Origin of the sequence: Rheinheimera sp. A13L, from assembly GCF_000217935.1 — a bacterium.
Taxonomy (GTDB): domain Bacteria; phylum Pseudomonadota; class Gammaproteobacteria; order Enterobacterales; family Alteromonadaceae; genus Pararheinheimera.
Genome location: NZ_AFHI01000021.1, coordinates 1 through 57,392 on the forward strand (window position 1 = coordinate 1; position 57,392 = coordinate 57,392).

The 57,392-nt window shown below is 45.8% G+C and carries 53 protein-coding genes and 5 tRNA genes (1 of these 58 running past the window's edge); 23 read left to right on the forward strand and 35 right to left on the reverse strand.

Annotated features, from left to right (window positions below; all coding sequences use genetic code 11):
- Positions 1–56 precede the first annotated feature (56 nt).
- The 15 genes from RHEIN_RS11940 to RHEIN_RS12015 all read right to left on the reverse strand — a co-directional run bounded on the left by RHEIN_RS11940 (position 57) and on the right by RHEIN_RS12015 (position 14,336).
- Positions 57–132 (reverse strand) — tRNA-Lys (locus tag RHEIN_RS11940).
- Between the two features lie 348 nt (positions 133–480).
- Positions 481–1,338 carry a tol-pal system protein YbgF gene (gene ybgF, locus RHEIN_RS11945; RefSeq protein WP_008899228.1) on the reverse strand — a complete coding sequence of 286 codons (858 nt, stop codon included), beginning with the start codon at positions 1,336–1,338 and terminating at the stop codon, positions 481–483.
- Between the two features lie 21 nt (positions 1,339–1,359).
- Positions 1,360–1,866 (reverse strand): peptidoglycan-associated lipoprotein Pal, encoded by a 507-nt coding sequence (pal, locus tag RHEIN_RS11950; RefSeq protein ID WP_008899229.1) that lies wholly within the window; start codon positions 1,864–1,866, stop codon positions 1,360–1,362.
- A 42-nt stretch (positions 1,867–1,908) separates the two neighbouring features.
- Entirely contained in the window at positions 1,909–3,258 is a 1,350-nt protein-coding gene (gene tolB / locus RHEIN_RS11955; protein ID WP_008899230.1) for a Tol-Pal system beta propeller repeat protein TolB, read from the reverse strand.
- Between the two features lie 4 nt (positions 3,259–3,262).
- Positions 3,263–3,988, reverse strand: coding sequence for a cell envelope integrity protein TolA (gene tolA, locus RHEIN_RS11960; RefSeq protein ID WP_158005483.1), 726 nt, complete (start codon positions 3,986–3,988; stop codon positions 3,263–3,265).
- A gap of 181 nt (positions 3,989–4,169) precedes the next feature.
- Positions 4,170–4,601, reverse strand: a complete 432-nt coding sequence (gene tolR / locus RHEIN_RS11965) for a protein TolR (protein WP_008899232.1) — start codon at positions 4,599–4,601, stop codon at positions 4,170–4,172.
- A complete protein-coding gene (tolQ, locus tag RHEIN_RS11970; RefSeq protein WP_040555136.1) occupies positions 4,601–5,284 on the reverse strand; it encodes a protein TolQ in 684 nt (227 codons plus the stop codon). The genes tolR and tolQ overlap by 1 nt, the downstream gene beginning before the upstream one ends.
- Positions 5,259–5,684, reverse strand: coding sequence for a tol-pal system-associated acyl-CoA thioesterase (gene ybgC, locus RHEIN_RS11975; RefSeq protein ID WP_008899234.1), 426 nt, complete (start codon positions 5,682–5,684; stop codon positions 5,259–5,261). The genes tolQ and ybgC overlap by 26 nt, the downstream gene beginning before the upstream one ends.
- Positions 5,685–6,577: 893 nt before the next feature.
- Positions 6,578–7,588 carry a Holliday junction branch migration DNA helicase RuvB gene (gene ruvB, locus RHEIN_RS11985; RefSeq protein WP_008899235.1) on the reverse strand — a complete coding sequence of 337 codons (1,011 nt, stop codon included), beginning with the start codon at positions 7,586–7,588 and terminating at the stop codon, positions 6,578–6,580.
- Positions 7,589–7,611: 23 nt separating this feature from the next.
- A complete protein-coding gene (ruvA, locus tag RHEIN_RS11990; protein WP_008899236.1) occupies positions 7,612–8,235 on the reverse strand; it encodes a Holliday junction branch migration protein RuvA in 624 nt (207 codons plus the stop codon).
- A gap of 28 nt (positions 8,236–8,263) precedes the next feature.
- Entirely contained in the window at positions 8,264–8,785 is a 522-nt protein-coding gene (gene ruvC / locus RHEIN_RS11995) for a crossover junction endodeoxyribonuclease RuvC (protein WP_008899237.1), read from the reverse strand.
- Entirely contained in the window at positions 8,785–9,525 is a 741-nt protein-coding gene (locus tag RHEIN_RS12000) for a YebC/PmpR family DNA-binding transcriptional regulator (RefSeq protein WP_008899238.1), read from the reverse strand. The genes ruvC and RHEIN_RS12000 overlap by 1 nt, the downstream gene beginning before the upstream one ends.
- Positions 9,526–9,624: 99 nt before the next feature.
- Positions 9,625–11,400 carry an aspartate--tRNA ligase gene (aspS, locus tag RHEIN_RS12005; protein ID WP_008899239.1) on the reverse strand — a complete coding sequence of 592 codons (1,776 nt, stop codon included), beginning with the start codon at positions 11,398–11,400 and terminating at the stop codon, positions 9,625–9,627.
- Positions 11,401–11,404: 4 nt separating this feature from the next.
- Positions 11,405–11,584, reverse strand: coding sequence for a hypothetical protein (locus RHEIN_RS21115; RefSeq protein ID WP_008899240.1), 180 nt, complete (start codon positions 11,582–11,584; stop codon positions 11,405–11,407).
- Complete coding sequence (locus RHEIN_RS12015; protein WP_158005484.1) at positions 11,553–14,336, reverse strand: transporter substrate-binding domain-containing protein; 2,784 nt, start codon at positions 14,334–14,336, stop codon at positions 11,553–11,555. Before RHEIN_RS12015 ends, RHEIN_RS21115 begins: the two co-directional genes overlap by 32 nt.
- Before the next feature lie 131 nt (positions 14,337–14,467).
- On the opposite strand from RHEIN_RS12015, the gene RHEIN_RS12020 reads away from it, so the two are divergent.
- The 8 genes from RHEIN_RS12020 to RHEIN_RS12055 all read left to right on the forward strand — a co-directional run bounded on the left by RHEIN_RS12020 (position 14,468) and on the right by RHEIN_RS12055 (position 20,963).
- Positions 14,468–15,307, forward strand: a complete 840-nt coding sequence (locus tag RHEIN_RS12020) for a DUF72 domain-containing protein (RefSeq protein ID WP_008899242.1) — start codon at positions 14,468–14,470, stop codon at positions 15,305–15,307.
- 63 nt (positions 15,308–15,370) lie between these two features.
- Complete coding sequence (cmoA, locus tag RHEIN_RS12025) at positions 15,371–16,114, forward strand: carboxy-S-adenosyl-L-methionine synthase CmoA (protein ID WP_008899243.1); 744 nt, start codon at positions 15,371–15,373, stop codon at positions 16,112–16,114.
- Positions 16,111–17,076: a tRNA 5-methoxyuridine(34)/uridine 5-oxyacetic acid(34) synthase CmoB gene (gene cmoB, locus RHEIN_RS12030; protein ID WP_008899244.1), complete on the forward strand. Its 966-nt coding sequence runs from the start codon at positions 16,111–16,113 to the stop codon at positions 17,074–17,076. Before cmoA ends, cmoB begins: the two co-directional genes overlap by 4 nt.
- Before the next feature lie 15 nt (positions 17,077–17,091).
- Positions 17,092–18,021 carry a LysR family transcriptional regulator gene (locus tag RHEIN_RS12035; RefSeq protein ID WP_008899245.1) on the forward strand — a complete coding sequence of 310 codons (930 nt, stop codon included), beginning with the start codon at positions 17,092–17,094 and terminating at the stop codon, positions 18,019–18,021.
- The gene (locus RHEIN_RS12040) at positions 17,999–18,406 is read left to right on the forward strand and encodes a hypothetical protein (RefSeq protein WP_008899246.1); all 408 of its coding nucleotides are present in this window, start codon (positions 17,999–18,001) and stop codon (positions 18,404–18,406) included. Before RHEIN_RS12035 ends, RHEIN_RS12040 begins: the two co-directional genes overlap by 23 nt.
- A gap of 142 nt (positions 18,407–18,548) precedes the next feature.
- Positions 18,549–19,592: a phosphoribosylformylglycinamidine cyclo-ligase gene (gene purM, locus RHEIN_RS12045; protein ID WP_008899247.1), complete on the forward strand. Its 1,044-nt coding sequence runs from the start codon at positions 18,549–18,551 to the stop codon at positions 19,590–19,592.
- Between the two features lie 8 nt (positions 19,593–19,600).
- A complete protein-coding gene (gene purN, locus RHEIN_RS12050) occupies positions 19,601–20,251 on the forward strand; it encodes a phosphoribosylglycinamide formyltransferase (RefSeq protein ID WP_008899248.1) in 651 nt (216 codons plus the stop codon).
- Complete coding sequence (locus RHEIN_RS12055; RefSeq protein WP_040555140.1) at positions 20,232–20,963, forward strand: DUF3108 domain-containing protein; 732 nt, start codon at positions 20,232–20,234, stop codon at positions 20,961–20,963. The genes purN and RHEIN_RS12055 overlap by 20 nt, the downstream gene beginning before the upstream one ends.
- Positions 20,964–20,983: 20 nt before the next feature.
- Here RHEIN_RS12055 and RHEIN_RS12060 read toward each other — a convergent pair whose 3' ends face one another.
- Positions 20,984–21,748, reverse strand: a complete 765-nt coding sequence (locus RHEIN_RS12060) for a class II glutamine amidotransferase (RefSeq protein WP_040555138.1) — start codon at positions 21,746–21,748, stop codon at positions 20,984–20,986.
- A 160-nt stretch (positions 21,749–21,908) separates the two neighbouring features.
- Between RHEIN_RS12060 and fadE the strand changes: the two genes are divergently transcribed.
- Complete coding sequence (gene fadE / locus RHEIN_RS12065; RefSeq protein WP_008899251.1) at positions 21,909–24,371, forward strand: acyl-CoA dehydrogenase FadE; 2,463 nt, start codon at positions 21,909–21,911, stop codon at positions 24,369–24,371.
- A 216-nt stretch (positions 24,372–24,587) separates the two neighbouring features.
- On the opposite strand, the gene RHEIN_RS12070 is transcribed toward fadE, so the two are convergent.
- The 4 genes from RHEIN_RS12070 to RHEIN_RS12085 form a co-directional block, all read right to left on the reverse strand.
- Positions 24,588–24,664, reverse strand: a tRNA-Pro gene (locus tag RHEIN_RS12070).
- 19 nt (positions 24,665–24,683) lie between these two features.
- Positions 24,684–24,759: transfer RNA gene (locus tag RHEIN_RS12075), tRNA-His, on the reverse strand.
- A gap of 27 nt (positions 24,760–24,786) precedes the next feature.
- Positions 24,787–24,863: transfer RNA gene (locus RHEIN_RS12080), tRNA-Arg, on the reverse strand.
- A gap of 29 nt (positions 24,864–24,892) precedes the next feature.
- Positions 24,893–24,969 (reverse strand) — tRNA-Pro (locus RHEIN_RS12085).
- A 243-nt stretch (positions 24,970–25,212) separates the two neighbouring features.
- On the opposite strand from RHEIN_RS12085, the gene folD reads away from it, so the two are divergent.
- Positions 25,213–26,070, forward strand: coding sequence for a bifunctional methylenetetrahydrofolate dehydrogenase/methenyltetrahydrofolate cyclohydrolase FolD (gene folD / locus RHEIN_RS12090; RefSeq protein WP_008899252.1), 858 nt, complete (start codon positions 25,213–25,215; stop codon positions 26,068–26,070).
- A gap of 64 nt (positions 26,071–26,134) precedes the next feature.
- Here the strand turns inward: folD and cysS are convergent, their stop codons facing one another.
- Positions 26,135–27,514 (reverse strand): cysteine--tRNA ligase, encoded by a 1,380-nt coding sequence (gene cysS, locus RHEIN_RS12095; RefSeq protein ID WP_008899253.1) that lies wholly within the window; start codon positions 27,512–27,514, stop codon positions 26,135–26,137.
- A 193-nt stretch (positions 27,515–27,707) separates the two neighbouring features.
- Between cysS and RHEIN_RS12100 the strand changes: the two genes are divergently transcribed.
- The 4 genes from RHEIN_RS12100 (at position 27,708) to RHEIN_RS12115 (ending at position 30,512) form a co-directional block, all read left to right on the forward strand.
- Positions 27,708–28,202 carry a peptidylprolyl isomerase gene (locus RHEIN_RS12100; RefSeq protein WP_008899254.1) on the forward strand — a complete coding sequence of 165 codons (495 nt, stop codon included), beginning with the start codon at positions 27,708–27,710 and terminating at the stop codon, positions 28,200–28,202.
- Positions 28,195–28,950 carry a UDP-2,3-diacylglucosamine diphosphatase gene (gene lpxH / locus RHEIN_RS12105; RefSeq protein WP_008899255.1) on the forward strand — a complete coding sequence of 252 codons (756 nt, stop codon included), beginning with the start codon at positions 28,195–28,197 and terminating at the stop codon, positions 28,948–28,950. The genes RHEIN_RS12100 and lpxH overlap by 8 nt, the downstream gene beginning before the upstream one ends.
- 19 nt (positions 28,951–28,969) lie before the next feature.
- Positions 28,970–29,737, forward strand: a complete 768-nt coding sequence (gene miaE, locus RHEIN_RS12110) for a tRNA isopentenyl-2-thiomethyl-A-37 hydroxylase MiaE (protein WP_008899256.1) — start codon at positions 28,970–28,972, stop codon at positions 29,735–29,737.
- A gap of 175 nt (positions 29,738–29,912) precedes the next feature.
- Positions 29,913–30,512 carry a Yip1 family protein gene (locus tag RHEIN_RS12115; RefSeq protein ID WP_008899257.1) on the forward strand — a complete coding sequence of 200 codons (600 nt, stop codon included), beginning with the start codon at positions 29,913–29,915 and terminating at the stop codon, positions 30,510–30,512.
- Between the two features lie 110 nt (positions 30,513–30,622).
- Here the strand turns inward: RHEIN_RS12115 and purF are convergent, their stop codons facing one another.
- From purF to fabB, 10 genes are all read right to left on the reverse strand, one after another.
- Entirely contained in the window at positions 30,623–32,137 is a 1,515-nt protein-coding gene (gene purF, locus RHEIN_RS12120) for an amidophosphoribosyltransferase (RefSeq protein WP_008899258.1), read from the reverse strand.
- Between the two features lie 20 nt (positions 32,138–32,157).
- Positions 32,158–32,646, reverse strand: a complete 489-nt coding sequence (locus RHEIN_RS12125) for a CvpA family protein (protein ID WP_008899259.1) — start codon at positions 32,644–32,646, stop codon at positions 32,158–32,160.
- Positions 32,647–32,705: 59 nt separating this feature from the next.
- Positions 32,706–33,419, reverse strand: coding sequence for an SPOR domain-containing protein (locus tag RHEIN_RS12130; protein WP_008899260.1), 714 nt, complete (start codon positions 33,417–33,419; stop codon positions 32,706–32,708).
- Positions 33,416–34,696, reverse strand: coding sequence for a bifunctional tetrahydrofolate synthase/dihydrofolate synthase (gene folC / locus RHEIN_RS12135; protein WP_008899261.1), 1,281 nt, complete (start codon positions 34,694–34,696; stop codon positions 33,416–33,418). The genes RHEIN_RS12130 and folC overlap by 4 nt, the downstream gene beginning before the upstream one ends.
- A 9-nt stretch (positions 34,697–34,705) precedes the next feature.
- Positions 34,706–35,578: an acetyl-CoA carboxylase, carboxyltransferase subunit beta gene (gene accD / locus RHEIN_RS12140; protein ID WP_008899262.1), complete on the reverse strand. Its 873-nt coding sequence runs from the start codon at positions 35,576–35,578 to the stop codon at positions 34,706–34,708.
- Positions 35,579–35,713: 135 nt separating this feature from the next.
- Positions 35,714–36,508 carry a tRNA pseudouridine(38-40) synthase TruA gene (gene truA / locus RHEIN_RS12145; RefSeq protein WP_008899263.1) on the reverse strand — a complete coding sequence of 265 codons (795 nt, stop codon included), beginning with the start codon at positions 36,506–36,508 and terminating at the stop codon, positions 35,714–35,716.
- A 181-nt stretch (positions 36,509–36,689) separates the two neighbouring features.
- On the reverse strand, positions 36,690–40,100 hold the full coding sequence (locus RHEIN_RS12150; RefSeq protein ID WP_008899264.1) for a FimV/HubP family polar landmark protein: 3,411 nt from the start codon (positions 40,098–40,100) through the stop codon (positions 36,690–36,692).
- Positions 40,101–40,292: 192 nt separating this feature from the next.
- Positions 40,293–41,312: an aspartate-semialdehyde dehydrogenase gene (locus RHEIN_RS12155; RefSeq protein ID WP_008899265.1), complete on the reverse strand. Its 1,020-nt coding sequence runs from the start codon at positions 41,310–41,312 to the stop codon at positions 40,293–40,295.
- Between the two features lie 20 nt (positions 41,313–41,332).
- Positions 41,333–42,460 (reverse strand): 4-phosphoerythronate dehydrogenase, encoded by a 1,128-nt coding sequence (locus RHEIN_RS12160; RefSeq protein ID WP_008899266.1) that lies wholly within the window; start codon positions 42,458–42,460, stop codon positions 41,333–41,335.
- 129 nt (positions 42,461–42,589) lie between these two features.
- Positions 42,590–43,804: a beta-ketoacyl-ACP synthase I gene (gene fabB, locus RHEIN_RS12165; RefSeq protein WP_008899267.1), complete on the reverse strand. Its 1,215-nt coding sequence runs from the start codon at positions 43,802–43,804 to the stop codon at positions 42,590–42,592.
- Between the two features lie 166 nt (positions 43,805–43,970).
- Here fabB and mnmC point away from each other — a divergent pair, with 166 nt between their 5' ends.
- Genes mnmC through RHEIN_RS12175 form a run of 3 tightly spaced genes read left to right on the forward strand, consistent with a single transcriptional unit; the run spans position 43,971 to position 46,856 of the window.
- Positions 43,971–45,809, forward strand: coding sequence for a bifunctional tRNA (5-methylaminomethyl-2-thiouridine)(34)-methyltransferase MnmD/FAD-dependent 5-carboxymethylaminomethyl-2-thiouridine(34) oxidoreductase MnmC (gene mnmC / locus RHEIN_RS12170; RefSeq protein WP_008899268.1), 1,839 nt, complete (start codon positions 43,971–43,973; stop codon positions 45,807–45,809).
- Between the two features lie 10 nt (positions 45,810–45,819).
- Positions 45,820–46,434, forward strand: a complete 615-nt coding sequence (locus RHEIN_RS20710; protein WP_158005485.1) for a response regulator — start codon at positions 45,820–45,822, stop codon at positions 46,432–46,434.
- Positions 46,419–46,856 (forward strand): response regulator, encoded by a 438-nt coding sequence (locus tag RHEIN_RS12175; protein ID WP_008899270.1) that lies wholly within the window; start codon positions 46,419–46,421, stop codon positions 46,854–46,856. Before RHEIN_RS20710 ends, RHEIN_RS12175 begins: the two co-directional genes overlap by 16 nt.
- A gap of 20 nt (positions 46,857–46,876) precedes the next feature.
- Here RHEIN_RS12175 and RHEIN_RS12180 read toward each other — a convergent pair whose 3' ends face one another.
- A complete protein-coding gene (locus tag RHEIN_RS12180; protein WP_008899271.1) occupies positions 46,877–47,743 on the reverse strand; it encodes a flagellar protein MotY in 867 nt (288 codons plus the stop codon).
- 131 nt (positions 47,744–47,874) lie between these two features.
- On the opposite strand from RHEIN_RS12180, the gene rnt reads away from it, so the two are divergent.
- Complete coding sequence (rnt, locus tag RHEIN_RS12185; protein ID WP_008899272.1) at positions 47,875–48,552, forward strand: ribonuclease T; 678 nt, start codon at positions 47,875–47,877, stop codon at positions 48,550–48,552.
- A gap of 58 nt (positions 48,553–48,610) precedes the next feature.
- Here the strand turns inward: rnt and RHEIN_RS12190 are convergent, their stop codons facing one another.
- On the reverse strand, positions 48,611–48,949 hold the full coding sequence (locus tag RHEIN_RS12190; protein ID WP_008899273.1) for a Grx4 family monothiol glutaredoxin: 339 nt from the start codon (positions 48,947–48,949) through the stop codon (positions 48,611–48,613).
- 225 nt (positions 48,950–49,174) lie between these two features.
- Between RHEIN_RS12190 and RHEIN_RS12195 the strand changes: the two genes are divergently transcribed.
- The 4 genes from RHEIN_RS12195 (at position 49,175) to RHEIN_RS12210 (ending at position 54,729) form a co-directional block, all read left to right on the forward strand.
- The gene (locus tag RHEIN_RS12195) at positions 49,175–49,759 is read left to right on the forward strand and encodes a Fe-Mn family superoxide dismutase (protein ID WP_008899274.1); all 585 of its coding nucleotides are present in this window, start codon (positions 49,175–49,177) and stop codon (positions 49,757–49,759) included.
- A gap of 231 nt (positions 49,760–49,990) precedes the next feature.
- The gene (locus RHEIN_RS12200) at positions 49,991–51,913 is read left to right on the forward strand and encodes a PrkA family serine protein kinase (protein WP_008899275.1); all 1,923 of its coding nucleotides are present in this window, start codon (positions 49,991–49,993) and stop codon (positions 51,911–51,913) included.
- Between the two features lie 21 nt (positions 51,914–51,934).
- Entirely contained in the window at positions 51,935–53,203 is a 1,269-nt protein-coding gene (locus RHEIN_RS12205) for a YeaH/YhbH family protein (RefSeq protein ID WP_008899276.1), read from the forward strand.
- A 23-nt stretch (positions 53,204–53,226) separates the two neighbouring features.
- Positions 53,227–54,729 carry a SpoVR family protein gene (locus tag RHEIN_RS12210; protein WP_008899277.1) on the forward strand — a complete coding sequence of 501 codons (1,503 nt, stop codon included), beginning with the start codon at positions 53,227–53,229 and terminating at the stop codon, positions 54,727–54,729.
- Positions 54,730–54,784: 55 nt separating this feature from the next.
- Here RHEIN_RS12210 and RHEIN_RS12215 read toward each other — a convergent pair whose 3' ends face one another.
- On the reverse strand, positions 54,785–55,744 hold the full coding sequence (locus RHEIN_RS12215) for a sensor domain-containing diguanylate cyclase (protein ID WP_008899278.1): 960 nt from the start codon (positions 55,742–55,744) through the stop codon (positions 54,785–54,787).
- Positions 55,745–56,776 carry a response regulator gene (locus tag RHEIN_RS12220; RefSeq protein ID WP_008899279.1) on the reverse strand — a complete coding sequence of 344 codons (1,032 nt, stop codon included), beginning with the start codon at positions 56,774–56,776 and terminating at the stop codon, positions 55,745–55,747.
- A gap of 145 nt (positions 56,777–56,921) precedes the next feature.
- On the opposite strand from RHEIN_RS12220, the gene tpx reads away from it, so the two are divergent.
- Positions 56,922–57,392, forward strand: the 5' portion of a protein-coding gene (gene tpx / locus RHEIN_RS12225; RefSeq protein ID WP_008899280.1) for a thiol peroxidase. Its footprint extends 138 nt past the window's final position; only the first 471 of its 609 coding nucleotides appear in the window; its start codon is at positions 56,922–56,924; its stop codon lies off the right edge, out of view.

Sequence of the window (57,392 nt, forward strand, 5' to 3'; positions counted from 1 at the left end):
CCGCTGCTCTACCAGCTGAGCTAATGACCCAATTCAAATTGTACCTGGCGCGGGAGTGGTGGGTCATGATGGATTCGAACCATCGACCAACGGATTAAAAGTCCGCTGCTCTACCAGCTGAGCTAATGACCCCTGCCGCGGACGCATATCTTACTTATTTAAATTTCCAGCGCAACCAAAAATTACCAGAATGGTCATTTTCTTTGTTCAACTGCTTAAAATGCCAGCACAAAATCCTGAGCTTGGGTTAAACAGAAACGAACAGTAGCATTTATGTACAGAAAAACGCCAGCAATGACCGAGGCTCAGCAAGGTCCACTCGTTTCTATTTATCGCATTTTTTTGATTTTCAGCTTCAATCTGCAGATCAGATAGCGGCTATTTTCTTGCTGAAAAAAATGATGAAGAGTATTTTATCCGACAAAAAGTACATAAAAAAACCCGGTATTCACCAGGTTTTTATTCAGCACAGCTATTCGCTTACAGAGTTTCTAACTTTGCCTTCGCTGCTTTTGCAGGCTTAGACTGTGGATACTTGCTGACTAAAAGCTGATAAAACTGCTTGGCTGCAGCTGTATCCCCTTCTCTTTCTGCCAGTTGACCCAATTTAGCCAGAGAATCTGCAGCTTTGGCAGACTGCGGATACTGAGCTACTACACGTTCAAACTGAGCTTTGGCCTTCAGCAGTTCGTTTTTAGTGAAAAACAATTGGCCTAACCAATAGTAAGCATTAGGTGCGTAGCTGGAATCAGGGTAAGAGCGGACGAAATTCTCAAATGCAGGAATAGCTGCATCGTAATTGCGATCTTTAAGCACCAGATTCACTGCACTTTCATACGTATCATTTTCCGACGGACTGGACGACGCAGCAGCACTGCCTGAATCTATAGTTTCAGCAGCCTGGGTTCCGCCAGCATTCACTAAAGCTGCAGGATTGCCTATAGGCGCCTGTTCAGCTGGTGTTGCGGCATTTTGTGTTGTCGGAGTGGCTGACGTTGAACCAGAAGTGGCACCTGAGCCTAATCTTCTGTCAATTTCCTGATAAATATTGCGTTGTTGCTGCAATATTTCTTCTAATTTGTAGGAATGCATTTCAGTCACGCCTCGCAGTTCAGACACTTCGTCTAATAAAGCGGACACTTGCTGTTGCATGGCAACCTGAGCATTAGCTCTGGCCTCAACAATACGTTCCAGCGCAGCTATACGGTCAGCCGTCGAAGCGTATTTTGGAGTCTGGATAGCGCCACCGCCAGCGCGGGACAGATCGGCTACTGGAGCCGGATCTGCCCACGAGGCAATGCTGATAACAGAAAGCGCAGTAACTAAATATTTTTTCACTGCTTTGCTTCGTATCAGTTATTAGTAAACTAAAACAGCGCGACGGTTTTTAGAGAACGCGCTTTCGTCGTTACCTTCAACAGCTGGTTTCTCTTCGCCGTAGCTAACTACTGACATCTGGCCAGCAGAAACGCCCAGGTTAGATAAGTATTGAGTCACAGACTGACCACGACGCTCACCTAACGCGATGTTGTACTCTGGAGTACCACGAGCATCAGTGTGACCTTCAACAGTTACAGTGATGTTAGTACGAGCACGTAAGAAAGCAGCGTGAGCTTCCAGAACAGAAGCGAATTCTGAACGGATTTCTGACTTGTCGAAGTCGAAGTAAATAGTGTTGTCCTGACGCAGAGCTTCTAATTGCTGACGCAGCAATTCTTCAGCTGACAGGCCTTGTTCAACCACTTGGTTCGTGTTTGCACCAGTGTTTGCATCAGTAGCAGCTACTTCATCAGTTGAGCTACAAGCAGCTAAAGTTAACACTGGCACTGCAACTAACAAGCCTTTTAAAACTTTGTTTAAGTTCATAATTGTTGTCCTTAGTAAATCAATTAACCAAATTTTTGTTTTTTATAAAAATGGTGACCAAGCCGGAGATTTGACTCTGCCGTTTGTCGCCGGTAACCGTGCTTTAAAGCGCCCATCCATGGATACCAGTGCCAGTACTTGTGACGAACCGTACAAAGTACTATAAATTATCATTGAGCCATTAGGCGCAATGCTTGGTGACTCGTCCAGATAAGTGCGAGTCAACACTTGCATATAGCGACTCTCAACGTCCATGCGGGCGATATTATACTGGCCATTTGTTCTGTTGACCATAACAATACCACGCCCATCTGGAGTATAAGATGCAGCTAAATTCATTTCTCCCTCAAATGTTACCCTTTCAGTAACACCAGAAGCTACATTTACGCTATAAATCTGTGGATTACCACCACGTTCTGAACTAAAAATGATTTTAGAACCATCTGGTGACCAGGAAGGCTCTGTATCAATGCGTCTATGATTCGTCAACTTTGTCAAGGCCTTAGTGGCAATATCCATCACATAAACTTCAGCATTGCCGTCTTTTGACAATACCATCGCCATCTTACGACCATCAGGTGACCACTTAGGCGCACTGTTAATTCCTTTAAAGCTGGTTAATATACTGCGACGGCCCGTATAAATATCTTGAATATAAATTTGTGACTGACGTTTCTCGAACGTCACATAAGCTAATTTGGTACCATCAGGTGACCAGGCCGGAGACATCAAAGGCTCTTTTGCTCTTAATAAGACCTGCTCATTTTCACCGTCGTAATCAGCGACAACCAGTTGATATCTGAAATCTGCTTTGTCGCGTACTAACACATAGGCTATTTTGGTCAAAAAAGCACCACGCTCACCCGTTAATTTTTCATAGACTATGTCGCTGATACGGTGAGCATATTGTCTGAACTGATCGCCGCTAATGGTAGTTTCACGCGCATCCAGTACATGAGTCAGGCCTGTGGTCAGTTGACCACCAATAATGGCAGAAGATGAACCACCGCCCGAAGCCCCTTTAAACACGTCCACTAACTCAAAACGCACAGCGTATCTGTTAATACCCACTTCGCGGATAGTACCAGTGACCACAGCTTCAACACCTTGTTTCATCCAGCGCTGATAATCGATTTCTTTGCTGTTCGTCGGCTGTTGTGGCATACGGGTAGCAGCTATAGGATTAAATTTGCCACTGCGCATTAAATCCGCGGACACAATATCGGCAATACGTTGATTGGGTAGTGTATTGCCTTCAAATTTAAATGGCACTATGGCAACAGGGCGAGCACTGTCCACACCATCTGTGATGACAATTTCTAAACTGGCATACGACTTTGCACTTAGCACCAGTGCAAACGCCACCAGGCTTTTTCCTATCAACTTCAGCATATTGTTATCTCAGTTCCGGTTGTAAAATAGTTGTGATGTCTTTTAATGCGTCATATACATCAGGGTCCGGTGACATAGGGAAGTTACCTGCCTTTTGTATTGCACGCATCGCCGAGTCACAAAGCGCTCTGTCACCGCCAATGATGGTGCTGGCAGTTACAAAACCATTGCTGGCCAAACGAATATTTACCCGACACTCTTTGCCACGCATTGTATCGTCTACAAACCAATTTTGCTGGATTTTCGCAACAATCATCGCCAGATAGCGTTGCTTTTCAGTCAGGATCTGACCTGCTTTCGCTGCCCGACGCGCATTTGCTTCTTCTTCCAACTGCTCAGCCAACATTTCTTCTGCGGCTTCGCGCTCACGCTTTTCTTTTTCGGCTTTGGCCTTTTCAGCTTTTTCTTTGGCTGCTTTTTCTTTAGCGGCCTTTTCTTTAGCTGCTTGTTCTTTTTTCTTCTTCTCTATTTCCTGCTGCTTTTTCTTCTCGTCATCTTGTTTCTTCTTTTCAGCTGCAAGCTTTTGCTGTTTCTCTTTTTCTATGGCCTGTTTTTTCTTTTCTTCAACAGCTTTTTTCTCTGCTATTTCGGCCTGTTTTTTCTCTTGTTCCTGCTTTTTCAAACGCTGTTCTTCAAGGCGTTTGTTACGCTCTTCCTGCTGCTTTTTCCTTTCCAGGTCTTTTAAGCGCTTTTCCTCAGCCTTTTTTTTCAGCTGATTTTCTTCTTTCATCTCGTCAAACTGCGACTGGTCGATCACAGTAGCGTTCAGTGGCGCGCTCAAATCGCCAGGCATGGGGACCACTAAAACTTCTTTGCTTTTAAAGAAATTAAAATTGGCAAATAACAGCACAACAACCAAAAGGTGTAAGCCACCCGAGATGATCAGCGACTTCTTAAACGCTGGTTCCATCTTAGTTTTGCTCCACATCGTCAGTCATTAAACCAACGGAAGGGGCACCGGCATCTTTCAGCAAGTTCAGTAACTGGATAATGGCAGAATAGTTAACACGGCCATCGCCTTTAATAATCACTTGGGTGCCAGGCTCTAACTGCAAAGTGCCAGCCACTTCCAACTGCATTTCCTGAGCGTTAAATGGACCTTTATTCACGCCATCTTTTTCAAAATAATACAAACCGCCTTCATCCACAGTCGCGACCAAAGGGGTTTTACCATCTTTCATTTGCTCTATAGGCTCGGCATCTGATTTAGGTAACTCAACTTTTACACCTTGTGTGATGATAGGTGTGGTTACCATAAAAATAATCAACAGCACCAACATAACATCTATGTAGGGAACTACGTTGATCTCGGCCACCATACGGCGCTTTTTGCGGACGTACATTAGTTGTTTTCTCCGTTGGCCATCGCCTGACGGTGCAGAATATTAGCGAACTCTTCCACAAAGTTTGCGTAGGCACTTTCCAGCATTTCCACTTTATGAGAAAACTTGTTGTATGCAATAACCGCAGGGATAGCTGCAAATAAACCAATAGCTGTTGCGATCAAAGCTTCAGCAATACCTGGCGCAACCATGGCCAGTGTGGCCTGCTGGACCGCACCTAAAGCGATAAAAGAATTCATGATGCCCCAGACAGTACCAAACAGACCAATGTAAGGACTGATTGAGCCTACAGTGGCCAGAAATGGTAAGTGCATTTCCAGACGCTCTACTTCACGAGACAAACCAACACGCATAGCCCTTTGAGTGCCTTCCATCACAGCACCGGATTGACGGCTGTTTTTATGTAAACGGGCAAACTCTTTAAAACCTGCTTTAAACAGAGCTTCCACTCCAGTCACAGTGACTTTAGCGCTAACTTCATTGTAGAGTTTCGACAGGTCTATACCCGACCAAAACTTGTCTTCAAATTGCTTTGTTTCTTCAACGGCAATATTCAGTGCCTTGTTGCGTTGGATGATCATGGCCCACGACATGACAGACATGCCCACTAACAGCAACATAACCAGCTGCACTACTACACTAGCGTGAAGAATTAAATCAAGAACTGATAGTCCGCCTGTCACCAGATAACACCCCTAAAACATCGCGAGGTATTGCACTCGCTTTCATTAATGATAGTTTTACGCAGGCAATACTAACCTGCGCTGAACAAAGTAATTCTGCATCCGCGTTGTAGATTTCCTGCCAAAATACCAAACTGGCCTTTTTTAACTGTCTAATCTCACTTTTTACCAACAAAAGCTGATTAAACCTTCCCGGCTTATGGTTTTCCATCTGCACACTTTTCACAACAAAACCAATATCCTGACGAAGCAACAAGTCTTGTTCGACACCTAAACTTCGAAGCCATTCTGTTCTGGCTCTTTCAAAGAATTTCAGATAGTTAGCATAATATACTACGCCACCTGCATCGGTGTCTTCGTAATATACTCTGACCGGAAATTCAAACACCACAAGCTTCATACTTTTCCGTCATCCAAATTGGCCGCTATGATATTGGAGGCCACAGCTGAACTCAACAGGGCGAACCTGCTCAGCGCTAAATATTTTTATTCCGGAATTATTTCAGGGCCGTTAAAAAACCTCTGGTTCTGATATTCACGAAAAGTTTCGTCTTCGCGATGGATGGGGAAAAAACAGCGATTAATGGTTATTTTTCCGGTTCAAAAGTTTTTCATGTAAAAATTAGTAATTCCCAACAACTATTCAACTTATTCAGCCAAGCTTAATTTTCAAGGCCTTGGCAAGAGTCACCAGATAAATTTGATTAAAATTCACCCAAAGAAGATATTTATTCAGATTAGAAAAATTAATGTCAAATCTCAATTTTTCTAGTTTGAAGTAAATGCACTAACTCCCTAAAATGCCTCCGTGTTCTGAGCTAGCGCAAAAGTTCCGGCCTTGTGCCCTAACTTTAGTGATGAATACTGGTGATGTGATTATCTGTTCGAAGATGATTATGTTGCTTCTCAACATGTTCCCTGGATTTTGAAGATTTACTTCAACTTGTTGCATTCGCCCGCTAATTTAGCGGGCTTTTTTTTACATTTTGCTGTCCTGCAAAATGCCCGGTCGGGCCACCGTCGCTTCGCTCCTGTGTTAAAAATCGCTCCAGACGATTTTTTCGCCGCCATCCATAGCGCCATTCAGCACGTGGCCTGCACTGTTCAAAAAACAGCAGGATAGCTGTTTTTCACAGCTTTAGCTGCCGAAGGCGAACATCAGGGACGATGTGAGTGAAATTCGTTCCTGACGAATTTACTCGGGCTATCCTTGCCCTCGCCTTATCAGGCAAGCTGAAGCTGTTCAAAATCGCTCCCGGCGATTTTGTGTGTCCAATGAGAAGGAATACTTACTTAATTCGATTCTGGTAAATCAAAGCCAAAGTGTTTGTAAGCAGCGGGGGAGACGATGCGGCCTCGTGGCGTGCGCTGGATAAAACCTTGTTGAATTAAAAAAGGCTCTATTACATCTTCAATGGTTTCTTTCTCTTCGCCTATAGCGGCCGCCAGGTTATCCAGCCCTACAGGCCCACCACCGAATTTTTCGATGATAGCCAGCATTAACTTGCGGTCCATATAATCAAAACCACTGGCGTCAACGTCTACCATATGCAATGCAGCAGAGGCTATTTCCACTGGTACCAGACCATTGGATTTGACCTGAGCAAAATCTCTGACTCTTCGCAGCAGACGGTTGGCAATACGAGGTGTGCCACGGGAGCGCCTGGCTATTTCTGTCGCTGCAGGCAGTTCAAGTTCTAAATTCAGATAGTGCGCTGAACGTAAAATAATTTGTGCCAGCTCATCCACCTTATAAAATTCCAGTCGCTGCACTATACCAAAGCGGTCACGTAGTGGCGAGGTTAAAGCACCGGCTCTGGTGGTTGCACCTATTAAGGTAAAAGGCGGTAATTCGAGCTTGATAGAACGGGCAGCTGGCCCCTCGCCTATCATGATATCCAGCTGATAGTCTTCCATTGCCGGATATAAAATCTCTTCCACTACAGGACTTAGACGATGAATTTCATCGATAAACAGTACATCGTTGGGTTCCAGATTGGTCAGAAGCGCTGCTAGATCACCGGCTTTTTCCAGCACGGGACCAGAGGTGTTTTTAATATTCACGCCCATTTCATTGGCGACCACCATAGCCAGTGTGGTTTTACCCAGACCAGGCGGTCCGAAAATCAGCAAATGATCCAAAGGTTCCCCACGACCGCGGGCTGCTTCGATAAAAATGGCCATCTGCTCTTTGACATGAGACTGCCCGGTATAATCCGCCAATGACTTGGGACGGATGGCGCGGTCAATCAGCTCATCTTCACGACTGGCTTTGGTATCGATCAGACGATCGGCTTCTATCATGAGTCTTCCTGGTTAAATCTGGTTTAAATCATACTGCGCAATGCCAGTTTGATCAGCTGTTCGCTGGTCATATCGGCCTGCTTAATTTTTTGTACTGCTTTGCTGGCTTGCAACTGGCTATAACCCAGAGCCACTAATGCACTGATCGCATCTTGCTCTGCACTTTCCACCAGTTCAAACGAGTCTACTTCATCGCCGTTTAGCACCAAATGATCGGTGACAGGAGTGCTGGGCGTCAGCCCCCAGTCTTTTAAGCGATCGCGCATTTCAATCAACAAACGTTCTGCTGTTTTTTTACCAACACCAGGTAATTTCACCAGGGTGCTGATATCGTCATGCTGCACACAACGGACAAACTGCTGCGCTGAGAGGCCAGATAAGATAGTAAGAGCTAACTTCGGCCCTATGCCATTGGCTTTTATCAACTGTCGAAACAAAGCCCGTTCCGGGCTGGTATGAAAACCATAAAGAAGCTGTGCATCTTCCCGCACCACAAAATGGGTGTAGACCACAGCTTCTTTACCGACTTCTGGCAGTTTATAAAAACTGGTTAATGGCAACTGAACTTCGTAACCCACACCTGCAACATCTATTAATAAATCCGGCGCCTGTTTTTCTAAAATAACACCACGTAATAATCCAATCACAGTCAAAAGCTCCGGTATTCAGAAAAAATCAGCGCAGGCGGCCGCGTACTGTTTTGGTGGCCTGCCCTGCCATATGCAATAAACTTTGGTGAGTATGCCCGTGACACATAGCCACGGCAAGAGCGTCGGCGGCATCGGCTTGCGGATTGCCTGGTAATTTCAATAAGGTGCGGATCATATGCTGAACCTGAGTTTTGTCAGCAGCACCTGTACCTACCACAGCTTGTTTCACCTGACGGGCGGAGTATTCAAAGACTTCAAGCCCGGCATTTTTTGCAGCGACAATAGCGGCACCACGAGCCTGGCCCAGCTTTAAAGCGGAGTCCGGATTACGTGCCATAAACACTTGTTCTATTGCAAATACATCAGGCTGGGTTTGCTGAATAATTTCACTGACACCATCAAAAATTTGTTTTAACCGATCAGGAATATCAGTCAGAGTTAAACGAATACAGCCACTGGCAATGTATTCAAACTTTTGGCCTGTCTGACGTACCACCCCGTAGCCTGTTAAACGGCTGCCGGGGTCAATACCTAGGATGACAGCCATTAAGGCACTAACGCCATGACGTCATCCGCAATCTCAGCATTGTGGTAAACGTTTTGTACATCGTCGAAATCTTCCAGCATGTCGATCAGTTTAAAAAACTTCACTACATGATCCGCATCTATTTCAGCCTTGACGGAAGGCATCATGGTAATTTCAGCATCATCCGCTATTAACTTCGCAGCCTCCAATGCTTCCCGTACATCGTTAAAACTGTCAGGGCTGGTGATCACTTCAATGCTGCCATCGTCATGGCTGACTACATCTTCAGCGCCAGCCTCTAAAGCGACATCCAGCACCTGATCTTCAGATAAACCCGGCGCAAAGGAGATCATGCCTTTTTTACTGAATAAATAGCTGACAGAACCTGCAGTGCCCATATTGCCGTATTTGGTAAACGCACTGCGAACATCAGCCACTGTGCGCTTATGGTTGTCGGTCAGGGTTTCGACCACTATAGCCACACCACAAGGGCCATAACCTTCGTATACCAGCTCTTCATAATTGCTGCCATCCTGCTCACCTGCGCCTCGTTTAATAGCCCTGTCTATTGCGTCACGGGTCATATTATTTAAAAGCGCCTTAGCCACAGCTGTGCGTAAGCGTGGATTAGCGTCCACATCCGCGCTGATACGGGCTGAGACGGTCAGCTCACGAATAAGTTTGGTGAAAATCTTGACCCGCTTGGCATCCTGACGAGCTTTGCGGTGCTTCATGTTAGCCCATTTACTATGACCAGCCATGTGCATCAAACTCCATTGTAATTATAAAAGTGAAGCGGCCTTAGCCGCTTCAACATAGTTCATCAAAAGCGCGCAATAACGGTTGCGGCACTTCGTCAGTTATTGTTTTTTTACCACTTGAATACCCAGCTCGGCCAGTTGAGCCGGATTGGCTTCACCTGGTGCATCAGTCAATGGACAAGCAGCGGTGGCCGTTTTTGGAAAGGCCATTACATCACGAATTGAAGTAGCGCCGGTCATTAACATCACCAGACGGTCTAAACCAAAAGCTAAACCTGCATGTGGAGGAGCACCATAACGTAAAGCTTCTAATAAGAAACCAAACTTCTCAGCGGCTTCTTCATCACTGATCCCCAGCAACTGGAATACTTTGGCTTGCACCTCTGGCGTGTGGATACGTACTGAACCACCACCTAACTCAGTACCGTTGAGTACCATGTCGTAGGCGTTGGATAACAAGGCTCTGTGATCCAGTTTGTCCATTTCGGTGGCCAGAAATTCAGCTGTATCCAAAGGTGATGTAAAGGGATGGTGTACAGCAGAAAAACTGCCATCATCGTTTTCTTCGAACATTGGGAAATCAACCACCCACAATGGCTTCCAGCCTTGAACTGTTAAAGCTAAATCTTCACCTAACTTCAGACGCAAGGCACCCATAGCTTCACAGACCACTTTGTAGCTGTCTGCACCGAAGAAAATTAAGTCGCCAGAAGTCGCTTGGGTACGGCTTAAAATTTCGCTGATAATTTCAGGTGTTAAAAACTTGGCCACAGGAGACTGAATACCCTCAGCGCCAGCGTTAATATCATTAACCTTTAACCAGGCTAAACCTTTAGCACCATAAATGCCGACAAAAGCCGTGTAGTTGTCGATGTCTTTCCTTGATACTTTTTCAGCGGCACCAGGTACTTTTAGCGCAACCACACGACCTTTTTTATCGTTTGCAGGGCCTGAGAATACTTTAAACTCAACCTCTTTTAACAAGTCTGCCACGTCAACAAACTGCATAGGGTTACGCAGGTCCGGTTTGTCTGAACCGTATAAACGCATGGCTTCGTTGTAAGTCATCCGAGGCATTTTACCTAAATCGACATTCAAAAGTTCGAGGAACATCTGGTGAACCATCTGTTCTGTTACTTCCATCACTTGTTCAGAGGTCATGAACGAAGTTTCAATATCAATCTGGGTAAATTCTGGCTGACGGTCAGCCCGTAAATCTTCGTCACGAAAACATTTAACGATTTGGTAATAACGGTCTAAACCCGCCATCATCAGCAATTGCTTAAACAGCTGAGGTGATTGTGGCAAAGCGAAAAACTGACCTTTGTGCGTGCGGCTTGGCACTAAATAGTCACGGGCACCTTCAGGAGTCGCTTTGGTCAGAATCGGCGTTTCAACATCTAAAAAGCCATTACTATCCATAAAGTTACGCACAAAGCTTGTCACTTTAGCGCGGAACTTTAAACGGTCACTCATCAAAGGGCGGCGTAAATCAATATAACGGTACTTTAAGCGCTGCTCTTCACTGTTGTTCTGGTTTGAATCCAACGGCAAAGGTGCTGATTTATTAAGAATTGTCAGGCTGGAGGCATACACTTCCACTTCACCTGTGGCCATTTCGCTATTGACCTGAGACTCTGGACGGGCACGCACTGTGCCTGTTAATTGCACACAAAATTCGTTGCGTAAATCAGCAGCCTGAGAGAATAAGTCGGTTAAATCCGGATCAAAAAATACCTGAACCAGGCCTTCGCGGTCGCGTAAGTCAATAAAAATCAAACCACCTAAATCACGACGACGGTTTACCCAACCACATAATGAAACCTGTTGACCTATGTTTTCTGCCTTTAATGAACCGCAATAATGGCTACGCATTAACTTATCCTTTCAGTCGAACTTTAATCTGCCTGCGAAAATGAGCGCTAATTATATAGAAAAGACGCTTAATGTCACTGCTCTTAAGGCCTGTTGAGGTTTGGAAATTAAATTTTGTTTGTTCTGGCAGTGCTTTGATCGCAAAACGAGGATTAGCAACTAAAGCGATATTGGCTTTTGCCATGTTGTTTGACCTGATACATCAGCTTGTCGGCAGACTTTAATAAAGTTGCCGCATCCGTGCCGTCATGCGGGTAAATCGCTATGCCAATGCTGGCGCCTACGCTGGCCTGGCACACCGACAAAGCCAGTGGTTCCTGCAGATAAAGTAATATTTTCTCTGCCACTATGGCCGCATCATCTTTATCAACCAGACCTGTTAATAAAATCACAAACTCATCGCCACCAAAACGAGCCACAGTATCCGTTTTACGTACACAATGACTCAAAAGCGCCGATAACTTCACCAGCATCTCATCGCCCACATCATGACCATACTGATCATTCACCAGTTTAAAACCATCCAGATCAATAAACATCAGAGCCAGCATTTCGTTATGGCGGGCATGCTGATGCAATGCTGTCTGCAGGCGTTCAATCAGCAGACTGCGATTGGGCAGTTGAGTTAAATCATCATGCCCTGCCATAAAACGCATTTTTTCTTCGATTTTACGGCGTAAATTCACTTCACGGCGCAAAGAGAAATTCCAAATCAAAAAACCAACAATAACCAACAGTGACACAGCGGCGATTTGCAGCACAAGCCGGATCACCCGGCTTTGATCCAACCCCTGCTTGATCTCCAGATCCAGCCATTTATCCTGCAAACTTTTCCTGTCCGCATCATTAATGGTTTTAATACCTTTATTCAGGATCACCAATAACTCCGGCAAGTCTTTATGCACGCCAAAATAAGAAGGGTAAACAGCCAGATCCGTTGGTAAGTAAGCTCTTAAATTAACATAGCGGGGATCTCGCATTGCAATGCCTGAAGCCACTACAGTATCCAGTGCAAAATCAGCCTGCCCTGAAACGACCATCTCCAGACCTTCATCCAGGCTATCCACTGCGATAATCTGATGTTGTTTAAACTCATTTTTTAGCTGCTTTGCATATTGGTAGTCACGCATCACAGCGATACGTTTACCCTCCATCTCTGCCACTTTGGTGTCAAATCTGGCATCGTGTTTGCCTATCAGGATCCATTGCAAAGTCCAGTAATCAATGCTGAATGCACTGTAATTACGCCGCTCTGGTAAATCTGAAATGTTGGCCACCATATGCAACTTTCCGTCTTTAAAATCAGTCAGTAATTGCTCCCAGTTGCTGTAGGGTTGCGGCACAAAATGCACGCCCAAGCGTTGATTCAGCAGTTTCAGTAAATCAGCAGTAATGCCCTGAGCTTCGCCTTTTTCATCCACAAATTCCACTGGACGCCAGTTGCTCAGCACGCCAACCCGGATCTGCTGATGTTGATTTAACCAGTGTCGCTCGGCTGCAGTTAAAGGTACTTTATCGCGAAATGTCTGAAAATAGCCCCCAGCCTCTTTATCAAGCCAGCGACTTTCAATCTCAACCATTTCATCCAGACTGATCTGTGAAAAACCTTGCTGCACCCTTTGATACAACTCTTCATCTTCGGTGCGGATCAGGGAGTACACCGCAGATTCATAACGAATTCCCGGAAAGACTTTAAGGCTGCCCTGACTACTGTTTTGTAGCAGACGCGCGCGAACTATGACATCAGAGGCTAAAAAACCGCTTAATTGGTTCTTTAACACCGCTTCAATCATCTGATCAACGGTATCAAAGACTTTCAATCTTGCATCCGGAAACTGCTGTTGCAGCTGCGGACCCAAACTGGCTGTATGCAGTAAGCCGAATGTGGCACCTTTGAGTTGCTCTGGATCAGTCAAATCAGAGGTACTGTTGTAAAATAACGAGGAGTAAATATTGTATAAATGGTAAGCGGGTTTCAGGCCGGTGAATTTTTCCTCATTTTCCACCTGAGCCATTTGCACATCAATACGGCCTTTACGCAAATAAGCCAAAGAATCTTCCGACTGATTGGGTACAAAGCTGATAGCAACACCGGTTTTTTTTGACCATAACCGCCATAAATCAACAAAAACCCCTTGTACATCCCCTATAGAACTGACGTGCATAAAAGGCTGGTTACCAACAGATACGCCCACTAACAAGGTATCAGGGTCTGTATCCACACCGAGCCATTTCCGTTCCAATTGATCCCTGAACGCCATATCCACAGCATCTGCCGCAGCGTTTAACTGCTGCAACAATAGCGATTGATTTTGTCCGACCGCAAAAGTCAGCTCGATCTTTCGCACCGGAACTTTTTTATAGACAGGATAAAATGCCATCAGCTCTTTGTAACTATCATAACGGGGTGGTAATCGATCAAGGCCAGTAAAAGCTTTAATTTCGCCCCTTAACGCAGAGTCGTACATTTGAGACACTGAGTCGTAATGTTTGAGTACCAGATCGGGTTGTTGTTGGGTCAGGCTGTCAATGTGAGTGGATCGCTCAACCACGCCCACCAGATGAGGTCTTAAATCAGTTAAGTTATGAACTCCGGCCAGATCGCGGTGCACAAACACATTGCTGAATATATCCAGATAACTTTGGCCCAATAAATAAGCTTGCTCCCTTTCAGCAGTTCGCCCCAGGCCACCGTGTAAATCAATGACACCAGTGCTCAGCATACTCAGGGTATCGGCCCAGTCAGCGGCAACAAACTCTGTTTTGATGCCCTGCTGTCTTGCAATTTCTCGCCAGTAATCCACCACCAAACCCGCAGGCTGGCCTTGCTCATCAACAAACATATAGGGATAAGTGTCGCTGGAGATGCCTATTTTCAGCGAAGCAGGAAGTGAACTGACAGCTGCAGAGTCTTGCGCCTGCAAAGTACAGCTCATAAGTAACACACACAACAACAGCAACTTTTTTATCATGTTGAAGATAGAATTTTCACCTTGGTTTAACAGCCCGAATGCAGCGATAATGCGCGTCTTAATTTTCCTGAAACCTCTTACCACGGAAATCGCAGATGCTTTATCTTGGCTGCCCGGTCTGGGCTAACCCCCAGTGGAAAAACCTGATATTTAACAGCAAGCTGGATCCGTCAGACTTTCTTGCTAACTATAGTCGGTATTTCAACTCTGTAGAGGGCAACACCAGCTTTTATGCTGATCCTTCTCCCCAGACTGTCATGCGCTGGAAGGAACAAAGTAGCGATGGCTTCCGTTTTACCTTAAAAGTTCCTAAGCGGTTAAGTCATCAGTTTCAACAGTTCCAGCATGCCGAGTTACAACTTTGGCTTGATCTGATAGCGCCATTGGCAGACAAATTAGCCATGGTACATTTACAGCTGCCGGCCTATTTTTCGCCAGAGCACTTAAGCTGGCTCAAACAAATGCTCACTACCTTATGCTCATCCTTTTCTGTAGCCGTAGAAGTGCGCCATCCGGTGTTTTTTGATAAAGCAGAACATGAAATCGGCCTGAACCGTTTATTGCGTGACTTTGATGCCGAGCGGGTGATTTTTGACAGCAGAGCTTTATTTTCAGTGCCAGCTACTACTGCAGCATTACTCGATGCGCAGCGGAAAAAACCTTATTTACCAGTGCACGCTTTGGCTTTGACTAAACAGCCTATGCTGCGTTTTGTTGGCACTGACGATATGGCTATTAATCAACATTATTATCAACCCTGGCTCGGAAAAGTCCGGCAATGGCTGGATGAAGGTAAAACGCCTTTTTGTTTTTTTCACAGTCCGGATAATTTAACTGCTCCGCAGTTAGCCCGGCAGTTTGTATTGGATTTAGGTATCGATCATCCACTGTTGGCGCCCTGGCCTGAACACCAAAACCAGCTTAGTCTGCTTTGATTTCGCCCAAAGCCAAAATACGTTAAACTAGCCGCCAATTACAGGTATGAAGTTATTCCATTGATGCAAAAAGATCATATATACGCCGACCCTCTGGGCCATATCCAGGATTTTTGTTTTGACTCTGCCGTGGTTGATGTCTTTCCGGACATGATCCAGCGCTCTGTACCTGGTTATCAAACCATTATTCAGACCATAGGCAAGCTGACCCAACGTTTTCAGCAAGCCAACAGCAACTATTACGACTTAGGTTGTTCGTTAGGAGCCGCAAGCTTAGCTATGCGCCGCCAGATCACTGAACCAGGTTGTCAGTTAATAGGTGTGGATAACAGCGCTGCTATGGTCGAACGCTGCACCAGTCATTTACAGGCTTTTCGTTCTGAGGTACCAGCTACTGTGTTATTGGCAGATATCCGCAATGTACCTATGGAAAACGCTGCTGTTATAGTCAGTAATTTCACGTTGCAGTTTTTAGCCAAAGAAGACAGAGCACGCCTGATTGAGCGTATTTATCAGGCGCTTAAACCAGGTGGTATTTTTGTGTTATCGGAAAAAATTGTCGAACCCGATACCACCACTCATGAATTGCTGATTGATTTACACCACGACTTCAAACGCGCCAATGGCTACAGCGAGCTGGAAATCAGCCAAAAACGCACAGCACTTGAAAATGTAATGCGCCCCGACAGTCTGGCTGAACATAAAGCACGCTTGTCTGCTGCAGGCTTTGAACATATCAGCCTGTGGTTTCAGTGTTTTAACTTTTGCTCTATGGTCGCAATAAAAGCAACAGAGGAGCCGCGATGAGTCGTTTTCAACGTTTTTATCAGCAAATTGCCAGCAATAAACTACTGCACTGGCTGGAAACCCTGCCAGCTCAATTAAAAAGCTGGGAGCAGGAGGCTTTGCATGGCGATTTTAAGCAATGGCAAAAAGTACTGGACCATTTGCCTGTTGCACCGAAAAACTGTGTTGAACTGAAAAACAAAGTCGAATTTGGCCTGCCCGAAGATGTAAATGACGGCCAGAAACAGCGGCTTGAAGTGCTGTTGCGACAATTGATGCCATGGCGCAAAGGCCCTTTTACTCTGCATGGATTAACCATTGATACTGAATGGCGATCTGATTGGAAATGGGACAGAGTTTTACCTCATATCAGCCCGCTTCAACACAGAACAGTGCTGGATGTGGGCTGTGGCAGTGGTTACCATCTGTGGCGGATGAAAGGTGAAGGTGCAGAATTTGTCGTAGGTATTGACCCTTCGCAGCTGTTTTATTGCCAGTTTGAAGCAATCAAACATTTTAATCCCGACCCAACAGTACATTTATTACCAGTTGGCATAGACGATATGCCGGACCTAAAAGCTTTTGATACGGTGTTTTCCATGGGCGTATTGTACCACCGCCGTTCCCCTGTCGACTTCTTAGCTCAGTTGAAACAACAACTGCGTCCTGGTGGTGAACTGGTGCTGGAAACCCTAGTGATTGAAGGCGATGAACAAGCCGTATTAGTGCCCACTGACCGCTACGCAAAAATGCGTAACGTCTGGTTTATTCCAAGCACAGCGGCATTATTACTTTGGTTACAGCGGGTCGGTTTTAAAAACGCCAACGTAGTGGATTTATCTGTCACCAGTCTGGATGAACAACGTAAAACCGGCTGGATGGAAAATGAAAGTCTGATTGATTTTCTTGACCCAACTGATCATAGTAAAACCATTGAAGGCTATCCGGCGCCGCTACGTGCTGTGATAGTGGCTCAGGCTTAAACAGAAGGAATTTCGATGCCATACCGCCCCAAGTCAACCATGGAACAATGGCGCATACTGCAAGCTGTAGTGGATGCGGGGGGTTATGCTCAGGCCGCTGATTTATTGAATAAAAGTCAGTCTTCACTGAATCATGCGGTAGCGAAATTGCAGTATCAGCTGGGTGTGGAACTGCTGGAAGTCAAAGGCCGTAAAGCCTTTTTAACCTCAGCGGGTGAAGTGATGTTACGCCGCTCCAGGTTGTTAACCCAACAAATTGAAGATTTGGAACTGTTGGCTTCCAATATTAATGTCGGATGGGAGCCAGAAATTCGCATTGCGGTGGAATTGATTTACCCGAAAAAATATTTGTATCAGGCATTGGCCAAGTTCCATCCTGTTTCCCGTGGCAGCCGCATTCAGATCATAGATACTGTGATCACTGGCTCCACTGAAATGATTATTGAACACAAGGCAGATTTAGTCATAGCAGCATCACCCAGCGTACCTAAAGGTTATATAGGTGAACCTTTGACTGTGACCCAGATGCTGCCCGTGGTGGGGCAAGCTCATGTGCTGGCACAGCAGCCAGAACTGGATTTAAATGAACTGAGTCAACATTTACAGATAGTGATCCGGGATACGGCCAGCAAACCTAAAGATGTAGGCTGGCTGCGGGCGGAACAACGCTGGACTGTAAATAATTTTTTTGAAGCTATAGATATACTGAAAAGCGGTATTGGGTTTTGCTGGTTGCCTGGATTTCTGATCGAAGATTTGGTCAAAACCGGCGTTCTGGTCAGCCTTCGTATTCCATTAAGTTCAGCCCGTGTTGTGCCTTTAGCTTTAATTACACCCAAAGAAGAAACATTAGGGCCTGGCAGCCGTCAGTTACGAGAGCTGTTATTAGCCGAACATAAAAACTACCAGTCAGGGGATAATAATGAATCACCAAGAAGTTACTGAATTAATGAAAGTGACAGCACAGGATGCTGTTGTTTATGCGGCAGAAGAGCATCAGGTGCTGCTGGATTTCAGCCTGGACAGCTTAACCCTGGTCGACGAAATACTCAGCGAGCTGTACTTACGTCAACAGGAACAACGTCATGCAGATGACTTACTGTTCACTTTGTCCAACGTATTTGGTGCTTATACAGGTGAAGTTTTTATTCATCATGTCGGTGGTCAGTGGTATCACGATGAATCAAACCCTGAAGCGCCCTACATTTGCGTACGTTACAACGGTAAAGAATTTCCTTTTGCTTCTTTGGTTTATCACCAGATTGCCAAAACCCCAAGTGCCAGTTTACGTAATTATGTCGGCCAGGCCATGAACAATGTGATGCAATAACAGGTCTTTGGCACAGAGTTCTGAGGCTGTTCCAGTCGCATTCGCAGACGCTGTGCAGTAAATCCTTTTGTCTGGCGGCTTTACAAGGTAAAATGCCGCCAATTTTTTTGGACCTTCACTTTTTAGCCATTTGGGGATTGCCGTGAGCGAGCAAAAAACGTCGTTAAGTTACAAAGACGCTGGTGTGGATATTGATGCCGGTGAGGCCTTGGTTGACCGTATTAAAGGTGCAGTAAAACGCACAACCCGTAAAGAAGTAATGGGCGGTTTAGGCGGCTTTGGTGCTTTGTGTCAAATCCCTGCTGGCTATAAAGAGCCGGTACTGGTATCGGGCACTGACGGTGTCGGTACTAAATTGCGTCTGGCGATGGACTTAAAACGCCATGACGGTGTAGGTATCGACTTAGTGGCAATGTGTGTCAATGACATAGTGGTTTCAGGTGCTGAACCTTTATTTTTCCTCGACTACTACGCCACTGGCAAGCTGGATGTAAATACTGCTGCTACTGTTGTTGAAGGCATAGCTAAAGGCTGTGAGCTGGCTGGTTGTGCTCTGGTCGGTGGTGAAACTGCTGAAATGCCAGGTATGTACCATGGCGAAGATTACGACATCGCAGGTTTTAGCGTAGGCGTGGTTGAGAAGTCTGAAATTATCGACGGCAGCAAAGTAAAAGCCGGTGATCAGCTCATTGCATTAGCCGCCTCTGGTCCTCATTCCAATGGTTTTTCGTTAATTCGTAAAGTGCTGGAAGTCAGTGGTCAGGATCCTCAAACCATGCTGGAAGGCAAAACTATTGCCGATCACCTGTTAGAACCTACCCGCATTTATGTAAAAAACCTGCTGGCTTTGATTAAATCTATGCCAGTACATGCTTTGTGCCATATCACGGGCGGTGGCTTCTGGGAAAATATTCCCCGGGTATTACCAGAAAACACTCAGGCAAAGATTATCGAGAGCAGCTGGCAGTGGCCTGCTATTTTCAGCTGGTTACAACAGCAAGGTAATGTGGAACGTTATGAAATGTACCGCACCTTTAACTGTGGTGTAGGTATGATCGTTGTTGTTCCTGCCAGTCATTTAGATGCAGCTTTAGCCCAGTTAAAAGCAGCAGGCGAAAACGCCTGGCACTTAGGTGAAATCAATCAGGTTGCTGCGGATCAGGCTCAAGTTGTAATTGAAGGCTAAATCCATCCATGAAATCTATTGTAGTATTGATTTCAGGCAGTGGCTCCAATCTGCAGGCTATCTTAGATGCCTGCAGTGCTGGGTTTATCGCTGGTAAAGTCACAGCTGTTGTATCAAACAAAGCCAAAGCTTATGGCCTGGAGCGGGCCAAAAAAGCCGGAGCTGCAGCATTGGTGCTTGATCATAAAGCTTACGCAGACCGGGCGTCTTATGATAGGGCTTTGATTGAAACTATTGATCAGCATCAACCTGATCTGGTAGTGCTTGCTGGTTTTATGCGTATTTTAACGCCTGAATTTGTACAGCATTATCAAGGCCGCTTACTGAATATTCATCCTTCGTTATTGCCGAAATATCAAGGCTTGAATACCCATCAGCGCGCTATTGATGCAGGGGACACTGAACATGGCTGCTCAGTGCATTTTGTTACGGCGGAGCTGGACGGCGGTCCTGTCATTTTACAAGCCAAGGTTCCGGTGTTTCCGGGCGATGATGCGGATGTAGTGGCACAACGTGTACACGAACAGGAACATCGTATTTATCCATTAGTTGTACGCTGGTTTTGTCAGAACCGTTTACAACAGCAGTCAGATAAGGCATTGTTAGATGGCCTTTTATTGTCTGACCATGGATATGCAAATGACCAGGATGACGAATAAATGGCGCCTTAGTGCGTCATTTTTTTTACTCTTTTCAAGCCTCTTATCTGCTGAAGAACCTGCAGCAGTGCCTTCAGCTCAGTTATCAACTTTTGAAGCCAGCTACAATGTATTGCGTTCCGACAAAAAACACGGTGAGGCCAAACGTTATGTCAAAGTCACTGAACAAGGTTACGAGTTGGGCTACAGCAGTGATATCAGTTGGCTGATTTTCACAGACAAACGTTCAGAACAATCCTTTTTCAGCATCAAAGATGGCCGCATTCAGCCCGGCCGTTATGTAATGAAGCGCACTGGCTCAGGCCCTAACCGTTATTACGAGTTAAACCTGAACTGGGAGAACAAAGAGCTAAGGGTTGGAAAATCTAAAAAAGTTAAAGCGGTGCAATGGAACGAGCAATGGCTTGACCCTTTGAGTTACCACAGCCAGCTGGCTTTGGATTTAAAAGCCGGGAAAACTGAATTTGTTTATCAGGTACTGAACCGCCATGGTGAAGAACGTAAGTACAGCTTTAAAGTGGCTGGCGAAGAATGGTTATCTCTGCCCTACGGCAAAGTAAAAGCGATACGGATTGAACGCACAGGCACAGGGCCTGACAAACAAGTGTTAGCCTGGGTAGCACCGGAACTGGATTATTTGTTGGTGCGTTTATGGCAGGCTGAAGACAAGGTCGAACAGTTTGATATTCAGCTGGCGACTTTAAAGCAATAAAATATCTTAACCAGAGCCGCTTATTGCGGCTCTCCTGCTTTAAACAATTGTGAATGGCCACTGCTCATCATCTGCCATTGCTCATTTGAGGTCAGTGGCAAAGTCGCAATAATAGTCACTACATCCTTTTCAGTGGTTTCTTTTGAAAAATCAATATCCACATCCACATCGGACAACAGCGCCACACCAAAAGGCGCTCTTCTTGTGATCCAATGCAGTTTGGTGCTGCAATACGCCAGCAAGTAATCGCCATCTGATATCAACAAATTAAAAACACCTAACTGCTGCAAAGCCGGACACAAGCTAGCAAGGTAATCAAAAGCCTGCTTCATCTCTGCAGGTGGTGTAGGGAACTGTTGTTCGAGCGCATTGAGCAGATAACAAAACGCATGTTCGCTGTCGGTTTGTCCTACCACAAGATGTTTGCCGGTCGCTAAAGCTTCAAAACCATGCAACTGACCATTGTGGGCATAAGTCCAGTAACGCCCCCATAAAGTGCGGGTAAAAGGATGTGTATTTTCAAGCCCCACTCCACCGCTGTTCGCCTGACGGATATGCGCCACCACAGTGGTACTTTTAATGGGGTAGTCACTGATAAGCCGCGCAATTTCAGACTGATAACTCGGATCGGCATCTTTAAAAGTACTAACCCCTTTGCCCTGATAAAAAGCCACACCCCAGCCATCTTTATGTGGACCCGTCTTGCCACCCCGCTCCCTTAAGCCTTTAAAGCTAAAACAGATATCGGTCGGCACATTGGCTGACATTCCTAATAACTCACACATAAATCAGATAGCTTCCTATACTTGGTAACACGACAGACTGAAGCTGCAACAAAAGTTGACAGTAAACCAGACTGCAAAGTAAGGAATTACTTGCATCTTTGCAACAGGCACACTACTCTAAGCCAACAGTGGTCAGACCTCTAGTTCTCAGGAGTAAATTATGGATGTGTTATTTTTTTGGGTAGCCTTGCTTGGCACAGTCGCCGTGCTCGCCTACCACAGAGCAAGTTTAACTATGTTTACAGCCGTCATCGCTGCTTTATTAGCTATTGCAACTTTCACTGATACAGTGGGTGTGGTCAGCTGGATCCTGTTTTTAATAGTCGCAGTACCATTAAATGTGGCCAGCATACGCCAACAGTACTTAACCAAACCGCTGCTGAAGATGTACCGCAAAATTATGCCGGAAATGTCGACCACAGAAAAAGAAGCCATCGATGCCGGTACCACCTGGTGGGAAGGCGATTTATTTCGTGGCACGCCAGACTGGCACAAACTGCACAACTATCCAAAGCCACGTTTAAGTGCAGAAGAGCAAGCGTTTTTAGATGGCCCTTGCGAAGAGTTACTGGCTATAGTAGACGACTGGCATACCACGCACGAACGTGCTGATTTATCACCAGAGGTGTATCAGTACCTGAAAGATCATGGTTTCTTTGCGATGATCATCAAAAAGCAATACGGTGGTCTGGAGTTTTCTGCTTATGCCCAGTCATGTGTACTGCAAAAATTAACCAGCAAAAGCATGGTGTTATCCAGCGTCGTTGGTGTGCCTAACTCTTTAGGCCCTGGTGAGCTGTTACAACATTATGGTACTAAAGAGCAACAGGATCATTACCTGCCTCGTTTAGCCAAAGGTTTAGAAATTCCTTGTTTTGCTTTAACCAGCCCGGAAGCAGGCTCTGATGCAGGCGCTATTCCGGATGTGGGTATTGTTTGTAAAGGCGAATGGGAAGGTCAGGAAATTATTGGTATGCGCCTGACCTGGAACAAGCGTTATATCACGCTGGCTCCTATTGCCACTGTATTGGGTTTAGCCTTTAAAATGCATGACCCGGACGGATTATTAGGCGATCAAAAAGATTTAGGCATCACTTGTGCTCTGATCCCGGTCTCAACGCCTGGCGTTAAAATTGGCCGTCGTCACTTCCCGCTGAACGTACCATTCCAGAATGGTCCTACTCAGGGTGAAGAAGTTTTTGTTCCACTGGACTACATCATAGGTGGACCAAAAATGGCCGGTCAGGGCTGGCGTATGCTGGTGGAATGTTTGTCAGTAGGCCGGGCTATCACGCTGCCGTCAAACAGCACTGGTGGCATCAAGGCAGCCGCTTTGTTAACAGGTGCTTATGCCCGTATTCGTCGTCAGTTCAAACTGCCTATAGGTAAAATGGAAGGTATTGAAGAAGCACTGGCTCGTATTGGTGGTTATGCCTATATGGCAGAAGCCTCGACTACTATGTCGGTAGGTTCTATCGACTTGGGCGAAAAACCATCTGTGATTTCGGCTATTACCAAGTTCCATATGACAGAGCGTATGCGTCAGGCCATTACTGATGCTATGGATATTCATGGTGGTAAAGGCATCTGTATGGGCCCAAACAACTATTTAGCCCGTGGTTATCAGGGCGCTCCAGTTGCTATCACTGTGGAAGGTGCCAATATTCTGACCCGTAATATGATTATTTATGGTCAGGGTGCTATTCGTTGCCATCCTTTTGTATTGGCGGAATTACAGGCTGCTGGTTTAGAAGATGAACGTGCTGCAGTCACTGCTTTTGATCATGCGTTATTTGGTCATATTGGCTTTAGCATCAGCAACTTCTTCCGTGCTTTATGGTTAGGCTTAAGCAATTCAGCCTTTTCTTCAAGCCCTTATGCAGATGCCACGGCTAAATACTACAAACAAATGAACAGATACAGTGCTGCGTTGGCGTTAATGTCTGATGTTGCTATGGGTACTATGGGTGGTGACTTAAAACGCCGTGAGCGTATCTCTGCCCGTTTAGGCGATATGTTATCCATGTTGTATCTGACCTCTACTGTACTGAAGCGTTATAACGACGATGGCCGTCCGGCGCAGGATTTACCTTTAGTGCAATGGGCTTGTGAAGACAATATGTACAAAGCTCAGGTCGCTCTGGATGAAATGCTGGATAACTTCCCGAATCGTGTTGTAGGTTCAGTTCTTGGCAAGCTGCTATTCCCTTGGGGTCGCACTTTACGCAAGCCTTCTGATCAGCTGGATCATCAGGTGTCCCGTATTATGCAAACACCTTGTGAAGCCCGCAGTCGCTTAGGTACTAATCTTTACCTGACGCTGGAACCAAACAACCAGATCGGTTTAATTGAAAAAGCTCTGACCGACATTCTGGCCGCCGAACCTATCTTCGACAAAGTGGTGCATGCTGCCAATAAACGTCTGCCATTCTTCCGCTTACACGAAGTCGCAGCTTTAGGTTTAGAGCTGGGTGTGATCACTGAAGCTGAAGCAGAGAAGCTGCGGGTGGCTGAACAAGGCCGTCTGCACACCATCAACGTGGATGATTTTGATCCAATTGAACTGGCTGCTGATAAATCATTATTTGATGAAAAGCCAAAAGCAAAATCTGTAGCCGCTTAAGCTGCAACTGCTCAAATCGAGCCTGCCCTGTGCAGGCTTTTTTTATGCCTGTGAAAATACGGGGTTCAGAGATTTAGATAAAGATAAAGGTAAAGATCAGGAAGAGCATTAAACAGAAGGCAGAGAGTGCGGGGGGTTGTGGTATGCAATGTTGCAGCTTTTCAGAACACCAGAAAGCAAAAAACAGCATTGCTGCTGTTATTTTTACTGGGAGAATGGTCGGTGATGCAAGATTCGAACTTGCGACCCCTTGGACCCAAACCAAGTGCGCTACCAAGCTGCGCTAATCACCGACATATAACCTCTTCTAAATGGGGTGGCTGATGGGGCTCGAACCCACGACAACCGGAATCACAATCCGGGACTCTACCAACTGAGCTACAGCCACCACGGTAGAACTTTCTTCATGTTGCAATGGCGCGCCCGATAGGACTCGAACCTATGACCCACGGCTTAGAAGGCCGTTGCTCTATCCAGCTGAGCTACGGGCGCCAAATTCGAGGCCGCTAGGCTCTCTTAAATGGTCGGTGATGCAAGATTCGAACTTGCGACCCCTTGGACCCAAACCAAGTGCGCTACCAAGCTGCGCTAATCACCGACTTCGCTACACTACTGCAACGGGGCGGAATATTACAGCCCAACCCTTGGAGCGTCAAACCTTTTTTGCAGCTAAAAAACTGATTGCTTAATATTTGAACCTATTTGCTGTAAAAGGCATCAATAGCGCGAAAATATGCTGTTTTTTTAACTTTTTACGCCACTTAAACTGATCTGCTTGGCCTCTTTGCCGTAGCTGTGCGAAAATACAAATCCTCAGGTTTCAGGTCAACAGAGCAGTTTTATGGCAGCACAAATCATAGATGGCAAAGCGGTAGCTCAATCTACCCGTCAACAGGTCGCATTAAGAGTTCAGCAACGCCTCGCAGCAGGGAAAAGAGCTCCTGGCCTTGCGGTAGTACTGGTAGGTATGGATGCTGCGTCTCAGGTCTATGTAGGCAGTAAACGTAAAGCCTGTGAAGAAGTAGGTTTTGAGTCCTTTTCTTATGATTTGCCTTCAAGTACCACTCAGCAACAGTTATTCGATTTAATCGACACTCTAAACGCCGACACTAAAGTGGACGGTATTCTGGTGCAATTGCCTCTGCCAGCCGGCTTAGACGCTTCTGCCATTCTGGAACGCATTCATCCACTCAAAGATGTCGATGGTTTCCATCCTTACAATATTGGCCGTTTGGCTCAGCGTATGCCTGCCCTGCGCCCTTGTACACCCAAAGGCATCATTAAGCTGCTGCAAAGCACTGGTATTCAAATCCGTGGTATGGATGCTGTGGTTGTAGGAGCCTCTAACATTGTAGGCCGCCCTATGGCATTGGAGCTGTTATTAGCAGGTTGCACTACAACCGTCTGCCATAAGTTCACCAAACAGCTGGAACAGCATGTACGCCGAGCTGATTTAGTGGTGGTGGCTGTAGGCAAGCCTGAATTTATTCCGGGCGACTGGATTAAACCTGGTGCGCTGGTGATTGATGTGGGTATTAACCGTTTAGAATCCGGCAAACTGGTTGGTGATGTTGAATTTGATAAAGCCAAAGAGCACGCGCGTTTTATTACGCCAGTGCCTGGTGGTGTAGGCCCTATGACAGTAGCTTGTCTGATTGAAAATACTTTAGAAGCCTGTGAGCAGTTCCACGATCAATAGTCAGATGCAACCATAAATGAAAAAGGGGCAGAGCTAAAACTCTGCCCCTTTTTATTGGAGACTATTAACCCCGGCGCCAGGTCGTTATGCCAGCTTTATCTTCCAGAATAATACCCTTAGCAACCAACGCATCACGGGCAGCATCAGCTGCAGCCCAGTCTTTGTTCGCTCGTGCTGTATTACGCTGTGCGATTAATGCTTCAATTTCCGCCACATCATCAGAATCCGTGCCTGATTGTAAAAAGGTCTCTGCATCGCCCTGCAAAATACCCATCACACTGCCGAGTTTGATCAAAAGGCCTGCCAGCTGTGAGGCTTTGGCTGGATCTGTGGCTTTTTCTTTGTTGATATCACGCGCCAGTTCAAATAACACAGGCAAAGCCAGGGCTGTATTGAAGTCATCATCCATAGCCGCACTGAAGGTTTTGACATAGTCATTGTTCATATCAACATCTGCCGCAGGCTTGACCTCACGCAAGGCTGTGTATAAACGGCCTAAAGCAGAATGCGCCTGCAGTAAGTTTTCAGCCGAATAATTCAGCTGGCTGCGGTAATGGCTGGAAATCAGGAAATAACGCACAGCTTCAGCGTTGTAATCTGCCAGTACATCTTTCACAGTAAAGAAGTTGCCTAAAGATTTAGACATTTTTTCTTTATCCACCTGCACCATACCTGTATGGATCCAGGTATTAACGTACGGCGTGTCATGCGCGCAGCAAGACTGAGCGATTTCATTTTCATGGTGCGGGAACTGTAAATCTGAACCACCGCCATGAATATCAAAATGCTTACCTAAATGTTTTGCACTCATGGCCGAACATTCGATATGCCAGCCTGGACGGCCTTCTCCCCAAGGAGATGACCAGCTTGGCTCGTTTGGCTTGGCCATTTTCCACAAGACAAAATCCAGCGGATCGTCTTTGGCCTGATCAATTTCAACCCGGGCGCCTGATTGCAGCATGTCCAGATTCTGCTGACTCAACTGACCATAAGCTTCGTATTTACTGACATCAAACAGCACATCACCATCAGAGGCTATATAGGCATACCCTTTCGCCACCAAAGTTTCTATCAGCTCAATAATTTCGGCCATATGAGTGGTGACCCGGGGTTCAATATCGGCAGGCATTAACCCCAGAGCTTTAAAGTCATCGTGCATAGCGACCGTATAACGAGCCGTTAAAGCGTCACAGCTTTCACCGTTTTCATTAGCTCTTTTGATAATTTTGTCGTCTACATCTGTGATGTTACGCACATAAGTCACATCATAACCGCTGAAACGTAAGTAACGGTTCATCACATCAAAAGCGACATAAGTACGGGCGTGGCCAACATGACAGAAATCATAAATAGTGATGCCGCAGACATACATAGAAACTTTGCCAGGCACTAAAGGCACAAAAGACTCTTTTTTACGGGTCAGGGTGTTAAAAATCTGCAGCATGGGCTCCTCGGGAAATCATCAAATCATCGGTCACAAAGTGCAACAGTGTAACATTAGCAAATGCCTTGAGCTATCCTCGCTTTGTCGCTTTGTTCAATCCCCAGAGGATACTGAATTCTTCATCTTGAAGTTACTTGGGTATATACGACAGCTGCGGTACACTATCGCCGTTTTTAAGCCACAGGAGATGATCATGGTTAGCTTACATACCAATTTTGGTGTTATTAAACTGGCATTATTTGCCGACAAAGCCCCTGCAACAGTCGAAAACTTTTTGAATTACGTAAAAGAAGGTTTTTATGACAACACCATTTTTCACCGTGTGATCAATGGCTTTATGATCCAGGGTGGCGGTTTTACTCCTGACATGGAACAAAAAGAACCAGGCAATCCAATCAAAAACGAAGCAAATAACAAAGTGGCTAACAAAGCCGGCACTGTGGCCATGGCCCGTACCAGCGACCCGCATTCTGCGACTTGCCAGTTCTTTATCAACGTGGCCAACAACGACTTTTTAGATTTCAGCTCTGAAACTTCTCAGGGTTGGGGTTACTGTGTATTCGGCGAAGTAGTCGAAGGTATGGATGTGATCAACAAAATCAAAACTGTGTCCACTGGCCGCAAGTTTGGTCATGCTGACGTACCAAACGATGCAGTGATCATCGAAAAAGCAGAAATCCATGGCTAAAGGCCACAGCCTTTTTATTGCCGATCTGCATTTAAGTGAACAACGCCCGGATATTACCGCGGCGTTTTTGCTTTTTTTACAGCAAAAAGCCGCAGAGGCCGATGCGCTTTATATTCTGGGCGACTTGTTTGAAGTCTGGATTGGTGACGATAACCCTTCGCCTTTACTGGCTGAAGTTGCTACTGCCATCAAAGCTTTAACCGACAGCGCGATACCCGTCTATTTTTGCCACGGCAACCGAGACTTTTTGCTTGGCCAAAAATTTGCCAGGCGCTCTGGCATGCAGTTGCTTGAACCTCTGACCGTGGTTGATTTATATGGCACCCCAACTTTACTGATGCACGGAGATTCGCTCTGCACTCTGGATATTGGTTATCAGAAGTTTCGGGCCTGGTGGGATCAAAAGTGGTGGCAAAAGCTAATACTGTCGTTACCGCTGTGGTACCGGCAACATCTGGCACGCAAAGCACGCCGTGTCAGTGCCATGGATAAACAAGGAAAAACATCCGACATTATGGATGTAACGCCGGATGAAGTGCCTAAAGTCATGGCTCAGTATCAGGTGCAGCATTTAATTCATGGTCACACCCACAGACCTGCAGTGCATTCATTGCAAGGTGCCGATGGCAGCGCAGCACAACGTTATGTGTTAGGTGACTGGTATAGCCAAAGCTCTTATCTGGATGTTTCCGCCTCTGACTGGCAATTGCACTTTAACCCCCTGTCCCGGGCCCAGGCTTCAGAATAAACAGCGTACTGAGATTTTTATGAGTTTTACCGAATTACTTCAGCCCATTCACCAGTTTCTCCAGTGTGAGACGCCAGACAGCTGGTTAGTGGAAGCACAAAAGCCAGAACGGCTGCCTGTGCTATTACAGGACCACTTGATCTGTGAATTAAAAGCGGCTCAAACCGCTATGTATCTGCTGCGCCGTTATGCCTGTGATAAAGACAGCTCTTTAACTTTACTGAACTGGCTAAAGCCTTTTGAAGATTTTGCTTATCGTTTTAACGGTGATATTCAAAGTTTAAAGCAGGCTGAAAAACTGAATAAAAGCATTATAGGCCGTTCTGATTTTGCTCACTCGGATCGTATTATCGATCGCATGGTGTTACTGATCCGCGAAGAACTGCATCATTTTTGTCAGGTGCTGGAGATTATGCTGGACAGAGGCATTCCCTACGAAAATATCACCGCCAGTCGTTACGCTAAAACCCTGATCCAGAACTGCAAAACCCATGAACCGCAAATTCTGATCGATAAACTGATATGTGGCGCTTATATCGAAGCCCGCTCCTGTGAGCGCTTCGCTAAACTCGCTGAATTTGTTGACCCGGAGTTAGCCAGCTTTTATACCTCTTTGCTACGTTCCGAGGCCCGGCATTTTGCGGACTATCTGGAACTGGCTCAGGTGATCTCCAAATCCGATATTACAGAAAGAGTTCGCTTTTTTGGTAAGCTCGAAGCTGAACTGATCTCAAGCCCTGATGCGGATTTTAAGTTCCATAGCGGTACCCCCATTACGGCCATTTAAGGCCGTTATTTCTAGCCATTTAAACCTCTGTAACTGCTGCTCTGAACCAGCTTTGCTCTGCTTACTACAGATTTTCTGCTTTAAACTTGACGAACCTCGTTCTATTAGCCATAACAAAGGTAAGGGTTTGTTCTGTGCCCTGTAATGAACAACGTAGTAGCCAAGGATAACAACTATGATTTTAAACCACTTATGGGGACTGTATGCCCATCCGAAAGAAGAATGGCATACGATAGACGCTCGTCACGAAAGTTTCAGATACAGTTTAATTCACATCCTGCTGATTGCCTTAATCCCTTCTCTTTGCGCTTATTATTCGGCAGTACACATTGGCTGGAGCATAGGTGTGGGTGAACCAATACGTTTAACTGCAGACAGCGCCATGATGCTTTCTGTGGCTATGTATATCGCTTTGATAGGCGGAGTCTTCGCGCTGGCTTATCTGGCACACTGGATGGCTCATACTTTTGGTTCTGAACCTACTTATACCCAGACATTGGAATTAGCCTCTTACACTTCCACACCACTGTTTATGGTAGGTTTTGCAGCTCTATTCCCTGAACTTTGGTTTGTGATGCTGGTGGGTTTGGCAGGCTTAACCTACTCGGTGTATTTGCTTTATGTAGGCGTGCCTATTCTGATGCATATTCCTGAAGAGCGTGGCTTTATTTATGCCAGTTCAGTAGTCACTACAGGCTTAATTCTGTTGGTTTGTGTGATGACAGCTACGGCTATTTTATGGAGCTCAGGTTTCGGTCCGGCATTTACTCATTAGCTTGTACATGAATAACTTTTTAAAACCGCGATTTCAGTAAAGCAAAAGGGGCCAGTTTTTAACTGGCCCCTTTATTATTCAGACAAATTCTCAGGCTCTCGCTCTGAAATTTAGTTACCTTCGTTATGCAAATCTAAACTTGCAGATAACTCGGCCTCTTTTCTGCGTTTGGACGCTTCATTACGTTGTGCATCCAGACGGTTCAGGTAGGCCTGGTCAATATCGTTCGTCACATAAACGCCGTCAAAGACTGAAGTTTCAAAACGTTTTAGCTCAGGGTTTTCAGAACGCACTGCATCAACTAAATCTTCCAGTGACTGGAAAATCAAACCATCAGCACCAATGATTTTGCAGATACTATCCACATCGTGACCATGGGCAATCAGCTCGTTGGCTGATGGCATATCAATACCGTAGACGTTCGGAAAACGAATTTCCGGCGCAGCTGAGGCGAAATACACTTTTTTGGCGCCCGCTTCACGCGCCATATCGATGATTTGCTCTGAGGTAGTACCGCGCACTATAGAGTCATCCACCAGCAATACATTTTTGCCTTTGAATTCCTGCCAAATAGCATTCAGTTTACGTTTAACTGATTTTTTCCGTTCACCCTGACCCGGCATAATAAAAGTACGGCCAATGTAACGGTTTTTCACATAACCCTGACGGTATGGCAGGCCTAGCTCATGGGCAATTTGTAAAGCCGCATCGTTACTGGTCTCAGGAATCGGAATAACCACATCAATATCTAAATGTGCCCATTCTTTTTTGATTTTTTCACCGAGTTTTTTACCCATGGCAACACGGGATGCGTACACAGAGACATTGTCTATGGTCGAATCAGGACGGGCAAAATACACATATTCAAAAATACAGGGCGCATAGCTTGGGTTTTCAGCACATTGCTGGCTGAACAACTCGCCTTCTTCTGTGATATAGACAGCTTCACCTGGCGCTACATCTCGCAGCACGGTAAAACCGTCGGCATCTAAAGCCACGCTCTCAGAAGCCACCATATATTCAGTGCCAAGCGCAGTTTCACGTTTACCCATCACCAGAGGACGGATGCCGTTTGGATCACGAAACGCCACTAATCCATGGCCAATGACGACAGCCACCACCGCATAACCACCACGGATTTTACGGTGTAAATTGGCGACGGCACGGAAAATATGGTCAGGGTTCACATGCATATCAGCATGAATATCCAGCTCATGGGCAAAAGCGTTTAACAAAGCTTCTGAATCTGAGTTGGTATTGACATGGCGACGGGCGGTGCGGAATAACTCGTCTTTTAATTCTTCCGAATTGGTCAGGTTACCGTTGTGCGCCAAGGCTATACCAAAAGGGCTATTGGTATAAAAGGGCTGAGCTTCAGCCGTACTGGCAGAACCCGCTGTTGGGTAACGCACATGGCCTATGCCCATATTGCCAGACAAACGCTGCATATGGCGGGCTTCAAATACGTCTTTCACTAAGCCATTGGCTTTGCGTAAGCGTAAGGTTTTGTTGTCTACTGTCACTATGCCGGCGGCATCCTGACCACGGTGCTGCAACACAGTTAAACCGTCGTACAACGCCTGATTGACCGGATACTTACCTACGATTCCAACAATACCACACATCGATTATTTCCTCGCCACGCTTAGGGTCGCTGCATAAAACTGGAATGGGCTTTGATGTACTCAAAAAACCATTCAATGATAAAACCAAATTCGGGTATCAATGTGGACGCTTGCCACCAGTCGGTTTGATCCGCAGTAGTAAAAGCATCCAGGAAAAATAACAATGCACTAACCACCAGCACACCACGCAGGGCGCCAAAGATCAGGCCGAGTAATCTGTCGGTGCCAGATAAACCTGTAGATTCAACCAAACGGCCAATCAGGTAATTAATTAAGGCACCAAGAATAAGAGTAGAAATAAACAGAACAGCAATGGAGACCGCATTACGCACCAGTGCGTCTTGCAATTCAGTGAAATAGGTTGCCAGATAGGGGTAATAATAACTGGCAACAAAAAAGGCCAGTATCCAGATAATCAGTGAAACCGCTTCTTTGGCAAATCCCCGGACAAGACTGATAACAGTCGACAGGCCGATAATTGCCAGAATGGCATAGTCAATCCAAACCATTTGCTACCAAAGGATGCTTAAGGACGGCGCGCATTCTACCAAAACACGCGCCTGAACACCTAATTATTTTCGATAGGCTTAAAAGCCGTCAGCTTCAGACCTTGAGTTCCGGTCAGTTGCTGCAGTTGAGGCAGTTTTTGTTCCAGACGTTCTTTCTTCAGTTCAGGCCCCACCACTACGCTCACCATAGATTGACCCTGCGCATTGGTGGTTGAACGGGTAAAAGTGGTAAAACCTGCTTCTTTTAGTTTAGCTACTAAGGCAGTGGCGTTTTCTGTTTTACCAAAACTGCCTACCCGCACTATCCAGGCTGTTTCATTAAGAGCCGGATTACCTTTGGGTTCAACTGGTGGTTCTGCAACAGGCGAAGCGGCTGTGCTTGTCACAGGCGCTAAGGGGTTTTCAGTCGGCACAGGTATTGGATCTGTGGTTGCGTCCTCTGAAGGCTCCGCCACCATAGCAGCACTATCTGTAACAGCTTCGCTGCCGACAGCTCCGGCTGTGACTTGTGCAAAGCTATTATCAGGTAAGCCAGCATCAGCCGCAGGTTCGTTGACCGGAGTTGCCAGTAATTCCTGTTGTTTTTCAGCTAATTGCTGTTTAGTAAATACCTGTTCCTGCTGCACAGTAGCGAATTCCGGACGTTCCGGAATAGCTTTAAATTCATCTTTTACTACCTGTTTTTGCCCATCCAGCAAATCGGGTAAAAAAACAATGGCAGCAATAATTAAAATGCTGCTGCCAATTAAGCGGTTTTTAAAGGCGCTGGTCATACATCTGTCTCCTTTTGCAGCGCTAGAACTGCCGACACTGTAACAAAAGAGCCGAAAATCACCAATAAATCATTAGCCTGCATGGATAACAGCGCTTGTTGGTAACCCGACTCTAAATCTGAATAACAGGAATAACTGCTTTGTGCCGGTAACTGCTCCACAAGCATAGTCGCCGAAGCACCACGAGCACCTGGCAAGTCCACCAGATGCCAGTGATCCGCAAGCTGATGAAAAGGCGCCAGGCTTTGCTGAATGTCTTTGTCTTTTAACATGCCCACCAGCAGATGCACCCGAGCATACCCTGCTTTGATGAACTGCAGCTGAGCCGCCAGATAACCGGCAGACTGTGGGTTATGTGCTACATCTAACAAAATGCCGGGGGTTTTGCTCAGCCACTGCATTCGTCCTGGCAAGCTCAACTCTGCCAGAACCTGAGCAGCTTGTTGCTGTGAAGGTAACAAAGCCAAAGCTTCAAGTGCAGTAAAGGCAGTGGCAATATTTTGCAAAGGGACTGAGGTCAGAGGTAAAGCATCTAAACGGCTCTGTACACCTTGCCATGCAAAACTCGTTTCTGTAACGCTGTAATGATAATCCGTATTGATACACAGCAGTTGGGCAGCAATATCCTGACTGTACTTCAGTACCGACTGTGGAATATCAGTCTCACCTATCACAGCAGGCTTGTTTGTGCGAAACACACCGGCTTTTTCACGGCCAATGCTTTCTCTGTCCGGACCTAAATAATCCTGATGATCTAAATCGACAGTGGTCAGAATGCTTAAATCAGGTTCGATAATATTGGTCGCATCCAGACGACCGCCTAAGCCCACTTCAATCAGGCATAAATCCGGTTGCTGCTGCTTAAGCAAATAAAAAGACGCCAGCGTGGTGAACTCAAAATAGGTCAGCTCGATATCACCACGCAATTGCTCGATAAAAGTAAAAGCCTCACACCAAAGGCTGTCGGCCACATCTTCACCGTTGATACGCAGGCGCTCGTTAAAGCTAAGCAAATGAGGAGAGCTATATACACCCACAGACAAGCCTTGCACACGACAGAGCTGCTCAAGAGTACGGGCTGTGGTGCCTTTGCCGTTGGTGCCAGCGATCAGGATTTTTTTGCCCGGCAGCAGATGCAAATCAGCACGCTGAGCAATCTTCAGCACACGGGCAAGCCCCAGCTCAATCTGATGTTGCGGATGTTTTTGTTCTATATAACAAAGCCAATCCGTCAGGGTTTGACAGGATTGGCTTGCAGGCGATAAAAGATTGGTCATAACACCTTATTAGGCGACGCGGTGTTCCTTGGCAGGAGCTGGCCATCGCATGAATTTAGCCACAAGTCGCGCAATTGTATCGCGCATTTGGCGGCGGTCAACAATCATGTCGATAGCACCGTGTTCCAGCAGGAATTCACTGCGCTGGAAACCTTCAGGTAATTTTTCACGTACTGTCTGCTCTATAACACGGGGACCGGCAAAACCGATCAGAGCTTTTGGCTCACCAATGTTTAAATCGCCCAGCATCGCCAGACTGGCTGATACACCACCCATAGTAGGGTCTGTCAGTACAGAGATATAAGGTAAACCTGCTTCGCTCAGCTTGGCTAAAGCCGCGCTGGTTTTGGCCATTTGCATCAAAGACATTAAAGCTTCCTGCATACGCGCGCCACCACTGGCAGAAAAACAGATAAAAGGCACTTTGTTTTCAATGGCGTATTCAACACCTTTAACAAACTTTGCACCTACTACAGACGCCATAGAGCCGCCCATAAATGCAAATTCAAATGAAGCAACCACTACAGGCATGCCCAATAAAGTGCCGCGCATCACCACCATGGCATCTTTTTCATTGGTTTCTTTTTGCGCAGCGATAATACGGTCTTTGTATCTTTTGCTGTCTTTAAATTTCAGCAGATCCTGAGGCTCTAACTCTGCAGCAAGTTCCACCATACCACCGGTATCAAGGAAATGATTTAAACGGTCTCTGGCACTGATGCGCATATGGTTGTCACATTTAGGACAAACCCCTAAGTTCCGATCCAGCTCTGCCTTGTACAACACAGCGTCACAAGAGGTACATTTAGTCCAGACCCCTTCAGGAATATTTCGACGGGATGAAGACGAAGTTCTGGGCAGAATTTTTTCTAACCAACTCATAGTTGTTCCTTGGTATCGCAGCAGGGCTTGAGCCCAAACTTAGTTTATTGTGTAAAAAAGCGCCGATCATGCGGCTAACGGCGCTTATTAAAGCACAAAGCCATGATAGAACCTATAGCTAACTGGTCGTAGTTGTTAGCAGAAGCTATCCGGCAGGAACAGAGGTCCCAGTGGCATTTTCGGGATACCAAAATGTTCTGGGTAGTCCACATCCACCAGGTACAAGCCTTCAGCTTTCGCCGTTGCCGCGGCTAAAGTGCGATCTTTAGCCGCCAGCAACCGGGCAATCCACTCCGGCTCTTTTAATCCCATACCCACCTGTAACAAACTGCCAGTGATATTACGCACCATATGATGCAAAAAGGCGTTGGCTTTAATATCCAGCACAATAAACTGCCCCACCCGACTTAAATGCAGATGCATCAGATTACGGAAAGGGCTGTGCGACTGACACTGGATAGCACGAAATGAGGTGAAATCATTTTCGCCCAGCAAATGGACAGCAGCTTGCTGCATCAGTTCAATATTTAAATCCTGATGATAGTGACTTAAGCCAGCGCCCAAAATGGCGGGTCTGAATTTGTTGTTATAAATGACATAACGATAGCGGCGGGCTGTAGCAGAAAAACGGGCATGAAAGTCTTCCGACACTTCTTTTGCCCAGCGAACTGCTATGCCATCCGGCAGATTGGAGTTTGCGCCCATGATCCAGGCTCGCATATCACGTTTGACATCGGTATCAAAATGCACCACTTGGCCGGTTGCGTGCACACCAGCGTCAGTGCGGCCAGCACAGGACAATTCGATCCTTGTATTAGCCACTTTGGATAACGCAGCTTCCAGATGGCCCTGTACACTTGGCACTTCACGTTGCCTTTGCCAGCCAAATAAACCTACACCGTTGTATTCGATACCTAACGCAATTCGCATTCTGACTCCCATCACTTAGGGGCGGAAGTATAACTCAGGGATTACAGGAAACTCACGAATTTTAACGGTTACAAGCGAAGCTCGGTATAAAAAACAGAAGCATGATTTGATTTTGTGGCGACATGAGGTCAGTATGAAATGGAAAACTGAAGGGCCAGAGGCAAGACTCTGGCCCTATGATTTAAAGCTGGTCTTTTAAGCTTTGCGCTTCTTGTTTGATATGCTCTGGCGCTGTGGAACTTAGTACTTTGTCAATCAGGTGTTCAGCACCATCCTGTTCACCAATCTCAATATAAGCACGAATTAAATCCAGGTCTGCGGCAAAGCCCTGCTCAGCCGGATCCAGTTCTGGTTCATGCTGCGCGGCAATAAAATCCTGATAGTCCTCCAGACCAACGTCTATATTACGTACAGGATTTTGAGTTAGTTGTGGCTCATCTTCAGAATCATCCAACAGTTTATCCAGCGCCAGCAACGAGAACGCCAGGTCATCAGACTGATCCATCTGCTGAGCTTCGGTTTCGGACTCTGGCAATGGATCACTGTCTGTTTCCGCTTTATCCAAATCTAATTCGGCTAATACCGCATCGGCGACCTGCTCATCTGCCAGTCTGGCTTCAGTATCAGTTTGCGCATAATCAGCCAGTAAGGTATCAAAGTCAGTTTCATCCAAAGCTTCAAGTTCTGACGCTATGTCATTATTGGCCTGTTGGGTATCATGCGAAATGACAGCAGACTCTTCGGCATCCTGAACATTTTGTTCCTGTTCAAAATCATCATCTGTTTCTTCAACAGATCCAGCTTCGTCAGAAAACTCCAGATCCGGATACTCTTCCAGCACTTTGCTTGGATTTTCCACTGACAAAGTGGCAGCAGATACACGGCTGACACTTAAATCTTCCTGCGAATCAAGATCAGGAACCGATTCGGTAGAGGATGGCTCCACAGCCTGATCACTGAGCTCCTGCCATGCTTCATTCGCTTCAGCTTCGTCTGACATTTCATCGACAAGCACTGCAGAATCGTCATCCGACACTGCTAACTCTGGTTGTAATTCATCGGCTACATCAATGTCATCCAAAGGCGCATCATCTACATCCGTCACTAACAACTCGTCCGCTACTGCATCTGAGCTTTGATCTGCAGTTTCTGTTGTATTTTCTGTGATGTCCCCAAGCAGCTCAGCAGCAATATCAGTTTCTTCCAGATGCGTGTCATCCAAGTCCGTCACCAATAGCTCATCCGGCATTGCATCTGAGCTTTGAGCTGCAGTCTCTGTTGTATTTTCAGTGATGTCCCCGTGCTCTTCATCGGCAATATCAGTGTCATCCAAAGGCGCATCATCTACATCCGTCACTAACAACTCGTCCGCTACTGCATCTGAGCTTTGATCTGCAGTTTCTGTTGTATTTTCTGTGATGTTCCCGTGCTCTTCATCGGCAATATCAATGTCATCCAAAGGCGCATCATCTACATCCGCCACTAACAGCTCATCCGGCATTGTATCTGAGCTTTGAGCTGCAGCTTCTGTTGTATTTTCTGCCGTGTCTGCTGCAAACTCATCAGCTAACATGTCAGCATCGGCTTCAAAGTTCTGAATAAGTTCTGCCAAATCACCATGATCGGCGTGGAAATGCGCAGGCATGGCTGTTAACGGCTCAGTTGATACCTCATCGGATAACAACAAAGCAACGTCATCCGGACTCAACGGGTAGTCGTCTTCATCAAATTCCAGAGTGGTTTCAGCATGCACTTCTGGTCCCGCCACAAGCTCAGGTTCATCGGTCAGATTAAATTCATCATGATTTGGATCACCGGCTTTGTCAGCTTTTACACTGTCTGGCCAATTGGCTGTGCCATCAAGCAAAGCGTCAATATCAATATCGGTTTCGTTTTCAATAGATAATGGCTCTGAGAATGATAATTCTTCATCGGCAAGCGATTCGGCAAATTCGTCCAGTTCTGAGCTGTCAAAATGCGGTTGTTCCGGCGTAACATCCAGCACATCTGCAGTATCGTCGACAGGCTGATCCAATGCAGTGTCTGATCGCTGTTCAGCCTGAGGAGCTTCGTTTGTCACCACCAGTTCATCCAGCAGCGAATCAAAGTCAACCTCTTCAACCTCTTCTATCTCATCCAGGCTGAACTCATCTGTTTCGGCTGAAGGCTGACTGCTGACCTCAAAAGTGTCTCCGTCCAATTCGTCCAGCTCAATTTCTTCAATCAGCTCATCCTGTTCATCGTTCGTCTGTTCGTTTTGTTTTTGTTTTTGCTCTTCGGCTAACTGCTCAGCCACAGCCTGAGCAAATACGTCTTCATCCGCATCCAGTTCAGGTTCTTCATCAAATAAAGAGGAGAGATCGGCACCGGACAAAATATTATTCGGATCAAACTCTTTTTCCGGCGCTTTTGCTGGTTGATCCAACAAATCATCCAATAACTCATCATCCATTGAACTTGCGTCGAGTAAATCTTTACTGTCCAGCAAGTCATCGTCATTCATCAGAATGTCGTCAAACTCATCTGCTCTGGTGTCCAGCAGCATATCATCATGTAAATCAATAGGTTCGTCATCCAGACGTATGCCGTTACTGCCTGTATCCAATAAAGATTCATCCAGTGTCATCAGGCTGCTTTCGTCAAAATCCAGACTTTCATCTAAAGGAGGTAAAGGCGAACGATAACCTGATTCCTGTTGAGGCACTGCTGTAGCCGCATTCACTATTTGCTCTGATTTTTTGGTCCGACGTTTAATCCAGCCTAATACGGCAAACAATACAAACAAGGTCGGTAAGGAGGCTAATAACACCCAGGTCAGACTACTGGAGGAAATATTTTGCCACAGCTCGGCAAAACTTGTCCCTTGCTGTTCCCGTTCAATCTGAGCTTTCTGCTGTGCCAGCATTTCAGCCTGCTGTGCGACTAACAATTGCAATTGCTGTTGAATTTCGCTGTCTTTATCTACCTGAGATTTCATCAAAAGCATTTGATCAGCCAGTTGATCAAGTTTCTGCTTCAGGGCTGTGTTGTCTGCCAATACAGCTTCAACTGTCACCTGGGACTCAGCAAGTTTACTCTGCAGATCAAGAAGTTGCCCTTTTTGCTGCCCTTCAACACGGGTCAACTCCTGTTTAATTTCCTGTTTGGCCTTGTCGACATCTTTCTGTTGCGCTGTGTTTACGCCTTGTTTCACTTTGGCCGCAGCAGCAGCACGAACTCTGTCAGCCCAGATCCGATCGTCTTCTTCCGATTTACGTTGTGCATCCACTGCATCCACAGTCAGAATTTCATCGACATTAGGAATTGCTAAAAAAGAGCCTACATTCAAATGGTTAAAGTTATCATCGAGAAAAGCTTCAGGGTTTTTCAGATAGATGGAATACATCACCTGATAGATATTTAAACCCGGGTGCGGCCTCACTTCTTCGGCGATACGCCATAAAGTGTCGTTAGGAGTTAAAGGTCCTACCCGGCTGCGGTCCGGATTTTCACTGCTTTTAGGGCCTTTAAGACGCACAGTGGTGTCCGCAGTGGCGTTAACACTGCAGATCTGCAACAGAATACTGAAAATAAGAAGCCCAACTAAACGCATCGATGATCCTTTAAGGCCGGAGATTATTTGTGACACAAAAACACTGCAAACATCGTTCCACACTGGAATAGTAAACCAGATGAATGCCACTGGCTACGCTTAAACACTATCTGCATATCGGCTGTTGAATCAATTGCTTTAGAAAACAATAAAGGCTCCAACGGGAGCCTTTCAATGGTATTTAATCTGCTGTTACAGATAGTCGCGGATCAAATGCTCAGCGATCTGAATACTGTTGGTGGCTGCACCTTTACGAATATTGTCAGCAACAACCCATAAATTAATGCCATTTTCGTGTGAAAAGTCCTGACGAATACGACCCACAAATACGTCATCCTGACCAGCTGCATTGCCTGCCTGTGTTGGATAATCTGCATTGTCTTCCATCAGCGTTACACCAGGTGCATTGGCTAACAGCGCTTTGACCTGTTCAACACTGATAGGCATACGGGTTTCCAGATGCACAGCTTCGGCATGACCATAAAACACAGGCACCCGAACTGCCGTGGCGTTTACTGAAATGCTGGCGTCGCCCATAATTTTTTGGGTTTCCCAGTGCATTTTCATTTCTTCTTTGGTGTAGCCGTTATCTAAAAACACATCAATTTGTGGAATGCAGTTAAAGGCAATTTGACGGGCAAACTTGCTGCCTTCTTCCAGTGGACGACCATTGAGTAACTGCGCTGTTTCTTTAGCTAAAGCTTCAACACCTTGTTGACCAGCTCCAGCCACCGATTGATAAGTCGCTACATTGATACGGCTGATCCCCACTGCATCATGAATAGGCTTTAACGCCACCAGCATCTGAATAGTGGAGCAGTTTGGGTTAGCAATGATATTGCGGTTACGGAACTCAGCAATAGCATGAGCGTTCACTTCAGGCACCACCAATGGAATATCAGCTTCGTAGCGGTAGTGCGAGGTGTTGTCGATCACGACACAACCTGCATCGGCAGCCCGGGGCGCATAGGTTGCAGACACGCTGCCACCGGCGGAGAACAAACCAATCTGCACTTTAGTCCAGTCAAAAGTCTCAGCATCCAGTACTTCGATTTGTTTACCCTTAAAGGTGATAAAGCCACCAGCAGAGCGGCTGCTGGCTAAAGGATAAAGTTTATTTACCGGAAAATCGCGCTGTTCTAAAATTTCAATTAAATGCTGGCCTACTAAACCTGTAGCACCTAACACAGCGACATCGTATTGCTGAGCCATGGTTATTCCCCTTTCTTTTGTTACTGGCCGTTAAAACCTAATGTTGTTAAAAACTCAGGCACTTCTTGCCCTGTCAGTCGCACCGAGCTGTATTCACGCCGCGGTGGATATGACTTTCTAAGCCAGTCAAAACCTTGTTTTTTCTGTTGTTGCATCATGTAAAAACGAAATAAAGTATCGTCCCGGCGCACATCATATAACAGCCGGGTTAAATTTTGGACATCTGAAAGTCCAAAACTTGAATTTATTTTCACCTCTGAAACTTGTGCTGCCGGTAGCACCTGCGCCAGAGTCTTTTTCGGGGTGAAACCCAGTTGTAAACACAAGGCCTGATACAGCATTTCAGTACCCCGGGCTTTGCCTTCAATACTGTGCCCTGCAATATGAGCTGTGGCTATATCTATAAACGGGATCAACCTTAAATCAGGTTCTGGTTCATTGGCCCATACATCCAGCACCAGCGCTCTTTTATGACCAGATTGAGCTTCGTTTAATAAAGCGTTGTTATTGGTCACTTCACCACGACAGGCATTGATCACTGCACATTCTGGTTTTAATAACTTCAGGCTTCGTGTATTTAATAAATCCACAGTCGCGTCTGGCCCGGTTTTTACCAAAGGCACATGAAAACTGACGATATCAAGCTGGGGTAATAATTCTTCAAACGGAATATGTGGAAAATCCGGCTCAGCATCAGCACGTAATGGGTCGCAGCATAAAACCTTGATGGACAAAGCAGTCAGCGCGTTCACCAGAGCCCGCCCTATATTGCCAACTCCTACCACACCCACTGTTTTTTGCTGCAAATTCCATTGGTACTTTTCAGCCAGTACAAAGATGCTACTCAATACATACTCGACCACAGACTGAGCGTTACATCCCGGCGCACTGCTAAAACCAATTGCACGCTGTTGCAAGTAGTGCTGATCGATATGATCAGTGCCAATAGTCGCTGTACCGACAAACTTCAGCCTGGAGCTCTGTGCCAGTAACTGCGCATTGACTTTAGTGACAGAGCGCACCAGCAGTACATCTGCATCAATAATCTGATCCGCAGTTAAAGTGCGGCCATTCACCAGCGTCACCTCGCCCAAATCAGCAAAGAAATCTTTGACGTACGGCATATTTTCGTCGGCGTATATCTTCATCTGTATCAGTCCACAGTCAGAATGGCGGTATTGTAACGACGCTCTGTGCTTTGAGCTATCGGATTTCTGAATTTTTGACCAACCAAAAAAAACGCTGCATCAGGCAGCGTTTTTTTAATCAGGAAAAAATCAACCCTGGTATTTTTGCATCACTAAAGTCGCGTTAGTACCGCCAAAACCAAAGCTGTTTGACATCACAGTGGTCAATTGAGCTTCTGTCGCTTTAGTCACAATATTTAAACCAGCAGCGGCGTCATCCAGTGTATTGATGTTGATTGAAGGAGCAATAAAGTTATGTTCCATCATCAACAGCGAGTAAATAGCTTCGTGTACACCAGCAGCACCTAAGGCATGACCCGTCATGGCTTTGGTTGCACTGATGGCAGGAGATTTGCCACCAAAAACTTGCTGAATAGCACCTAATTCTTTTACATCTCCCACAGGAGTACTGGTGCCGTGGGTATTGACGTAATCGATGGGACCTTTGACATCTTTCATTGCCATTTCCATACAACGTACGGCGCCTTCACCACTTGGAGCAACCATATCGTAACCATCTGAAGTTGCACCGTATCCGACGATTTCAGCATAAATTTTAGCGCCGCGGGCCAGCGCATGTTCCAGCTCTTCAACCACTAAAATACCGCCACCACCGCTGATCACAAAACCATCACGGTCAGCGTCATAAGTACGGGACGCCAGGTCAGGCGTTTCGTTGTACTTAGTCGACAAGGCGCCCATAGCGTCAAATTCCATAGCTAAGGTCCAATGCACTTCTTCACCACCACCGGCAAAAATAATGTCTTGTTTGCCTAACTGGATAAGCTCTACAGCATGACCAATACAGTGGGCGCTGGTGGCACAAGCTGAGCTGATGGAGTAGTTCACACCTTTGATTTCAAAAGGAGTAGCTAAGCAAGCCGAACAGGTGCTCGACATAGTTTTAGGAACAGCATAAGGGCCAACACGTTTGACGCCTTTTTCACGTAACGTATCTGCAGCCTCAATTTGAGTTTTAGAGGAAGCGCCACCAGAACCTACCACTAAACCAGTGCGGAAATTTGAGACATGCTCTGGAGTTAAGCCTGCATCTTCAATAGCTTGTTGCATAGAGATATAAGCGTAGGCAGCTGCATCACCCATAAAACGCAACGCTTTGCGGTCAATTAAAGCGGCAGTATCTATTTGAATCTGGCCCCAGACCTGTGATCTCAGGCCCATGTCAGCAAATTCCTGTGACGCTTTAATACCGGAGCGCCCGGCTTTTAACGATTCCAGCACTTGCTGTTGATCGTTACCAATACTGGAAACTATGCCTAACCCTGTGATCACTGCTCTTTTCATGCTTGCTCCAAACAAAAAATCGGATGTCTTTTAGTAATTGCGCCACATTGTACGGAGTTTCTTTTCGAAACTGGTCCGCTTTCAGCGCACAGTTGTACACTATTATCTATTTGTATTGCGGCTAAGTTACAATACCTTATTCTTTTTCGATAGGGTTCTACTTCAGTTGCAACAGGCACAAGTTCACTACAACGACGCTGGCACACCGGTTTCCGACCTGTTTGGCGATATTTATTTTTCCGACATTGGTGGCCTGGACGAAACCGATTATGTGTTTTTGCATAAAAATCAGCTACCAGAACGTTGGTTTACTCACCCACGCGCTTTTTTCCATATCGCTGAAACTGGTTTTGGCACTGGCTTAAACTTTCTGCTGACCTGGCTGCGCTTTCGCCAATACAAAACCCAAGCCAAAAACTGTCAGCGTTTGTATTTCAGCAGCTTCGAAAAATACCCCTTCAGTAAAGCTGACTTAATCAAAGCCTTAGCGGCCTGGCCACAGCTGGCAGAACTCACAACCTTGCTTGCAGAAAGCTATCCTCTGGCCCTGCCCGGTCCGCATCGCATGACCTTTGATGGCGGCTCTGTGGTGCTTGATTTATGGTTGGGTGATGTCAATGAACTGCTACCGCAAGTACCAGAGCAGAATAAGGTAGATGCCTGGTTTTTAGATGGCTTTGCGCCAAGTAAAAACCCGGATATGTGGCAGCAGAATTTGTTTGATCAGATGTTCAGATTAAGCCATAGGGACACCACAGCCTCAACTTTTACCTGTGCTGGTTTTGTCCGTCGTGGCTTAAACGACGCAGGCTTTTCAGCGAAAAAAACCAAAGGCCATGGCCAAAAACGCGAAATGTTGATTGCCAGTGCGGAAAATGCAGCGGAATTGAATCTGTATCCGCCTTCTGACGTGACTATCATCGGTGCAGGTGTGGCTGGGATCAATGCTGCTTTCGCATTAAGGCAAAAGGGAGTGAAGGTACAATTGCTTTGTGCTGACGCAGAAGCGGGTTTAGGCGCTTCCCACAACCGTCAAGGTGCTGTGTACCCTAACCTGCATGCGACTTACGATTTGATGTCTTCTTTAAGCTGCCAGAGTTTTTTGTATGCCCGCCAATTTTATGCCCTCTGGCTTGAAAAATTAGCCATATCTGCCGACTGGTGTGGCGTATTAACACTGGCCTGCAACGACAACCTGATCAAACGCCAGCATAAAATTAAACAACAGCCTTTTGCCTTAAGTGGCCTGTTTAGCGCTGTGACTAAAGAGCAGGCTTATGAGATTGCTGGTTTACCTTTGCCTTATGACGGCTTATTTTTTCCAACCGCAGGCTGGTTATGCCCCCAGGAGTATTGCCAGAAGTTGGCAGAATGGCTTGGCAGCCAAGGCGTCAACATTAGCTACACCACTCAAGTGCAAGAGATCACTCAGCACAAGCAGCATTGTATGCTGGAAACTTCAGCCGGAACTTTGCAAGCAACTACAGTGGTACTGGCCACTGGTGCGGCGTTAAACAGTCTCGATCATCAGGAGTCTTTTCCGCTTCGGCAAATCCGTGGTCAGGTCAGTCATCTGCAAAGCCAGACTATGGCGCCACTGAAAACTGTGGTTTGCCATCAGGGTTATATCACTCCGGCTCATCAGCAACTGCATTGTGTTGGCGCCACCTTTGACCGCAGCAGTGGGCACAATCAAGTGCTGGCAGAAGATGATCAGCAAAACCTTGATTTGGTGAATAAGACGCTAAACAGGCCCGATTGGTTTGTCGATGTGCAACTGATATCAGCCAAAGCAGGTTTACGCGCTACAGTGCCGGATCATATGCCTGTGCTTGGTCAGCAGAACCATCTTTGGCGTTTTGGCGCTTTGGGCGCACGGGGTTTAACCTGGGCACCACTGCTGGCTGAAATATTAGCTTGCGCGCTTACTAAAGAGCCTCTACCTTTAACCATACAACAACTGGATAGCATTGATATCCAAAGGTATCTTCGGCTTAAGGCCTAGGATGGTGCACTTGAATTTACTTTTTGCTGAAGATGATGTGTTACTGGCGCAGCTGTTTCAGTTGCAAGCGCAACAAGCAGGCTATCAGGTGTGCTGGGTAGAAAATGGCGATGCCGCAGTGCAGCAGGCATTAAGTTATCAGCACGACTTAATACTGATGGATGTTCAGATGCCGATCATGGATGGTATCAGTGCTATGCAAATGTTGCGTCAGCTCGGCTTTGATCGTCCTATAGTGGCCATGTCGGCTGAAGAAGTCACAGAAACTGGTTTTGATTTAGTGCTGAAAAAACCATTACACTGGCAGCAGGTACAGCAGCAGTTGGCTCAATTTGAAGTGAGCCCTTCAGTTTCGCTACAGGTACCTGCCGAACTGAAAGAAGCCTACATCAGCCATGTAGAACAATCTTTGCAACAATTGGAATTACTGGCTTCACAAGAAAAGTGGCAGGAGTTTGCGGCTATAGTGCACCAGTTTAAAGGCAGCGCTGGCTGCTTTGGTTTGGAAAACATCAGTGAACTGGCTCACCAATTTCAAACCAGCTGGAATACGATTCCGGCAGAACAAAAACTTCCCCGTGCAATCTGGTTTTTGGAGCAATGTAAGGCATGCAAGCTAAGATAAAAGTACGGGATCAAAAAATACTGCTGGTGGACGATCTTGACTACAACAGACAACTGTTACGCCACAATCTGACTGCCCTGTTTTCCCACAACGATCTGAAATACAGATCCTTTAGTTATTTTCAGGCCCATAACGCTTCTTCTGCGTTATTAACCTTTAGCCAACAAAGCCCGGATTTAGTTTTTCTGGATATTGAGCTGCCTGATGGCTCAGGCATTGACTTGCTCAAGCGTTTTAAACAGCAAAAACCTGATTGTTTTGTGGTGATGGTCAGTGGTGTCAGCACATTGGAAAATGTAAAAGCCAGCATAGCTGCTGGCGCTGCGTCATTTATTGTGAAACCTTTTAGCGCTGACAAAATTATGGCGGTACTCAGGCAATTTGAACGCTTCTACGATAAACAACACAAGACCAGTCTTTAACTAAAAAACCCTTAAAAAAATCAGGGTTTTTCCATCTGAATCACCACTCGACGGTTTTTGGCACGGCCTAATGAGCTCTCATTGGAGGCCACATGACGCTTTTCACCTAAACCTTCAGTACGAATTCTGCTTTCTTCCAGACCAAAGCTAATCAGTCGCTCTTTAATAGACTCTGCCCGCTTTATCGACAACTGCTCATTCATCCAACGGCCGCCGTAGGAATCGCTGTAGGCCTGAATATCTATACTTTCAATGCTCTGATCATACTTCAGATACAAAGCAATTTGATCCAGTCGTTTTTTCGAGGCTTTGCTCAGCTCAGCGCCACCTGACTCATAGGTCAATACAGTAAAAGCAATATCATCAAAAGTGTAAGGTAACAACGAACTGACACATTGGGTAAACTGGTCCATAGCGCCCATAAAATGCACCGGATTTAGTGACACACTGATTCTGTCATAAGGACTGTACCAGTCGGAGAAATAAAAGGTTGGGCTGTACCCCTGTTCCAGCTCCGTCAACATAGTCCAGCTTTCGGCTTTACCTAAATCACCATCAAACTGTTTTAGTATTTTCATACTGCTGATGGCTTTGGCCTGCTCGCCCGGACGCCATACCGGCGGTACAGACAACACTTCAGCTAAAGCATAATGATCAGGCAAACGCAGCATATTGAGTTCAAACTGCATATTCAGCTCTTTACCAGCCTCGCTTCGGAAATAAGCCTCACCAAAATGAGGAATGGGATGACTTAGTTCGCACAACAAAGGTGTGTTGTGTTGCAAAGACCAACTGGATTGATCCAGTGTGGCTGAATACTGACGTAATCCGGCCTCTGCCTGAGCAGCAGAAAGCAAAGACAGCACCAGCCAAAGCTTATATCGCATAGGTTTCCCTTTTTTCATCTCAACAACCCGTTGTTTTTTCACCTTTAACCAGGACAAACAAGGTACTCAAACAAGACGCTTTGCAATTTATTTGGCATAATACCTGCCAATCTTATCAGGACACAGGTCTTATGACTCAAGCTTTACATCCGTTAGCACAACGTTTTCGTGGCTACTTCCCTGTTGTTATCGACGTAGAAACCGCAGGCTTTAATGCAAAAACAGATGCATTGTTAGAAATCGCTGCAACTTTGTTGACTATAGACGAAAAAGGCATGCTTGTTCCAAGCCAGACTTTGCATTTTCATATCGAACCTTTTGAGGGGGCCAACATGGAAGCAAGCTCTTTGGCTTTTAATGGTATAGACCCCTACAACCCGCTTCGTGGCGCGGTTTCAGAGCGGGAAGCCCTGACCGAAATTTGTCGCGCAGTACGTAAAGCGCAGAAGGATGCGGACTGTCAGCGTGCCGTAGTCGTGGCTCATAACGCTGCTTTTGATCAGGGATTTTTAAATGCAGCCATTGATCGAATTAAATTAAAACGCTCGCCTTTTCACGCTTTTGTATCTTTTGATACCACTACTTTATCTGCGCTGGCCTTAGGTCAGACAGTTTTGGCGAAAGCCTGTAAACAGGCTGGTATTGATTTTGACAACAAAGAAGCCCACAGCGCTTTGTATGATACAGAACGCACAGCTGAACTCTTTTGCTACATAGTCAATCGCTGGCATCAACTGGGCGGCTGGCCGCCACCTATGCTGATGGACGATTGTGAAAAGGAAGAAAGTACGGAATCAGACCCGGCCTGACCCGTTTTGCTGATACAAAAAAGGCAGCCGAAGCTGCCTTTTTCTTTCAGACGAGAATTTATTCAGCGCTTTCGCTGTTAAATTTAGCTGCAGTTTCATTAATCAACGGCTGCAATTCACCACGCTGGAACATTTCCAGGATAATGTCACAACCACCAATCAGCTCACCTTCAACCCACAACTGTGGGAAAGTTGGCCAGTTGGCATATTTTGGTAATTCAGCACGGATATCCGGATTTTGCAGAATGTCGACAAACGCAAAAGGTTGGCCACATGCAATCAGGGCTTGAGAAGCCTGAGCTGAAAAACCGCAACTCGGTAATTTTGGTGAACCTTTCATGTAAATAATGATTGGATTATCAGCCAACTGTTGTTTAATTTTCTCAATGGTTTCCATTTTCAGCCTCTGGCACTACTGGGTTTAAAAATTTGTCTCATTTTACGCTGAGTTCGTTCGTTTCGCACTTGAGATTTCACAAAATGCCCCAAGATTATTATGAGCAGACACTTGTATCGCGCTAAGCCCAAGCTTTAAAACTCACGACTAAAACTTGAGTAATTTAGTCAGGTTTTGTAGTCTACGCGATGCAGACCCCATAAACAACGCCTACGGAGAACGACAATGGCTTTCGAATTACCAGCATTACCTTTCGCAAAAGACGCATTATTACCTCATATCTCTCCTGAAACTCTGGATTATCACCATGGCAAACACCATAACGCCTATGTTGTGAAACTGAATTCATTGGTTGAAGGTACTGAATTCGCCGGTAAGTCTTTAGAAGACATTATCCGTACTTCTCAGGGCCCTGTTTTTAACAATGCCGCTCAGATTTGGAACCACACCTTTTACTGGAACTGCTTATCACCAGATGGTGGCGGTGAACCAACTGGCGCTTTAGGCGATGCAATTACGGCTCAGTGGGGCTCTTTTGCTGCATTCCAGACCGCTTTTAACGACAAAGCCGTGAACAACTTCGGTTCAAGCTGGACCTGGTTAGTGAAAAAAGCAGACGGTTCTTTAGATATCGTCAACACCAGCAATGCCGGCACACCATTAACGGATAGCTCAGTGACTGCACTGATGACTGTGGATCTGTGGGAACATGCTTACTACATCGATTTCCGTAATGCACGTCCAACTTACTTAAATGCCTTCTGGGCATTAATCAACTGGGAATTTGCTGCGACAAACTTCGCTGCTTAATTTGCTGTTGCTGTAAAAAATAAAGCCCGGTTTTCCGGGCTTTATTATTAGTACCCATTTAAAACCCAGCCGACATCCGTCACCTGCTTTCCTGTTCTGTGCACAGAACTCTACAAAAAAAATTCATATATTTCTGTGAATTAGTTGAGCGAAGCGCTTTTTTACTGTCTAACCTTACATCAGTGGCTTTATTTGCATTCAGTTCCCACAGACCAGTTTCGGAGGTGCACTATGGGCATTTTTGAGCACTACAAATCTAGATACGAAGCAGCCAAAGAAGAGGAATACAGCATCCAGGAATATCTGGAACTGTGTAAAAATGACAAAAGTTGTTATGCAAGCGCTGCCGAGCGTTTGTTAATGGCTATAGGTCAACCTGAGCTGATTGATACAGCGCAGGACTCTAAACTCAGCCGCCTGTTTTCCAACCGTGTGATTGGCCGTTATCCGGCTTTTGCTGAGTTTTATGGCATGGAGGACGCGATAGAGCAAATTGTCTCCTACCTGAAACACTCTGCTCAGGGCCTGGAGGAGCGTAAGCAAATTCTATATCTGTTAGGCCCTGTCGGCGGTGGTAAATCATCTTTGGCAGAAAAGCTTAAATCACTGATGCAGCAAGTTCCTGTGTATTACATCAAAGGCTCCCCTGTCTACGACAGCCCTTTGTGTTTGTTTGATGTGAACGAGGACGGCAATATTCTGGAGCAGGAATACGGCATTCCCAAACGTTACCTGAAAACCATTATGTCGCCATGGGCCAGTAAACGGCTGCATGAATTTAACGGCGATATCAGCCAGTTTAAAGTGGTAAAAAAATACCCTTCTATACTGGACCAAATCTGTATTGCCAAAACCGAACCTGGTGATGAAAACAATCAGGATATAGCCTCCTTAGTAGGTAAAGTGGATATCCGTCAGTTGGAGCACTTTGCCCAAAACGATCCTGACGCATACAGCTACTCTGGTGCTTTATGCCGCGCCAATCAGGGCCTGATGGAGTTTGTCGAGATGTTTAAAGCACCGATCAAGGTGCTGCACCCCCTGTTAACAGCCACTCAGGAAGGTAATTACAACGGCACTGAAGGTTTAGCCGCTCTCCCCTTTGAAGGCATTATTCTGGCGCACAGTAACGAATCAGAATGGCAAACCTTCCGAAATAACAAAAACAATGAGGCCTTTTTAGACAGGGTGTATATTGTCAAAGTACCTTATTGCCTGCGCGTGTCAGAAGAAGTCAAAATTTATGAAAAACTGCTGGAACACAGTGAGTTAAAAGTTGCACCTTGTTCTCCAGCTACTTTAACCTCACTGGCGCAGTTTGCAGTATTATCCCGTTTAAAAGCGCCGGAAAATTCCAGTTTGTATTCAAAAATGCGGGTTTATGATGGCGAAAGCTTAAAAGACACGGACCCCAAAGCCAAGTCCTATCAGGAATACCGCGATTACGCTGGTGTCGATGAAGGCATGTCGGGTTTATCCACCCGTTTTGCCTTTAAAATTTTATCCAGGGTGTTTAACTTTGACTCCACCGAAGTGGCCGCTAACCCTGTGCATTTATTTTATGTGCTGGAACAGCAGATAGAGCGGGAGCAATTCCCTTCCGATGTATCAGAGCGTTATCTGGAACATTTAAAAGGTTATTTAATTCCAAAATACATTGAGTTTATTGGTAAAGAAATTCAGACCGCTTATTTAGAGTCCTATTCTGAATATGGTCAGAATATTTTTGACCGTTATGTGATTTATGCTGATTTCTGGATCCAGGATCAGGAATATCGTGACCCTGAAACCGGCCAGCTGTTTGACAGAGCTGCACTGAATGCTGAGCTGGAGAAAATTGAAAAACCAGCAGGTATCAGTAATCCAAAAGATTTCCGCAATGAAATCGTCAATTTTGTCCTTAGGGCCAAAGCCAAAAATAATGGCAAAAATCCAACCTGGACCAGCTACGAAAAACTTCGCACTGTGATAGAGAAAAAAATGTTCTCCAGCACAGAAGAGCTGTTGCCTGTGATTTCCTTTAATGCCAAAACCTCTACAGACGATCAGAAAAAGCATGATGATTTTGTCGACCGTATGATGGAGAAAGGCTACACCCGTAAACAAGTGCGCTTACTCAGCGAGTGGTATTTACGGGTTCGCAAATCGCAGTAAGGTCAGAGCCTTGGAGGTTGTATGGCGCATTTTATTGACCGACGTCTGAATGGCAAAAACAAAAGTGCTGTCAACCGACAGCGCTTTATTCGCCGCTATAAACAACAAATTAAACAAGCTGTGTCTGATGCCATCAGCAAACGTAGTGTGACTGATATCAATAATGGTGAAAAAGTCTCTATTCCTGGCAAAGACATTACAGAACCTTTTTTCCATCAGGGTCAGGGCGGCCATAGAGAACGTGTGCATCCGGGTAATGATCAATTCAGCCCTGGTGATAAAATCAAGCGTCCTCAAGGTGGACAAGGTGGAGGTTCAGGTCAGGGTGATGCCAGTGCTGATGGTGAAGGCGAAGACGAATTTGTGTTTTCGATATCTAAAGATGAATACCTTGATTTGTTGTTCGAAGATTTAGAATTGCCAAACCTGAAAAAAAATCAGCTGGATAAGCTGGTGCAATACAAAAATGTGCGGGCCGGTTTTCGCTCTGAAGGCGTGCCCACCAATATAGATATAGTACGTTCTTTACAAGGTTCTTTAGCCCGCCGTGTGGCTATGACGGCAGGTAAAAAACGTGAGTTGCATGAACTGGAAGCCCAATTAGCTTTGGTAGAAGCCGAACCTGTGCCGGATCAACACCAGTTAATGGCACTGCGGGAACAAATTGAGCTGCTTGTAAAACGAATAGGCGCAGTACCTTTTATCGACAGCTTTGATTTACGTTTTCGCAATTTTCAGAAAAGACCAGAACCCACCAGCAAAGCCGTCATGTTTTGCCTGATGGATGTATCGGGTTCTATGGATCAGGCGACAAAAGACATGGCCAAACGTTTTTATATACTGCTGTATATGTTTTTAAGCCGCAGCTATAAAAATGTCGAAGTGGTCTATATCCGTCACCATACCCAAGCCAAAGAAGTGGATGAGCAAGAGTTTTTTTACTCACAAGAAACTGGTGGCACTATAGTCTCCAGCGCGCTAAAAATGATGGCCGACATTGTCAAAGACAGATATGACCCGGCACAGTGGAACATCTACGCAGCGCAAGCCTCAGATGGCGATAACTGGGCCGATGACAGTCCGCAATGCGCTGACTTGCTGGCGCAGCAGATCCTGCCTTTTGTGCGTTATTACGCTTATATAGAAATTACTCCACGCCCCCACCAAAGCCTGTGGCTGGAGTACGAAAAATTGCAGCAAAGTTTTGATAATTTTGCCATTCAGCCGATACGGCAAGTAGCGGACATTTATCCTGTATTTCGCGAACTCTTCAAAAAACAGGCCGCTTAGCTACTGACTTCAGGGAGTTGCTTATGTCTTCTGTTGAACAAAAACAACCTTTATCCGATGGCCCGGACTGGAGTTTTGAGTTACTGGGGCAGTATCAGACCGAAATTGAGCGGGTGGCCAAACTTTATAAACTGGATACCTACCCCAATCAGATTGAAGTTATTACTGCAGAACAAATGATGGATGCTTACTCCAGTGTAGGTATGCCTATAGGTTATAACCACTGGTCTTATGGCAAAAAATTTATCCAGACCGAACAAAATTACAAACGCGGTTTTATGGGGTTGGCCTATGAGATTGTGATTAACTCCAACCCTTGTATTGCTTATCTGATGGAGGAAAATACCATGACAATGCAGGCGCTGGTGATGGCGCATGCCTGTTATGGTCATAATTCTTTTTTTAAGAACAACTACTTATTTCGTACCTGGACAGATGCTTCATCCATTATCGACTATCTGGTCTTTGCCAAACAGTACTTAAGTCAGTGCGAAGAAAAATACGGCATCAGCGAAGTGGAAGATATGCTGGACTCCTGCCATGCGCTGATGAATTACGGTGTGGACAGATACAAAAGACCACAAAAAATTTCGATGGACGAAGAGCAAAAACGCCAGAAAGACCGCGAAGCATATTTGCAATCTCAGGTGAATCAGCTGTGGAAAACTATTCCGAATAAAGGTGATTTATCCGCAGAACATGAATACCGTTTTCCGTCTGAACCTCAGGAAAACATTTTGTATTTTATTGAAAAAAATGCGCCGCTGCTCAAACCCTGGCAACGTGAAGTTGTGCGTATAGTGCGGAAAATTTCGCAGTACTTTTATCCACAAAAACAAACACAAGTGATGAATGAAGGCTGGGCCACCTTCTGGCATTACACTATTCTGCAGCATCTGTATCAGGAGAACTTAGTGACAGACAAGTTTATCCTGGAAGTGCTGCACAATCACACCAATGTGGTGTTTCAACCGGAGTACCACAGCAAATATTATTCGGGTATTAACCCCTATGCTCTGGGTTACGCCATGTTTACTGATTTACGCCGTATTTGCGAAGATCCGACCGAAGAAGATAAAGAATGGTTTCCGGATATCGCTGGCTCTGACTGGTTGGAGACTTTGCATTTTGCCATGCAGAACTTTAAAGACGAGAGCTTTATCAGCCAGTATTTATCGCCCAAAATTATCCGCGATTTTCATTTGTTTGCCATCACTGATGATGACAAAGAAAGTACTTTGGAAGTGGCCGCCATCCATAATGCTGAAGGTTATCAGCAGATCCGTCAAACTTTGTCGGCTCAGTATAATTTAAGCAATATTGAACCTAATATTCAGGTGTATAGTGCGGATATCGCAGGAGATCGCAGCTTAACCTTAAGATTTATTCCCAATAAACGTATTCCACTGGCAGATAACTTCCAGCAAGTACTGAAGCACGTACACCGGCTCTGGGGCTTTAATGTGCAGCTGGAGCAACAAAACGAAGATGGCAGCATAAAACTCTTAGGCAGCTGTCCTGTGTAAACTTAAAATGGAGTCAGATCACATTGTTAACTGTTAACAATGTGATCTGACTCCATTATTTTTCAGCTTTGGTAATACAATTTCGCCCTGCAGCTTTGGATTGATATAAAGCTTTATCTGCAGCTTCTATCCAGTCACGATACTCATCCATTTCCTCATGGAATTCAGCCAAACCTATACTGACTGTTACCCGCAGTATTTGTTGATTAAACTCCACCGCCATAGCTTCGACGTTTTTACGTAAGCGTTCGGCGAAAAACATCGCCTGCTCTACAGTGGTGTCCAGCAGCAACACCGCAAACTCTTCTCCGCCATAACGCCCTGCCACATCGGTGCTACGCAGATTTTTTTTCACAGCGACTGCAACCTGCTGGATCACCGCATCACCAGCCGCATGGCCATAGGTATCATTCACCCGTTTAAAGTGGTCAATATCGCACATCAGTAATGTACTGTGATGACCGCTGCGTTTAATCCGCTTGTATTCATTGATCAGCGCTTCTTCCCAGAAGCCTCTGTTATTTAAATTGGTCAGGAAGTCTGTTTTGGATAAAGTGCGTAATTGACCATTCATTGACTCCAATTCTAACCGGCTGACAGCCACGTCAGTGACATCATAAATAATCAGACACAGGTGGGTCACTCTGCCCATAGTATCGCTCAGCGGGAATATAGTGCTGTTTTGGTACATGTATTCAGCAGAGCCAGTGATAGGACGGTAATTACGGAATTTAAAAATATAAGGCCGTTGCTCCCAAATAGTAAAAGCACGGTTTTTCAGTAAAATAACCGGATCACATTTACGACGTAACCAGTCTTCATCTATTTCTGAGAATAAATCAAACAAATATCTGTCGCGCACCTGACGAGGTGTCAGGCCACTGTGATTTTCCATAAAGCCGTTCCACACCTGGATGCGGTAATCGGCAGACAACACCACCAGGCCAACGTCAACCGTTTGGAACATGTCCATCAACCAGTGGATTTCAGATACATCTACGCTGTTTTGTGACATTTAATCTTCCAGAAGGAATTCGACTTTATAATTCAGGGTTTTGATGCTGTCTTCAGTAAACAGCAGTAATAAGTCACAGCTGATATTATAGTTTTCAATACCATAGCTTATTTCTATCGCCAAAGTACGACGCCAGCGCCTGGCATTGGCTTTAATCAACTCGCTGACCGGGGCATGTTGACCTAACACCACAGGATGGCCCTGACTGAAGGTCATATCAATTTGTTCGGCCAGGCCTTTGAGCACAGCACCAATCAGAATATTTGCGATGTCCATCAAGAGTTCAAGCTCGACCTTAGTGGTCAGCTCACCGTCATATTGCATCAACCGCGCTATATCAACAAAACTGGAGTCATTTAAAATCAGCAGCGCTTCACCTGCCACACCACCGCCGATAAAGCCCTGACAGACAGCTGAGGTATTTTCCTTTTGCTCCACTGAGGCGATAGCCATGTGCAACTCGCTGACTTCAATCACGTTTACATTGGGAATAGGCAGTTTGACAAAGACGTTCAGCAGGCGCGCCAACAAATCACCTGCCTGGCCCATGGCTACATTACTTAATTCCTGAAACACGTCGCGTAAATCATTGGATAAAACAAAAGAGCCTGTGTTCCTGGCCGCAGAAACCTTAGGTTCAGTTTTGGCTTCTTCTTGCTGCTCTACAGTTTTTTGCTCAACCAGCCCCAATACATGATTCAGTTTTTGTTGATCCACAGGCTTTTTAATAAAATCTAAAGCGCCGTAAGATAAAACCCGCTCCCGCGCTTCCGGCTGAATATCCCCGGATACCACTATGGTTTTCACCTGGATCTGTTGCTGCTGAATGGCGGCGAGCACCTGATAACCATCCAGAATGGGCATATTTAAATCGAGGAAAAGTAAATCGATAGGTTGACGCTGTAAAATGTCTAAAGCTTCGCCGCCGTGCCCCGCAAATTGAATATTTTGCTGCCACTGAGCAGGTAAAGCTCTTGCCATTTGTTTACGTGCAAGGTTGGAATCGTCACATATCAAAACTGCTGCTACCATTTACGGCTCACTTCACGTATTGTTATTTTCCAGTGTAGTCAGAAAGATGGCTCTGCGCTAACCCAGTGTAGTATCTGACAAAAAATAACCAACACCTACTATTTTTTTCACTTTTAACCGTATTACCAATCTGGGAGACATCCGAATGTCATTAAATTTGATAAAAACTATCATTTGTTGTCTGGCTATTAGCCCTGCAGTCTGGGCCGTCGATTTAAATGCACAACTACCAAGCCGTTTATCTGAAGTAAAAGCAGGCAATAAAGCGGTTGAGTTACAAGGTCATCCTGTGCAACTGCAGCAACAGGCTCCTGATTTCAAAGTAGTAGACGACAAATTCAAAACAATTCAGTTAAGTGATTTTAAAGGCAAAACTGTGTTGATCAGCGTAGTGCCTAGTGTGGACACCGGCATTTGTTCGCTGCAAACCAAAAGGTTTAATCAGGAAGTCAGCAAAGTCTCAGAGGATGTGGTGATGATGACCATCTCTACTGACCTGCCATTTGCACAAAAACGCTACTGTGCTCAGGAAAAGGTTGACCAGTTGATGGTGCTGTCTGACGCTGTCTGGCGTGATTTTGGCAGCAACTACGGCCTGTTGATCAAAGACATGGGC

What these genes read in the sequence shown, in the direction of transcription:
- cysS (WP_008899253.1), bottom strand. Translation starts at nt 27,514, where the DNA reads ATGCTGCAGATTTTTAACACCCTGACCCGTAAAAAAGAGTCTTTTGTG.
- fadE (WP_008899251.1), top strand. Translation starts at nt 21,909, where the DNA reads ATGGATGTGTTATTTTTTTGGGTAGCCTTGCTTGGCACAGTCGCCGTG.
- RHEIN_RS12150 (WP_008899264.1), bottom strand. Translation starts at nt 40,100, where the DNA reads ATGCGTTTAGTTGGGCTTCTTATTTTCAGTATTCTGTTGCAGATCTGC.
- pal (WP_008899229.1), bottom strand. Translation starts at nt 1,866, where the DNA reads ATGAACTTAAACAAAGTTTTAAAAGGCTTGTTAGTTGCAGTGCCAGTG.
- RHEIN_RS12205 (WP_008899276.1), top strand. Translation starts at nt 51,935, where the DNA reads ATGGCGCATTTTATTGACCGACGTCTGAATGGCAAAAACAAAAGTGCT.
- cmoA (WP_008899243.1), top strand. Translation starts at nt 15,371, where the DNA reads ATGCAAAAAGATCATATATACGCCGACCCTCTGGGCCATATCCAGGAT.
- RHEIN_RS12035 (WP_008899245.1), top strand. Translation starts at nt 17,092, where the DNA reads ATGCCATACCGCCCCAAGTCAACCATGGAACAATGGCGCATACTGCAA.
- RHEIN_RS12155 (WP_008899265.1), bottom strand. Translation starts at nt 41,312, where the DNA reads ATGGCTCAGCAATACGATGTCGCTGTGTTAGGTGCTACAGGTTTAGTA.
- ybgC (WP_008899234.1), bottom strand. Translation starts at nt 5,684, where the DNA reads ATGAAGCTTGTGGTGTTTGAATTTCCGGTCAGAGTATATTACGAAGAC.
- RHEIN_RS21115 (WP_008899240.1), bottom strand. Translation starts at nt 11,584, where the DNA reads ATGGCAAAAGCCAATATCGCTTTAGTTGCTAATCCTCGTTTTGCGATC.
- tolA (WP_158005483.1), bottom strand. Translation starts at nt 3,988, where the DNA reads ATGAAAGAAGAAAATCAGCTGAAAAAAAAGGCTGAGGAAAAGCGCTTA.
- RHEIN_RS12215 (WP_008899278.1), bottom strand. Translation starts at nt 55,744, where the DNA reads ATGTCACAAAACAGCGTAGATGTATCTGAAATCCACTGGTTGATGGAC.
- tolR (WP_008899232.1), bottom strand. Translation starts at nt 4,601, where the DNA reads ATGTACGTCCGCAAAAAGCGCCGTATGGTGGCCGAGATCAACGTAGTT.
- miaE (WP_008899256.1), top strand. Translation starts at nt 28,970, where the DNA reads ATGAGTTTTACCGAATTACTTCAGCCCATTCACCAGTTTCTCCAGTGT.
- RHEIN_RS12200 (WP_008899275.1), top strand. Translation starts at nt 49,991, where the DNA reads ATGGGCATTTTTGAGCACTACAAATCTAGATACGAAGCAGCCAAAGAA.
- ruvB (WP_008899235.1), bottom strand. Translation starts at nt 7,588, where the DNA reads ATGATAGAAGCCGATCGTCTGATCGATACCAAAGCCAGTCGTGAAGAT.
- RHEIN_RS12220 (WP_008899279.1), bottom strand. Translation starts at nt 56,776, where the DNA reads ATGGTAGCAGCAGTTTTGATATGTGACGATTCCAACCTTGCACGTAAA.
- RHEIN_RS12125 (WP_008899259.1), bottom strand. Translation starts at nt 32,646, where the DNA reads ATGGTTTGGATTGACTATGCCATTCTGGCAATTATCGGCCTGTCGACT.
- RHEIN_RS12040 (WP_008899246.1), top strand. Translation starts at nt 17,999, where the DNA reads ATGAATCACCAAGAAGTTACTGAATTAATGAAAGTGACAGCACAGGAT.
- folD (WP_008899252.1), top strand. Translation starts at nt 25,213, where the DNA reads ATGGCAGCACAAATCATAGATGGCAAAGCGGTAGCTCAATCTACCCGT.
- RHEIN_RS12115 (WP_008899257.1), top strand. Translation starts at nt 29,913, where the DNA reads ATGATTTTAAACCACTTATGGGGACTGTATGCCCATCCGAAAGAAGAA.
- tolB (WP_008899230.1), bottom strand. Translation starts at nt 3,258, where the DNA reads ATGCTGAAGTTGATAGGAAAAAGCCTGGTGGCGTTTGCACTGGTGCTA.
- purF (WP_008899258.1), bottom strand. Translation starts at nt 32,137, where the DNA reads ATGTGTGGTATTGTTGGAATCGTAGGTAAGTATCCGGTCAATCAGGCG.
- RHEIN_RS12130 (WP_008899260.1), bottom strand. Translation starts at nt 33,419, where the DNA reads ATGACCAGCGCCTTTAAAAACCGCTTAATTGGCAGCAGCATTTTAATT.
- accD (WP_008899262.1), bottom strand. Translation starts at nt 35,578, where the DNA reads ATGAGTTGGTTAGAAAAAATTCTGCCCAGAACTTCGTCTTCATCCCGT.
- lpxH (WP_008899255.1), top strand. Translation starts at nt 28,195, where the DNA reads ATGGCTAAAGGCCACAGCCTTTTTATTGCCGATCTGCATTTAAGTGAA.
- RHEIN_RS12060 (WP_040555138.1), bottom strand. Translation starts at nt 21,748, where the DNA reads ATGTGTGAGTTATTAGGAATGTCAGCCAATGTGCCGACCGATATCTGT.
- ruvC (WP_008899237.1), bottom strand. Translation starts at nt 8,785, where the DNA reads ATGGCTGTCATCCTAGGTATTGACCCCGGCAGCCGTTTAACAGGCTAC.
- aspS (WP_008899239.1), bottom strand. Translation starts at nt 11,400, where the DNA reads ATGCGTAGCCATTATTGCGGTTCATTAAAGGCAGAAAACATAGGTCAA.
- RHEIN_RS12100 (WP_008899254.1), top strand. Translation starts at nt 27,708, where the DNA reads ATGGTTAGCTTACATACCAATTTTGGTGTTATTAAACTGGCATTATTT.
- RHEIN_RS12195 (WP_008899274.1), top strand. Translation starts at nt 49,175, where the DNA reads ATGGCTTTCGAATTACCAGCATTACCTTTCGCAAAAGACGCATTATTA.
- RHEIN_RS12180 (WP_008899271.1), bottom strand. Translation starts at nt 47,743, where the DNA reads ATGCGATATAAGCTTTGGCTGGTGCTGTCTTTGCTTTCTGCTGCTCAG.
- purN (WP_008899248.1), top strand. Translation starts at nt 19,601, where the DNA reads ATGAAATCTATTGTAGTATTGATTTCAGGCAGTGGCTCCAATCTGCAG.
- rnt (WP_008899272.1), top strand. Translation starts at nt 47,875, where the DNA reads ATGACTCAAGCTTTACATCCGTTAGCACAACGTTTTCGTGGCTACTTC.
- RHEIN_RS12190 (WP_008899273.1), bottom strand. Translation starts at nt 48,949, where the DNA reads ATGGAAACCATTGAGAAAATTAAACAACAGTTGGCTGATAATCCAATC.
- RHEIN_RS12160 (WP_008899266.1), bottom strand. Translation starts at nt 42,460, where the DNA reads ATGAAGATATACGCCGACGAAAATATGCCGTACGTCAAAGATTTCTTT.
- RHEIN_RS12020 (WP_008899242.1), top strand. Translation starts at nt 14,468, where the DNA reads ATGCTTTATCTTGGCTGCCCGGTCTGGGCTAACCCCCAGTGGAAAAAC.
- cmoB (WP_008899244.1), top strand. Translation starts at nt 16,111, where the DNA reads ATGAGTCGTTTTCAACGTTTTTATCAGCAAATTGCCAGCAATAAACTA.
- truA (WP_008899263.1), bottom strand. Translation starts at nt 36,508, where the DNA reads ATGCGAATTGCGTTAGGTATCGAATACAACGGTGTAGGTTTATTTGGC.
- RHEIN_RS12015 (WP_158005484.1), bottom strand. Translation starts at nt 14,336, where the DNA reads ATGAGCTGTACTTTGCAGGCGCAAGACTCTGCAGCTGTCAGTTCACTT.
- RHEIN_RS12210 (WP_008899277.1), top strand. Translation starts at nt 53,227, where the DNA reads ATGTCTTCTGTTGAACAAAAACAACCTTTATCCGATGGCCCGGACTGG.
- RHEIN_RS12000 (WP_008899238.1), bottom strand. Translation starts at nt 9,525, where the DNA reads ATGGCTGGTCATAGTAAATGGGCTAACATGAAGCACCGCAAAGCTCGT.
- RHEIN_RS12055 (WP_040555140.1), top strand. Translation starts at nt 20,232, where the DNA reads ATGACCAGGATGACGAATAAATGGCGCCTTAGTGCGTCATTTTTTTTA.
- folC (WP_008899261.1), bottom strand. Translation starts at nt 34,696, where the DNA reads ATGACCAATCTTTTATCGCCTGCAAGCCAATCCTGTCAAACCCTGACG.
- RHEIN_RS12175 (WP_008899270.1), top strand. Translation starts at nt 46,419, where the DNA reads ATGCAAGCTAAGATAAAAGTACGGGATCAAAAAATACTGCTGGTGGAC.
- fabB (WP_008899267.1), bottom strand. Translation starts at nt 43,804, where the DNA reads ATGAAAAGAGCAGTGATCACAGGGTTAGGCATAGTTTCCAGTATTGGT.